At 64.9% G+C, this 40,809-nt stretch carries 48 protein-coding genes and 2 tRNA genes; 27 read left to right on the forward strand and 23 right to left on the reverse strand.

Annotation, left to right across the window (positions count from 1 at the left end; genetic code table 11):
• Window positions 1–87: 87 nt before the first annotated feature.
• Genes DYI42_RS12975 through DYI42_RS13020 form a run of 10 tightly spaced genes read left to right on the forward strand, consistent with a single transcriptional unit; the run spans window position 88 to window position 4,250 of the window.
• Window positions 88–411: a hypothetical protein gene (locus DYI42_RS12975; RefSeq protein ID WP_213546405.1), complete on the forward strand. Its 324-nt coding sequence runs from the start codon at window positions 88–90 to the stop codon at window positions 409–411.
• Window positions 408–605 carry a hypothetical protein gene (locus DYI42_RS12980; RefSeq protein ID WP_213546406.1) on the forward strand — a complete coding sequence of 66 codons (198 nt, stop codon included), beginning with the start codon at window positions 408–410 and terminating at the stop codon, window positions 603–605. Before DYI42_RS12975 ends, DYI42_RS12980 begins: the two co-directional genes overlap by 4 nt.
• Window positions 605–838 carry a hypothetical protein gene (locus DYI42_RS12985; RefSeq protein ID WP_213546408.1) on the forward strand — a complete coding sequence of 78 codons (234 nt, stop codon included), beginning with the start codon at window positions 605–607 and terminating at the stop codon, window positions 836–838. The genes DYI42_RS12980 and DYI42_RS12985 overlap by 1 nt, the downstream gene beginning before the upstream one ends.
• A complete protein-coding gene (locus tag DYI42_RS12990) occupies window positions 835–1,227 on the forward strand; it encodes a hypothetical protein (RefSeq protein WP_213546410.1) in 393 nt (130 codons plus the stop codon). The genes DYI42_RS12985 and DYI42_RS12990 overlap by 4 nt, the downstream gene beginning before the upstream one ends.
• Complete coding sequence (locus DYI42_RS12995) at window positions 1,227–1,979, forward strand: hypothetical protein (RefSeq protein WP_213546412.1); 753 nt, start codon at window positions 1,227–1,229, stop codon at window positions 1,977–1,979. Before DYI42_RS12990 ends, DYI42_RS12995 begins: the two co-directional genes overlap by 1 nt.
• The gene (locus tag DYI42_RS13000; RefSeq protein ID WP_213546413.1) at window positions 1,979–2,575 is read left to right on the forward strand and encodes a J domain-containing protein; all 597 of its coding nucleotides are present in this window, start codon (window positions 1,979–1,981) and stop codon (window positions 2,573–2,575) included. The genes DYI42_RS12995 and DYI42_RS13000 overlap by 1 nt, the downstream gene beginning before the upstream one ends.
• A gap of 22 nt (window positions 2,576–2,597) precedes the next feature.
• Window positions 2,598–3,665 (forward strand): hypothetical protein, encoded by a 1,068-nt coding sequence (locus DYI42_RS13005; protein ID WP_213546414.1) that lies wholly within the window; start codon window positions 2,598–2,600, stop codon window positions 3,663–3,665.
• The gene (locus tag DYI42_RS13010) at window positions 3,665–3,844 is read left to right on the forward strand and encodes a hypothetical protein (protein ID WP_213546415.1); all 180 of its coding nucleotides are present in this window, start codon (window positions 3,665–3,667) and stop codon (window positions 3,842–3,844) included. The genes DYI42_RS13005 and DYI42_RS13010 overlap by 1 nt, the downstream gene beginning before the upstream one ends.
• Entirely contained in the window at window positions 3,844–4,032 is a 189-nt protein-coding gene (locus tag DYI42_RS13015) for a hypothetical protein (protein ID WP_213546416.1), read from the forward strand. Before DYI42_RS13010 ends, DYI42_RS13015 begins: the two co-directional genes overlap by 1 nt.
• Complete coding sequence (locus tag DYI42_RS13020; RefSeq protein WP_213546417.1) at window positions 4,032–4,250, forward strand: hypothetical protein; 219 nt, start codon at window positions 4,032–4,034, stop codon at window positions 4,248–4,250. The genes DYI42_RS13015 and DYI42_RS13020 overlap by 1 nt, the downstream gene beginning before the upstream one ends.
• Before the next feature lie 68 nt (window positions 4,251–4,318).
• Here DYI42_RS13020 and DYI42_RS13025 read toward each other — a convergent pair whose 3' ends face one another.
• Window positions 4,319–4,753, reverse strand: coding sequence for a hypothetical protein (locus tag DYI42_RS13025; RefSeq protein ID WP_213546418.1), 435 nt, complete (start codon window positions 4,751–4,753; stop codon window positions 4,319–4,321).
• Between the two features lie 482 nt (window positions 4,754–5,235).
• Here DYI42_RS13025 and DYI42_RS13030 point away from each other — a divergent pair, with 482 nt between their 5' ends.
• Window positions 5,236–6,297: a tyrosine-type recombinase/integrase gene (locus DYI42_RS13030; protein WP_213546419.1), complete on the forward strand. Its 1,062-nt coding sequence runs from the start codon at window positions 5,236–5,238 to the stop codon at window positions 6,295–6,297.
• 8 nt (window positions 6,298–6,305) lie between these two features.
• On the opposite strand, the gene DYI42_RS13035 is transcribed toward DYI42_RS13030, so the two are convergent.
• Window positions 6,306–6,382, reverse strand: a tRNA-Arg gene (locus DYI42_RS13035).
• 102 nt (window positions 6,383–6,484) lie between these two features.
• On the opposite strand from DYI42_RS13035, the gene DYI42_RS13040 reads away from it, so the two are divergent.
• The 4 genes from DYI42_RS13040 to arsB are packed head-to-tail and all read left to right on the forward strand — an operon-like array spanning window position 6,485 to window position 10,582.
• On the forward strand, window positions 6,485–7,330 hold the full coding sequence (locus tag DYI42_RS13040) for an arsenate reductase/protein-tyrosine-phosphatase family protein (RefSeq protein WP_213546421.1): 846 nt from the start codon (window positions 6,485–6,487) through the stop codon (window positions 7,328–7,330).
• Window positions 7,327–8,325, forward strand: coding sequence for an ArsJ-associated glyceraldehyde-3-phosphate dehydrogenase (locus DYI42_RS13045; protein WP_213546423.1), 999 nt, complete (start codon window positions 7,327–7,329; stop codon window positions 8,323–8,325). Before DYI42_RS13040 ends, DYI42_RS13045 begins: the two co-directional genes overlap by 4 nt.
• A complete protein-coding gene (arsJ, locus tag DYI42_RS13050) occupies window positions 8,322–9,578 on the forward strand; it encodes an organoarsenical effux MFS transporter ArsJ (protein ID WP_213546424.1) in 1,257 nt (418 codons plus the stop codon). The genes DYI42_RS13045 and arsJ overlap by 4 nt, the downstream gene beginning before the upstream one ends.
• The gene (gene arsB / locus DYI42_RS13055) at window positions 9,575–10,582 is read left to right on the forward strand and encodes an ACR3 family arsenite efflux transporter (protein ID WP_213546425.1); all 1,008 of its coding nucleotides are present in this window, start codon (window positions 9,575–9,577) and stop codon (window positions 10,580–10,582) included. Before arsJ ends, arsB begins: the two co-directional genes overlap by 4 nt.
• Here the strand turns inward: arsB and DYI42_RS13060 are convergent.
• Both DYI42_RS13060 and DYI42_RS13065 read right to left on the reverse strand, forming a co-directional pair.
• Complete coding sequence (locus tag DYI42_RS13060) at window positions 10,579–10,890, reverse strand: ETC complex I subunit (protein ID WP_213546426.1); 312 nt, start codon at window positions 10,888–10,890, stop codon at window positions 10,579–10,581. The two genes, arsB and DYI42_RS13060, sit on opposite strands and share 4 nt — an antisense overlap.
• Window positions 10,891–10,979: 89 nt before the next feature.
• Window positions 10,980–11,357, reverse strand: a complete 378-nt coding sequence (locus DYI42_RS13065; protein WP_213546427.1) for a hypothetical protein — start codon at window positions 11,355–11,357, stop codon at window positions 10,980–10,982.
• Window positions 11,358–11,453: 96 nt separating this feature from the next.
• On the opposite strand from DYI42_RS13065, the gene uvrB reads away from it, so the two are divergent.
• The gene (gene uvrB / locus DYI42_RS13070) at window positions 11,454–13,664 is read left to right on the forward strand and encodes an excinuclease ABC subunit UvrB (protein WP_213546428.1); all 2,211 of its coding nucleotides are present in this window, start codon (window positions 11,454–11,456) and stop codon (window positions 13,662–13,664) included.
• Window positions 13,661–14,410, forward strand: coding sequence for a hypothetical protein (locus tag DYI42_RS13075; protein WP_213546429.1), 750 nt, complete (start codon window positions 13,661–13,663; stop codon window positions 14,408–14,410). Before uvrB ends, DYI42_RS13075 begins: the two co-directional genes overlap by 4 nt.
• A 9-nt stretch (window positions 14,411–14,419) precedes the next feature.
• On the opposite strand, the gene DYI42_RS13080 is transcribed toward DYI42_RS13075, so the two are convergent.
• The 4 genes from DYI42_RS13080 to DYI42_RS13095 form a co-directional block, all read right to left on the reverse strand.
• Window positions 14,420–14,734, reverse strand: coding sequence for a zf-TFIIB domain-containing protein (locus DYI42_RS13080; RefSeq protein WP_213546431.1), 315 nt, complete (start codon window positions 14,732–14,734; stop codon window positions 14,420–14,422).
• Between the two features lie 85 nt (window positions 14,735–14,819).
• Window positions 14,820–15,398, reverse strand: a complete 579-nt coding sequence (locus tag DYI42_RS13085; protein WP_213546433.1) for a rhodanese-like domain-containing protein — start codon at window positions 15,396–15,398, stop codon at window positions 14,820–14,822.
• Entirely contained in the window at window positions 15,398–15,715 is a 318-nt protein-coding gene (locus tag DYI42_RS13090; RefSeq protein ID WP_213546435.1) for an antibiotic biosynthesis monooxygenase family protein, read from the reverse strand. Before DYI42_RS13090 ends, DYI42_RS13085 begins: the two co-directional genes overlap by 1 nt.
• A 61-nt stretch (window positions 15,716–15,776) precedes the next feature.
• Entirely contained in the window at window positions 15,777–16,184 is a 408-nt protein-coding gene (locus tag DYI42_RS13095) for a universal stress protein (protein WP_213546437.1), read from the reverse strand.
• Window positions 16,185–16,260: 76 nt separating this feature from the next.
• Between DYI42_RS13095 and DYI42_RS13100 the strand changes: the two genes are divergently transcribed.
• Window positions 16,261–16,764, forward strand: a complete 504-nt coding sequence (locus tag DYI42_RS13100) for a HugZ family pyridoxamine 5'-phosphate oxidase (RefSeq protein WP_213546439.1) — start codon at window positions 16,261–16,263, stop codon at window positions 16,762–16,764.
• Window positions 16,765–16,788: 24 nt separating this feature from the next.
• Here DYI42_RS13100 and DYI42_RS13105 read toward each other — a convergent pair whose 3' ends face one another.
• The 3 genes from DYI42_RS13105 to DYI42_RS13115 form a co-directional block, all read right to left on the reverse strand.
• Complete coding sequence (locus DYI42_RS13105; protein WP_213546441.1) at window positions 16,789–19,080, reverse strand: glycosyl hydrolase family 28-related protein; 2,292 nt, start codon at window positions 19,078–19,080, stop codon at window positions 16,789–16,791.
• 181 nt (window positions 19,081–19,261) lie between these two features.
• Window positions 19,262–19,666 carry a DUF4864 domain-containing protein gene (locus DYI42_RS13110; RefSeq protein WP_213546443.1) on the reverse strand — a complete coding sequence of 135 codons (405 nt, stop codon included), beginning with the start codon at window positions 19,664–19,666 and terminating at the stop codon, window positions 19,262–19,264.
• A gap of 54 nt (window positions 19,667–19,720) precedes the next feature.
• Window positions 19,721–21,295 carry a lysine--tRNA ligase gene (locus tag DYI42_RS13115; RefSeq protein WP_213546445.1) on the reverse strand — a complete coding sequence of 525 codons (1,575 nt, stop codon included), beginning with the start codon at window positions 21,293–21,295 and terminating at the stop codon, window positions 19,721–19,723.
• 146 nt (window positions 21,296–21,441) lie between these two features.
• On the opposite strand from DYI42_RS13115, the gene DYI42_RS13120 reads away from it, so the two are divergent.
• On the forward strand, window positions 21,442–21,843 hold the full coding sequence (locus DYI42_RS13120; RefSeq protein WP_213546463.1) for a tellurite resistance TerB family protein: 402 nt from the start codon (window positions 21,442–21,444) through the stop codon (window positions 21,841–21,843).
• 55 nt (window positions 21,844–21,898) lie between these two features.
• Here DYI42_RS13120 and DYI42_RS13125 read toward each other — a convergent pair whose 3' ends face one another.
• From DYI42_RS13125 to DYI42_RS13135, 3 genes are all read right to left on the reverse strand, one after another.
• Window positions 21,899–23,185 carry a PAS domain-containing protein gene (locus tag DYI42_RS13125; RefSeq protein ID WP_213546446.1) on the reverse strand — a complete coding sequence of 429 codons (1,287 nt, stop codon included), beginning with the start codon at window positions 23,183–23,185 and terminating at the stop codon, window positions 21,899–21,901.
• A 91-nt stretch (window positions 23,186–23,276) separates the two neighbouring features.
• Window positions 23,277–24,776, reverse strand: coding sequence for a D-alanyl-D-alanine carboxypeptidase/D-alanyl-D-alanine endopeptidase (dacB, locus tag DYI42_RS13130; protein ID WP_213546447.1), 1,500 nt, complete (start codon window positions 24,774–24,776; stop codon window positions 23,277–23,279).
• 58 nt (window positions 24,777–24,834) lie between these two features.
• On the reverse strand, window positions 24,835–25,452 hold the full coding sequence (locus DYI42_RS13135) for a nicotinate-nucleotide adenylyltransferase (RefSeq protein WP_213546448.1): 618 nt from the start codon (window positions 25,450–25,452) through the stop codon (window positions 24,835–24,837).
• A 286-nt stretch (window positions 25,453–25,738) separates the two neighbouring features.
• On the opposite strand from DYI42_RS13135, the gene DYI42_RS24490 reads away from it, so the two are divergent.
• The 3 genes from DYI42_RS24490 to DYI42_RS13150 all read left to right on the forward strand — a co-directional run bounded on the left by DYI42_RS24490 (window position 25,739) and on the right by DYI42_RS13150 (window position 27,388).
• Complete coding sequence (locus DYI42_RS24490; RefSeq protein WP_274608816.1) at window positions 25,739–25,864, forward strand: hypothetical protein; 126 nt, start codon at window positions 25,739–25,741, stop codon at window positions 25,862–25,864.
• On the forward strand, window positions 25,861–26,460 hold the full coding sequence (locus tag DYI42_RS13145; protein ID WP_213546449.1) for a GNAT family N-acetyltransferase: 600 nt from the start codon (window positions 25,861–25,863) through the stop codon (window positions 26,458–26,460). The genes DYI42_RS24490 and DYI42_RS13145 overlap by 4 nt, the downstream gene beginning before the upstream one ends.
• Window positions 26,461–26,587: 127 nt before the next feature.
• Window positions 26,588–27,388 (forward strand): hypothetical protein, encoded by an 801-nt coding sequence (locus DYI42_RS13150; RefSeq protein ID WP_213546450.1) that lies wholly within the window; start codon window positions 26,588–26,590, stop codon window positions 27,386–27,388.
• A gap of 131 nt (window positions 27,389–27,519) precedes the next feature.
• On the opposite strand, the gene DYI42_RS13155 is transcribed toward DYI42_RS13150, so the two are convergent.
• A complete protein-coding gene (locus tag DYI42_RS13155) occupies window positions 27,520–27,714 on the reverse strand; it encodes a hypothetical protein (protein ID WP_213546451.1) in 195 nt (64 codons plus the stop codon).
• A gap of 346 nt (window positions 27,715–28,060) precedes the next feature.
• On the opposite strand from DYI42_RS13155, the gene ettA reads away from it, so the two are divergent.
• Both ettA and DYI42_RS13165 read left to right on the forward strand, forming a co-directional pair.
• A complete protein-coding gene (gene ettA, locus DYI42_RS13160; protein ID WP_213546452.1) occupies window positions 28,061–29,716 on the forward strand; it encodes an energy-dependent translational throttle protein EttA in 1,656 nt (551 codons plus the stop codon).
• 37 nt (window positions 29,717–29,753) lie between these two features.
• Complete coding sequence (locus DYI42_RS13165) at window positions 29,754–30,794, forward strand: sugar-transfer associated ATP-grasp domain-containing protein (RefSeq protein WP_213546453.1); 1,041 nt, start codon at window positions 29,754–29,756, stop codon at window positions 30,792–30,794.
• An 18-nt stretch (window positions 30,795–30,812) separates the two neighbouring features.
• Here the strand turns inward: DYI42_RS13165 and DYI42_RS13170 are convergent, their stop codons facing one another.
• A complete protein-coding gene (locus tag DYI42_RS13170) occupies window positions 30,813–31,376 on the reverse strand; it encodes an REP-associated tyrosine transposase (protein WP_213546454.1) in 564 nt (187 codons plus the stop codon).
• Window positions 31,377–31,579: 203 nt separating this feature from the next.
• On the opposite strand from DYI42_RS13170, the gene DYI42_RS13175 reads away from it, so the two are divergent.
• Both DYI42_RS13175 and DYI42_RS13180 read left to right on the forward strand, forming a co-directional pair.
• On the forward strand, window positions 31,580–31,786 hold the full coding sequence (locus tag DYI42_RS13175; RefSeq protein WP_213546455.1) for a cold-shock protein: 207 nt from the start codon (window positions 31,580–31,582) through the stop codon (window positions 31,784–31,786).
• Window positions 31,787–31,905: 119 nt separating this feature from the next.
• Window positions 31,906–32,361 (forward strand): hypothetical protein, encoded by a 456-nt coding sequence (locus tag DYI42_RS13180; protein ID WP_213546456.1) that lies wholly within the window; start codon window positions 31,906–31,908, stop codon window positions 32,359–32,361.
• Window positions 32,362–32,379: 18 nt separating this feature from the next.
• Here DYI42_RS13180 and DYI42_RS13185 read toward each other — a convergent pair whose 3' ends face one another.
• The 3 genes from DYI42_RS13185 to DYI42_RS13195 are packed head-to-tail and all read right to left on the reverse strand — an operon-like array spanning window position 32,380 to window position 35,070.
• Window positions 32,380–32,583 carry a dodecin family protein gene (locus DYI42_RS13185; protein ID WP_213546457.1) on the reverse strand — a complete coding sequence of 68 codons (204 nt, stop codon included), beginning with the start codon at window positions 32,581–32,583 and terminating at the stop codon, window positions 32,380–32,382.
• A 41-nt stretch (window positions 32,584–32,624) separates the two neighbouring features.
• Window positions 32,625–33,221 carry an SOS response-associated peptidase gene (locus tag DYI42_RS13190; protein ID WP_244867901.1) on the reverse strand — a complete coding sequence of 199 codons (597 nt, stop codon included), beginning with the start codon at window positions 33,219–33,221 and terminating at the stop codon, window positions 32,625–32,627.
• A gap of 19 nt (window positions 33,222–33,240) precedes the next feature.
• Window positions 33,241–35,070, reverse strand: a complete 1,830-nt coding sequence (locus tag DYI42_RS13195) for an ABC transporter ATP-binding protein (RefSeq protein WP_213546459.1) — start codon at window positions 35,068–35,070, stop codon at window positions 33,241–33,243.
• A 158-nt stretch (window positions 35,071–35,228) separates the two neighbouring features.
• On the opposite strand from DYI42_RS13195, the gene puuE reads away from it, so the two are divergent.
• Window positions 35,229–36,650, forward strand: coding sequence for an allantoinase PuuE (puuE, locus tag DYI42_RS13200; RefSeq protein ID WP_213546460.1), 1,422 nt, complete (start codon window positions 35,229–35,231; stop codon window positions 36,648–36,650).
• 92 nt (window positions 36,651–36,742) lie between these two features.
• On the opposite strand, the gene DYI42_RS13205 is transcribed toward puuE, so the two are convergent.
• The 4 genes from DYI42_RS13205 to gcvP all read right to left on the reverse strand — a co-directional run bounded on the left by DYI42_RS13205 (window position 36,743) and on the right by gcvP (window position 40,798).
• Window positions 36,743–37,000, reverse strand: coding sequence for a hypothetical protein (locus DYI42_RS13205; RefSeq protein ID WP_213546461.1), 258 nt, complete (start codon window positions 36,998–37,000; stop codon window positions 36,743–36,745).
• Window positions 37,001–37,125: 125 nt separating this feature from the next.
• Window positions 37,126–37,201 (reverse strand) — tRNA-Ala (locus tag DYI42_RS13210).
• Between the two features lie 35 nt (window positions 37,202–37,236).
• Complete coding sequence (locus tag DYI42_RS13215; RefSeq protein WP_213546462.1) at window positions 37,237–37,677, reverse strand: thioredoxin family protein; 441 nt, start codon at window positions 37,675–37,677, stop codon at window positions 37,237–37,239.
• Between the two features lie 286 nt (window positions 37,678–37,963).
• On the reverse strand, window positions 37,964–40,798 hold the full coding sequence (gcvP, locus tag DYI42_RS13220; RefSeq protein WP_213546464.1) for an aminomethyl-transferring glycine dehydrogenase: 2,835 nt from the start codon (window positions 40,796–40,798) through the stop codon (window positions 37,964–37,966).
• Window positions 40,799–40,809: the final 11 nt, after the last annotated feature.

A 40,809-nucleotide genomic window follows, 5' to 3' on the forward strand; every position in this document is an offset into this window, starting at 1 on the left:
ATCTCCTCACCGTGGTCGCGTGGTGCCCCGCCGCGCGCCCTTTTCCGCCCTGCGGGGCACCACGCGACCACGGTGAGGAGATTGCAAATGCACGCGCAGGCTTCTGAGATGGAACACTGGGGGCCGTGGATCGAGCATAGCGGCGGCGGCATACCCGTCCCGCTCGGCACCGTCATTCACCGGAAGTTCGACAGCCCCTTCGACATGATGAAGGGCGAGCGGGTTACCCCGGCGGACGAGCACATTGGGCCGGCGCAAGCGACAGAGGCTCTGAGCTGGAATGGCCGCGAAACCCTCTTTCTCGGCGGCCACGTTCCGCAGGTCATCCGCTACCGGGTGCGCCAGTTCTCTGCGATGATCGCGCTCAAAGCTATCTGCGAAAACCCTCAGCCAGTCGAGGTGTTCGCATGAGCCTGCCCCGCACAGACGCGACCTTCGCCTACATGCCCGATCCTCGGCTGGTCGAGGTCCGGCGGCTCCGCCGTCGCTTCATCCTCGCGCTGGCCATCGGCATCGCGATGGGCCTGCTGATCGGCACCCTGGTCACAAAGGCCATGGCGAACGCCGCCCACTACTCCGCCATCCACTCCTGCGGGGCATGCTGATGGCCAAGGTCAAGCTCACCGAGCTCCCGATCCACGTCTACACCTGCATGACGGACCCACAGCGGCCGCCCGTCGCCATGATCGGCAACCTGCACTTCGTATTCCGGGGCGAGACCCCGATGAAGGCTCGCAAGGCGGCTGACGATTGGCGGAAGGTCGAGGCCGCGAAGCTGGCTGGAAAGCGCTCCCGGATCGTGGCCGATGCGCTCGAAGCCGAGGGGGTGGAAGCATGATCCGCCAACCCTCCTCCCTCTCGCAGCTCTACGCCTGGCACCGCGCCGCGCTCGCAGGTGAGAACCCACCGCGCCACGACGGCCTGCCAGAGTGTGGCTGGTTCAAGCGCCGGCTCGTCAAGAACGGCCCTTGGGTGCCTGTCCGCATCTACATCGAGCGCGAGATTGATCCGGCGACGGGCGAACTCACCTGCGACGAGATCATGCGCATCGAGGTCGAGGGCCTCGATGGCGGGGATCCGGCCAACCACTGGACATACCTCACGCCCATCACCCGGCGCGAGTTCGATCACCTGGTCGATTACCGCCTCCGCGACAGCCGCATGCTCGACGCCCGCCAGCGGATCGACCTTTCCAACGCGCCCACCCCACCCCAAGGAGTTCTGTGATGCTCGACGCCAACGAAGCCGGGATTGGCCATAACAATCCCCCGCCCTACGATCCGGAAGCCCTCTCCGAGCACAAGAGCAAGGCCGACGAATTCCTGGCCGTCACCCAGCAATGGCTCGGCCTCGAGAAGATCGAGACCGAGGAGCATGCCGCACAGGTGACTGACCAGCTCGACGGCTTGCGCGGGCTCTACAAGAAGGTCGACGGGGCTCGGAAAGCGGCGAAGAAGCCGCACGATGACGCGGGCAAGGCGGTTCAAGCAGCCTATTCGCCGATCCTGACGAAGCTGCAGCGCGCGGCCGATGCGCTCAAGCCCAAGCTCGGCGCCTACGTTGAGGCGAAGGCGCGCCGTGAGGCCGAGGCGAAGCGGAAGGCCGAAGATGAAGCCCGGCGCGAGGCAGCGGCCGCCGAGAGGGCTCTGCGCGAGGCCGAGGCATCCGGCGACATCTCCGCCCAGGTCGAGGCCGAAGAGAAGGCGAAGGCGGCGGAAAAGGCTGCCAAGGAAGCGCAGAAGGCACCCGATACGCGGGTGCGCAGCGCCTCCGGCGCCGGGCGGACCATGTCGATGCGGACGGTGAAAGAAGTCGAGGTCGTGAACATCAACGTCCTCTTCCTCCACTACCGCGACCACCCTGAGGTCAAGGCATTGCTCCAACGTCTCGCCACCGCCGATGTGCGCGCCACGGGCTACGACCACGCCGCCGACCCGGTGCCCGGCATCACGGTCACCGAACGGAAGGTGATGGCGTGATGGAAGACGCCTACCCCCTTCAATGGCCCGCAGGCCGCAGCCGCACCCCCGCGTCACAGCGTGTCTGGGGGCCCTTCAAGGGCACGCCGGACGCGGTGCAGAAACACATGCGCGACGAGATTGCCCGGATGGGCGGGCGGCAGGTTGTCGTCTCCACCAACAAGCCGGTGCGCCGCGATGGCGGCGTCTATGCCAACGCCCGCGAGCCGGACGACCCTGGTGTCGCTGTCTACTTCGAACGGAACGGCGACAGGGTCTGCTTTGCCTGCGACCAATATGATCGGGTCTGGAAGAACATGCGGGCCATCGCCAAGACCATCGAGGCGATGCGCGGCATCGAGCGCTGGGGCTCCAAGGAAATGCTCGACCGGGCCTTCACCGGTTTTGCCGCCCTGCCTCCGCCAGACGCACACATTGAGATGCCCGGACCCCAGTCTTTGCCGAAGCCGTGGCACGAGGTTCTCGGGGTCTCACCCGCCGCGACATGGTCGGAGATACGCACGGCCTACCGCGAGGCAATTCGCGAGGCCGACGACGAAATGAAGCTGGCGCTGAACCTGGCCTACGAGCAGGCGAAGACGCCGCAATCCAAGTAACACCACACAAGGAAGCCCAACCATGAACCTCCCCGCCAAAGTCTCTGCCCCGTCCCTCCTGATGGACCCGACGTCGTTCGATCACATGCAACGCGTCGGCAAGATGCTGGCCCTCTCGCCGCTCTTCCCCGACCACCTGCGCAAGGGCTCTCAGGAGACCGCCATCGCCAACGGCGTTCTCATCATGAACATGGCCGCGCGGCTTAACGAAGACCCGCTGACAGTGGCCCAGAACATCTACTTCGTGTCCGGCAAACCCGGCTGGTCTGCCTCCTACATGATCGGCAAGGCCAACCAGCACGGTGTTTTCAAGAACCCGATCAGCTGGGAGGTCGAGGGCAAGGGTGGCGAGCTCTCGGTCACTGCCTTCGCCGAGCTGGCGGCCACGGGCAAGCGCGTCCAGGTCACCTGCGACATGGCCATGGCCAAGGCCGAGGGCTGGACGAAGAACAGCAAGTACCAGTCGATGCCGGAGCAGATGCTGCGCTACCGCTCGGCCACATTCCTCATCCGCCTCTACTGCCCGGAGGTCATGGTTGGCGTGCCCTCCCAGGTCGAGATCGAGCTCGGCATGAAGGACGTGACGCCCGACGACTACGCGGCCATGCACGCCCAGGACCGGAAGCCGGAAAGCCAGGCAGAGCCCGAGGATGCCGAGGTCGTGCCCGCGGACGAGGAAGAGCCCGAAGACGATGAAGGGCAGGCTGAGCTCGAAGCCCTCCGCGCCGACTTCGAGCGCCAGACCGGTGAGAAGCCGGACGGACGCTGGGGCACGGATCGCCTCAAGGAAGAGGTCGCGAAGGCTCAGGCGGCGAAAGCCGAGGACCCGACACCGGCAAAAGAAGAACCTGCCGAGGGGTTTGTGCCCAAGGCTGTGTCTGCGCCGTCTGGCGGGAACGCCCCCGACCCTGAGCAATTCCGCGGGCTCCTGAACATGATCAAGCGAGACCTCATGGACGCTGGTAGCGTCGCCGATGTCGTCGATCTCTACAGTGCCCAGCTGGATCAGATGAAGACGGTCGCGCCCGAGATGTTCGCCGAGCTCGAGGAAGAGTTCGAAGCCTACCGGGCGCAGGAGAGGGCGGACTGATGCGCTCCGACCTGATCGATCTCGAAGCCCGCCTCGTCCACCAGACGCCCGGAGCCTGGCTTCTCGACACGGGCGAAGCCGAGCCGACCTGGCTACCCAAGTCGGCATGCGAGTTCGACGAGGACACCGGCACGCTCACGCTTCGCCGGGGCCTCGCTGAAGAGAAAGGACTGGTTTGATGCACTTCACCGATCTGCAGAAGCATGAGGCGGCGAGGCGCGAGGCAGAGCTGCGGAGGCGCGTCTACCCTCGCTGGGTCGCTGATGGACGGATGACACAGGCCGAAGCGGACAGGCAGATCGCCGTCATGGAAGCAATCGCCGCAGACTACGCGCCGCCCGACCTCTTTGGCGCAGTGGCCGCCTGATGTTCGGGCTCGGCTTCATCATCGGCGGCCTGGCGGGCGCTGCGGGCATCATCGCTCTGGCGGTTCAGAAGGCGCGGAGCAAACCGCCCCAACCGCTGGCAGAAAGTAGCGCCGACAAGCTTCGGGTCGCGCGGCGCTATCTCGGCCAGATCGCCAACCGCGAGAGCATTAGGGAAGCGCGCAAGATCGCAAACAAGGCACTGAGGGTGACGGAATGAGCGACGTTGGCATAGTCCTGCTCACATCGAGCCTCGCACATCGAAGACGGGCGAGCAGCGTGTCACATCTATCGTCGTCCATCAGGCGTCCGGATGGGTCCGAGACGCTGCCGCAGGGCTTCGATGATGAATTCCTCGCGATCTTCAGAACGCCTGTCGATCTCCTCAAGGATCTCGTGTGGGATCGTGATCATAAGCGCTTCACCGTCACTTGGCGCCAGCACCGACAAGAAGGTGGAGATGGCACCTGCCTGCGGTTTCCTGCCGCTGTACCCGGGTACCGGAAGAACCTCGCCTGCCGAGGCGAGAGTATCGACCTTGTCCTGCAACTCAGCGGTAGCTCGGGTGAGCGCCGTCCTAAGAGAGCTGGCAACTCCGCGAACGTTGGCACAAGGCACCTCCACCACCCACTGACCATTCTCATCGGCTCCATGAATCACAGCGGGATAATGAGCTGCAGACACAATCTTGAATCCTTGGTAATGCGCGGTCTTCCTCAACATACTACTGCATACAACCTATGCACGACGACAGAACTATCCGTCGCTCAAGGGAAGTCGGCAAAAGTTCTCCGCCGCAATGCAGCGATTTCAAACCGCGCGGTCGCGCCCCCTGAGCATGAAGGAGCTTCCTGATGGCCGCCCCTGCCGGAGGTGTGAGCATGCCCGTCTTCCTCTCGCCCCGCTGCGAAGAGCTCAGCGCCCGCCCGCTCGCGTGCTTCTGCCGCCTGGGCGACCCCTGCCACGCCGATGTGCTCATCAGCATGGCCAATGCGAAACCCTACGGAGACCGTGATGGGAGCGCCCGTCTTCACCGAAGCCGAGCTTGAGCGCGCATGGCGGGTTGCCGAGCGCGTCGGCGCCATGGTGGAGGTATGCCCACGAAAGGGAACCATCCGGCTGCTTGCCAAGGGTGACACCGCCCCCGTAGCATCCCCCGAAAACGGAGAGGATGCATGGGACGCAAAGTTCGGGGGGGCATCCGATTGAAGCACCTGAACCCGTCAGGCTTCTTTCGGAGCGGGAACCAGCGCTTCTACTACCGCCCCAAGGGCCAGAAAGGCTTCGCCATGCCCGATCTGCCGCCGAACCATCCTGAGTTCCTGAGGGCATACATATCCGCCGCCGGGACTGAGCCAGTTGAGCGCCCGGTGACCGGCACCATCGGCGCCGGTATCGTAGCCTACCTCGCCAGCGACGAATACCTGGGGCTCGCCAGGGCCACCCGTGAGAACCGCCGCCGCATCGCGGACAAGCTGCGCCGGGAATATGGTTCGCTGCCCATCGCCGGTCTGCGGTCCCGGCACATCCGGCAGGATCTGGCGAAGCTGCCTCCGAACCCCGCAAACAACCGCCTGAAGGTCTGGCGCGCTGCCTGCCGCTTCTGGGTTGCAAAGGGGTTGATCGACGCGGACCCGGCCCGAGACGTTGCCTCAGTTCGCGCACCCCGAACAGGTGGGCACACGCCATGGACGCGGGATGACCTTGCCGCCTTTCGGGCGCACTGGCCCGTCGAGACGCCGCAGCGCATGGCCATGGAGCTGATCTATCGCACCTGCGCCGCCATAGGCGATGCTTGCGCGCTTGGGCCGGGCAACGTGAGTCGAGACGGGTGGCTGACTTATCGCCGGGCCAAAAGCCAGACGTTCGCCACCTGCCCGTTTCTCGTGCCAGGGCCGGATTGGTATGAGGGGGATGCGTGGCTGGCGGAGTGCATGAAGCACGCGCCGAATGCTTTGACCTACCTTGCCACGAAAGGTGGTCGCCCGCGCTCGCCCAAGGCAGCAACGCAGTGGTTCGCTCGTGCCTGCCGTGCGGCCGGGCTGGACGACGGAAAGACTGCCCACGGCCTGCGCAAGCTGCGGGCCGCGATGTTCCGCGAGAACGGCGCATCGAAGGATCAGCGCATGGCGATCCTTGGCCACGAAACCGAGGCTGAAGCAGACCACTACAGCAAGTCGGCGGATCATCGGAAGATCATAGCGGGAACGGAAAGTTCCAACCCGGTTCCAACTTCTCCGAAAGATCGCAGGAAATCAGTCACTTAGGAATAGGGTGGCGATCCCGCGAGGACTCGAACCCCGAACCTGCTGATTAGAAGTCAGCTGCTCTATCCAGTTGAGCTACGGGACCGCTGGAAGCGGGATAGCCCGGCGAAACGGGCCGGTCAACGCGGGGCGGGGTGTCATGAAAGTTTCACTTGGGGTTGCCTCTTATTTCGCATATTCATGAATTATGGAAAAAGAGATTCCCGACCGCCTCACGACCCTCGGCCACCCACAGCGGCTGGCGCTGTTCCGGCTGCTGATGCGCCGCTACCCAGACAGCCTGCCTGCCGGGGAGATCGGGCAGGCGCTGGGGCTGAAGGCCAGCACGCTCAGCGCCTATCTTTCGGCACTTCAGGGCGTGGACCTCATTACCCAGCGGCGGGCGGGCACATCGCTCCTCTATGCGATCAACATGGCGGGCGTGCGACAGACGTTCGAGTATCTGCTGCTCGACTGCTGCCGGGGCCGTCCCGACCTTTGCGCCACTTTCCCTGACCTGCTCACTGAAGGAGCCACGCCAATGGCTGACCGCAAGTACAACGTGCTGTTCATCTGCACCGGAAATTCCGCCCGCTCGATCTTTGCCGAAACGCTGCTGCGCGAGATGGGGGTGGATCGGTTCAACGTGTTTTCCGCCGGAACGCGCCCGCAGTCTGAGCTGAACCCCTTTGCGGTGCGGCTGCTGGAGGAGAAAGGGCATGACGTAACGTTGCTCAGGGCAAAAAACGTCAGCGAGTTCACCGGCCCCGACGCGCCGCCGCTCGACTTTGTCTTCACCGTCTGCAACCAGGCCGCCAACGAGGAGTGCCCGGCCTGGGAGGGGCAGCCGATTTCGGGCCACTGGGGCATGGAAGACCCGGTGAAGCGGGAGGGCACAGAGGCAGAGAAGGCGCTGGCTTTTCGGCAGGCCTACGGCGCGCTGAAGCACCGGATCACCGCCTTCACCGCCCTTCCGCTGGCCACGCTGGACCGGATCGCGCTGCAATCGGCTGTCGACGAAATTGGCCGCGAGAAAGAGGACCACGCCGGATGACCACCTATGCAGTAAACGGCCTTGGCCGGATCGGAAAGCTTGCCCTGAAGCCGCTGCTGGAGAAGGGCGCGAAGATTGCCTGGATCAACGACGCGGTGGGCGATGCGGCGATGCACGCGCATCTGCTGGAGTTCGACACGGTGCACGGGCGCTGGGGTGCGGAATTTGCGAGTGATGAGGAGAGCGTGACGATTGATGGCGTGCGGCTGCCGTTCATCGGCACACGCGACTTGGGCGAGTTGCCGCTTGAGGGCGTTGACGTGGTGATCGACTGCACCGGCGTGTTCAAGAGCGAGGCCAAGCTGGCACCCTACTTCGAGGCGGGCGTTAAGAAGGTGGTAGTGTCGGCCCCGGTGAAGGACGGGCCGACGGCGAATATCGTGATCGGGGTGAATGACGAGAGCTATGACCCGGCAACGCATTCCATCATCACCGCAGCCTCCTGCACCACCAACTGCCTCGCGCCGGTGGTGAAGGTGATTCACGAGGGGCTTGGCATCAGGCATGGTTCGATCACTACGATCCATGATGTGACCAACACGCAAACCATCGTGGACCGGCCCGCGAAAGACCTGCGCCGTGCGCGGTCGGCGCTGAACTCGCTCATCCCGACGACCACGGGCAGCGCCACTGCGATCACGCTGATCTACCCCGAGCTGAAGGGGCGGCTGAACGGCCATGCGGTGCGGGTGCCGCTGCTGAATGCTTCGTTGACCGACTGCGTGTTCGAGGTGGAGCGCGAGACCACGGCAGAGGAGGTGAACGAGATGTTCCGCGCGGCCTCGGAGGGGGAGTTGAAGGGCATTCTGGGCTATGAGACGCGCCCGCTGGTTTCGACAGATTACACCAATGACCAGAGGTCCAGCATCGTCGATGCGCCCTCGACCATGGTGGTGAACGGGACGCAGGTGAAGGTCTACGCGTGGTACGACAATGAGATGGGCTATGCGCACCGGTTGGTGGATGTGGCGATGATGGTGGGAGCCTCCTTGTGAGCAAGCCGGAGGGGCTTTCTGCCTATATCGCCGTCACGGCGGCCTACTGGGCTTTCATGCTGACGGATGGCGCGCTGCGGATGCTGGTGCTGCTGCACTTTCACACGCTGGGCTTTTCACCGGTGCAGTTGGCCTATCTCTTCGTGCTCTACGAGATCGCCGGGATGGTCACGAACCTTTCCGCCGGGTGGATCGCCGCGCGCTTCGGGCTGGTGAGCACGCTCTATGCGGGGCTCGGGCTTCAGGTGGTTGCGTTGCTGGCGCTGACGCTGCTCGACCCGGGCTGGGCGGTGGGGGCCTCGGTGGCCTTCGTGATGTGCGTGCAGGGCGCGAGCGGCGTGGCGAAGGACTTGGCGAAGATGTCGTCCAAGTCTGCGGCGAAGCTGCTGGCGCCGAGCGAAAAGGGCGGGCTCTTTCGCTGGGTGGCGGTGCTGACCGGGTCCAAGAACGCGGTGAAGGGGGTGGGCTTTCTGCTTGGGGCGGCGCTGCTGGCAGTGATCGGCTTTACCGGGGCGGTGCTGGCGATGGCGGTTGTGCTGGGGGCGATCCTGGCGGTGATCGTGGCGGTGATGCCGTCTGGCCTGCCCACGGGGCGCAAGGGGGCGAAGTTCTCGGAAGTGTTCTCGAAATCGGCCAACATCAACTGGCTTTCCGCCGCCCGCGTCTTCCTCTTCGGGGCGCGGGATGTGTGGTTCGTCGTCGGCATTCCCATCTACTTCTACGCGGTGCTTTCGGACGGGACCGAGGCGGGCAATCGCGCGGCCTTCTTCATGATCGGCACTTTCATGGCCGTCTGGGTGATCCTTTATGGCGCGGTGCAAGCGGCAGCGCCGAAGCTGCTGCGGGCTTCCGCGCGGGATGAGGCAGAGCTGGTGCGGGCGGCGCGGGGCTGGGCCGGGGCGCTGTGCCTCGTGCCTGCCGCGCTGACCGCCGCCGTGCTGGCCGCGCCCGGGCCGCAGCCGTGGCTGACGGGCACGCTGGTGGCCGGGCTGCTGGTGTTCGGCGCGCTCTTTGCCGTCAACTCCTCACTGCACAGCTACCTGATCCTCGCCTTCACCAAGTCGGAGCGAGTGACGATGGATGTTGGCTTTTATTACATGGCCAACGCGGGCGGGCGGCTCTTGGGCACGGTGCTCTCGGGGCTGACCTACCAGATCGGCGGGCTGGCGCTGGTACTCGGCACCGCTGCCGCGATGGTGGCACTGGCCGCCCTGCTCTCTGGCCGACTGGACGCGGAGGCGGTGGCGGCATGAGCGTTTTCGAGCGGTATCTGACCCTCTGGGTCGCGCTGGCCATGGCGGGCGGCATTGCGCTTGGCGCGGCCTTGCCGGGGCTGGTGGAACTCGTCGCGGCGGCGGAGGTGGCGCGGGTCAACCTCGTGGTGGCCGTGCTGATCTGGGCAATGGTCTACCCGATGATGGTGGGCGTAGACCCTGCGGCGTTGAAGACGGCGGTGAAGCAGCCCAAGGGGCTGGCGATCACCCTGGCGGTGAACTGGCTGATCAAGCCTTTCACCATGGCGCTGCTGGCGGTGCTGTTCTTCGACCATGTCTTTGCCCCGTGGATCGCGCCGGAGGATGCGGCGCAATACACAGCCGGGCTGATCCTGTTGGGGGCGGCGCCCTGCACGGCGATGGTGTTTGTCTGGTCCCAGCTCACCAAGGGCGACGAGAGCTACACGCTGTTGCAGGTGAGCGTGAACGACGTGGTGATGGTCTTTGCCTTCGCCCCCATCGTTGTCTTCCTGCTGGGCGTGACAGATATCGAGGTGCCGTGGGAAACCCTGCTGCTTTCGGTGGTGCTCTTCGTGCTGCTGCCGTTGGTCGCCGGGGTGCTCACGCGCAAACGACTGTCCACGCCCCAGCGGATCGAGGCGTTTCAGAACAGGGTGAAGCCGTGGTCGGTGATCGGGCTGATTGCGACGGTGGCGATCCTTTTCGCGCTTCAGGGCGGCACCATCCTCGCCCGCCCTGAGGTGATTGCGCTGATTGCGGTGCCGATCGTGCTGCAAAGCTACGGAATCTTCGCGCTGGCCTATGCCGCCGCTTTCGCCCTGAAGGTGCCGCACCGGGTGGCCGCGCCCTGCGCGCTGATCGGCACGTCGAACTTTTTCGAGCTGGCGGTGGCGGTGGCGATCTCGCTCTTCGGGCTCAACTCGGGCGCGGCACTGGCCACGGTTGTGGGCGTGCTGGTGGAGGTGCCGGTGATGCTTTCGCTGGTGGGCTTCGCCAACCGGACGCGAGAGCGCTTTTCTTAGTGCGACCAGGGCTCGCGGCGGGAGGTCGAGAAGTTTTCGCCGTAGCCGCCGGGGCGGATGTTGGGCTTGCGCTTGTGCGGCTCTGTCACCACGGCGTCGATGCCATGCTCCTTGGCATAGTCCAGCGCCTCTTCCTTGGTGGAAAACCGCAGCCGAACCTGCGCCTGCGTGTCGCCCGAGCCGGTCCAGCCCATGAGCGGATCAAGCTCGCGGCTCTCCGACGGGCCATAATCGAGCACCCAACCCTTAGTCTTGGCGGTGCCGGATTGCATGGCATTGCGGGCGGGCTGGTAGATGCGGGCGCGCATGGGGCAGGTCTCCTGTCTGATGCGGTTGATATATGTGGCAAAACGGGGGGTCGGCGCAAGGGCGATGCGTTGAAAATGCCCTGCCCCGCCTAGGCCCGGGCGAGCCGGCGCAGCGTGGCCCAGCCGAGCCCGGCCAGTGCCAGCTCTGTCACCACACCCAGGAATAGCCGTGGGCCTGCCGCCCCGCGCAGCACCTCCACCGCCCCGAGTGCCGCCATGGCCAGCATGATGCCGATCACGCAGAGCGGCAGCACCCGTTGCGCCGCCCGCCCCTGTGCACCGGCGGAGAGCGCGGCAAACCCCGCGACACCGAAGTAGATCACCCCGGCGCGGCGCGCCATCACTGTCGCCCCCGGCTCAGCTGGCAGGCCGAAGACCCAGAAGAAAAGGCCCGGTGTGACCAACAGGCACAGCCCCATTCCGGCAAAACAGGCCGAGATGAAGTGGGCGAAGGGGCGGTAGGGCATGGGGCCTCCTGACGGCTCCTGACAGTTCGTTGTCAGCATGGGGTCTTTACACCGGGCGGTGATGGCACAACTTAGACCTGATGAAGGAGCCTGCCCATGCCTTACGCCCATAACGACGGCTCGGAGAGCCATCCGCCGGTTTTGCACTCCCCTGCCCCTGACGTGAAGACGCGGGAGAAGCTGGAGGGGGGCAAGAAGCTGGTCATGCACACCGAGTTCTCGGCGGCGGGCGACCAGCCGACGGCGATTGCCGAGCTGTCGGAAGGCGTGAAGAACGGCGACCGCGATCAGGTGCTGCTGGGCGCCACCGGCACGGGCAAGACCTTCACCATGGCAAAGGTGATCGAGGAAACCCAGCGCCCGGCGATCATCCTCGCGCCGAACAAGACGCTGGCGGCCCAGCTCTATGGCGAGTTCAAGGGGTTCTTCCCCGACAACGCGGTGGAATACTTCGTTTCGTTCTACGACTACTACCAGCCCGAGGCCTATGTGCCGCGCTCGGACACCTATATCGAGAAGGAAAGCCAGATCAACGACCAGATCGACCGGATGCGCCACTCGGCCACCCGGGCGCTGCTGGAGCGCGATGACGTGATCATCGTCGCCTCCGTGTCTTGCATCTACGGCATCGGCTCGGTCGAAACCTACGGCGCGATGACGCAGGATCTGCATGTTGGCAACGACTACGACCAGCGCAAGGTGATCGCCGACCTGATCGCCCAGCAATACAAGCGCAACGATCAGGCCTTCCAGCGCGGCACCTTCCGGGTGCGCGGCGACGCGCTGGAGATCTGGCCGGCGCACCTTGAGGACCGCGCCTGGCGGCTGAGCTTTTTCGGGGAGGAGTTGGAGAGCCTGACCGAGTTCGACCCGCTGACCGGCGAGAAGGGCGGGACGATGGAGAAGGTGCGGATTTACGCCAACTCGCACTACGTGACGCCGAAGCCGACGATGCAGCAGGCGATTGTGAGCATCAAGAAGGAGCTGCGCCAGCGGCTCGACCAGCTAGTGGGCGAAGGCAAGCTGCTGGAAGCTCAGAGGCTGGAGCAGCGCACCAACTTCGACATCGAGATGCTGGAGGCCACCGGCGTCTGCAACGGGATCGAGAACTATTCGCGCTACCTGACGGGCCGCGCGCCGGGCGAGCCGCCCCCCACACTCTTCGAGTTCATCCCCGACCATGCCATCGTTTTCGCGGATGAAAGCCACGTGTCGGTGCCCCAGATAGGAGGCATGTACAAGGGCGACTACCGGCGCAAGTTCACGCTGGCCGAACATGGCTTCCGCCTGCCGAGCTGCATGGACAACCGCCCGCTCAAGTTCGAGGAATGGGACGCGATGCGGCCCCAGTCGGTGTTCGTTTCGGCCACGCCCGCCGCTTGGGAGCTGGAGCAATCGGGCGGGGTATTTGTGGAGCAGGTGATCCGGCCCACGGGGCTGCTGGACCCGGTGATCGAGATCCGGCCGGTGGATACGCAGGTGGATGACGTGATGGACGAGATCCGGCAGGTCTCGGCGCGCGGCTATCGGACGCTGGTGACGACGCTGACCAAACGGATGGCCGAAGACCTGACCGAGTATCTGCACGAGCAGGGCATCAAGGTGCGCTACATGCACTCGGACATCGACACGCTGGAGCGCATCGAGATCCTGCGCGATTTGCGGCTCGGGGCCTTCGACGTGCTGATCGGGATCAACCTGCTGCGCGAGGGGCTGGATATTCCGGAATGCGGGCTGGTGGCCATTCTGGATGCCGACAAGGAGGGCTTCCTGCGCTCGGAGACCTCGCTGATCCAGACGGTGGGCCGGGCCGCGCGGAACGCCGATGGCCGGGTCATCATGTATGCCGACCGTGTGACGGGTTCGATGGAGCGCGCGATGCGCGAGACCGACCGGCGGCGGGCCAAGCAGATGGCCTATAACGAGGAACACGGGATCACCCCGGAGACGGTGAAGAAGAACGTCGAGGACGTGCTGGCCGGGCTCTACAAGGGCGACGTGGACATGAACCGGGTGACGGCGAAGGTGGATTCGGTCGGGACCGGGGCGAACTTGCAAGCGCACCTCGACGGGCTGCGGGAGCAGATGCGCAAGGCGGCTGAGAACCTGGAGTTCGAGGAGGCCGCCCGACTGCGCGACGAGGTGAAACGGCTGGAGGCGGTGGATTTGGTCGTGTCGAACGACCCGCTGGCTCGACAGTCGGCGGTGGAGGCTGCGGTGGAGGCCGGGAAGAAGGCTTCCGGGCGGTCGACGGCCGGGCGGCCGGGGCAGCGTGGGGGGAATGTTAAGAGGCGGGGGAGGCAATGAGCGATCAAGGGAACCAAGATCAGATTTCTACCGAATCTGAAGTGAGGCCCGCTCCACCGAAAGTTTTTTGGGGCACATTGATGCGACGTGCAAACTTTGGCTTCTATGTCGAAGCAACGCGCAACCAATTCTTTATGAACGACGATTATCTCCAGAGGTTGTGCGACGTTCAATCGAACATGGAAAGAGTAATTGGAAGACTCATAGCGGGTCTATTTGCTTTCAGCATATTCTCTGTCGCAACAGTAGAAAGCTCACTAGCGGGCGCCGAATACCTAGGTTTCAAGATTTCTGAAGTGCCATACTTAACCGAATTGTGCACACTGGTCTTGGGCGTTCTTGCGACCCTTTACGTCATTATCTTTCTGGACATCATAGCGGTTCAGAAAATGCGTTACGATCTTTTCAGCACCACGGGCTCAGAACAGCCAAACATGAGAATGGTTCATATGAAAGGGTCGGGGGCGTGGCTGGACGCCCTAACGCACAAATCTGCAGGCTACTCAAGCGGATACGGACACGCCGTCATCCGCTTCTTCGCCGCGTGTTGGAGTGCTCTGATACCACTTACGATACTGGCAGTGGTTTTCTCTGCGCAAGTGTTCTGCATCAGCTCAACAATGGAAAATGAAACGAGTTCATTCCCCTTGGTGGTTTCAGGGCTTGGCCTCACCTTCTCTTTGGCTAGCGCGTTGTTGCTCATTGCGGTTGCGGTGATACCAATTCGTTTTTCATTGAAATCTTGACTTGGTTCACTAGAAATCAAAGATATCCCCCAGCATCGCGCCCACGCCCTTCTTCTTACGCTTCCCGCGATACCGGTCGTCGCCGCCCTTGCCATACCGCCGATAATCGTCGTCCTCGTCGTCATCGTCCCAGTCGCGGCTCCGCACGGCGCCCTGGTCGTAGCGGGCACCGCTATCGCCGCCGAGCGGTTGGCTTGCCCGTTCGATGATCTTGTCCAGTTCCCCACGGTCCAGCCAGATGCCGCGGCATTGGGGGCAGAAGTCGATTTCGATGCCGGTGCGGTCGGCCATGGAGAGGGGGATGTTGCAGTGGGGGCAGTTCATGGGCTGTCCTTTTTGCCTGTGGCTTTGGAGGACAGGTAGGGGCCGGGGCTGCGGGTTTTAAGAGGCTGCGGCAGAGCGCCCCGCCTTACGCGCCGGGCACCACCGTCAGCCCCAGCATCCGCCACATCTGCATCCCGCCGCGGTAGTAGTGGATCAGCTCCGCGGGGTAGCCGGCTTCGATCATTCGGCGCGCTGCCGTGGGGCTTTGGCCGCACCAGGGGCCGTTGCAGAACAGCGCGACGCGCGGGTGCTCGCCTTCGCAGATCCAGCCGTCGAAGTCTGGCTCGCAGCCGAGCGCGCCCAGCCGGTCGGCGGCCTCGGTGTAGGGCACGGAGACGGCGCCGGGGATGGTGCCGGCCTCGAACTCGGGGCGGATGCGCCCGTCGATCACCACGGCCTCCGGGTCTTGCAGAAACTCCATCAGCTCCAGCTCGCCGATTGGGGTGACGCCGGGGGCGGGCACCATGGGCTGGATGCAGAAGTTGGGGCACGGGCGCGCGATTTGTGCAAAGTCGCCCTCGATCACCGCCGCGTTGTCTTGCTCGCGGGCAATCTCGACCGGCCCGGAGGGGGTTTCTACGGTCACCGACATCACATCGGGCGTGATGCCGACCGGATCGGCCATGGCGGGGCTGGCCAGCAGCAGGAGTGCGAGCCAGCGCATCAGAACACCGCCGCCACGTCCATCATCACCGGCTCGAAGCTCTTGACCTCGGCGTGGATCGCGCGGTTGCGCTTGCGCATCTCCGGGGTGCGCAGCATGGCCTGAAAATCCTCGCGTTTCTCCCATTGGGAGTAATTGGCGATCCGCGTCTGCGCGTCATTCACATGGAGCGCGGCGGCGATGAAGCCGGGCTGTTTGGAGATCACCTCGGCATAGGCGGCTTTCAGCGCGTCGAGCACGTCTTCGCAGGTGCCCGGCGTGACCTCGAAGGTGGTCAGCACCGTCTGGCGGGTGGCGTCGGTGGTGATGGTTGGCATGGGGTCCTCCTCCCTGGCTGCCCTCAGCGTAGCGAAAGGGCGTGGCGGGACAAGCCCCGCCCTACCGGATCACGTGGACGCAGCATTTGGCGTGGCGCACCACACGGGCCGCCGTGGAGCCGAGGAAATAATCCTGAAGCCCGGGGCGGTGCGAGGCGATGACGATAAGATCGGCGCCCATGCTCTCGGCCTCCTCGAGGATGGTGCGACCGGAATGGCCGGTAACGACGCGGGGGGTGACGGTGGCGTGGGTGCCCAGCTTGGCGGTGAGCGCCTCTTCCACGCTTTTGCGCGCTTCGGTCATCAGCGCCTCGTCGACGTAGGTGGAGGCATAGTTCGGCACCTCCTCTACCACGTGGAGCGCGGTGATGGTGCCGCCGGGGGCCAGAAGCGCCTCGGCCAGTTCGAGTGCGGCGTTGCTGTCACGCGCCTCTTCGAAGGCGATGGGAACGAGGATGGTGGAATACATGCGGAAGCCCTCCTTAACTTTGCTGTCCGCCTCAGGATAATGTGCCGCGACAGACGCCGCCTTGACCTGAATCATCATGCCCGACACGGACCCGATACGCCCGACCGACGAAGACGCCCGCCGCCTTGCACGGGGCCTGCTGGACGACGCCCGCTTTGGCGCGCTGGGAGTGCTGGAGGGCGGGATGCCGATGGTGAGCCGGATCGCGGTGGGCATCGATGCAGGCGGCGGACCGGTGACGCTGGTATCATCGCTGTCGGCCCATACGAGCGCGTTGCGCGCGGAGCCGGCCTGTTCGCTGATGGTGGGCGAGCCGGGCCCGAAGGGAGACCCGCTGACCCACCCGCGCCTTTCGCTGCAGTGCCGCGCGCGCTTTGTGGCGCGGGAGAGCGAGGATCATGCGGCCCTGCGCGCGAGATGGCTGGAGAGTCATCCGAAGGCGAAGCTCTACATCGACTTCGGCGATTTCGGGTTTGTCGCGCTCGATGTGCAGGGGGCCTTCCTGAACGGCGGGTTCGGCAAGGCGTTCCGGCTCACGCCGCAGGATTTGGGGCTGAGCGCGCGGCTCCAAGGCGGGTAACGCGGAACCGCGCGCTGTGTCCGGTCAGTTGGGATTGTCGACCCGGCCGGTGATCTGCACGCGCCCGGTGCAGGCGCTTTCCCACTCCAGATCCACCTCCTGCTGACTCGCCCCACGCTCGACCCGGACGTAGGGCATCGACCACAATTTGCCGCCGCCGGACAGGTCGATAGAGTTTTCGGCGACCACGCTCTGAACGTTCCGCACCCGGCCCCCGAAGGGCATGTAATCACCAAAGTTCAGCGTCCAGGTCTTGGCGGCGGTGTTCTGGTCGAATTGCAGCAGCACCGGACTCACTGTCATCTGGTTCACCCCGTTGAAGGTGTTGGAATGGAACTGGATGTTGCGGAAGCGCCCGTAATCGAAGCCGGCGTAGCTTTCGTCCACCTGCTCCACCCGGTCGATGGAGCCGTTCACCGTTTTGAAGGTGTTGCCCGTCACCGTCAGACCGTGGATGAAATGGCCGGCCCCGAACGGCTTGATAACGATGAAGCTGAACCACGGCGCGGCGTTGGTGCAGAAGAAGATGTTGTTCTGCATCGTCAGCGCGCCGAAGGAGTAGCCCGAGTTGTAATCGGGCGTGGCGTCGTGCTCGTTGGTGTGCTCGATGAAGCTGTTGTCGACATAGTTCGAGTTGATCGTCGAGGACACGTTGACCGAGGTGAAGACGATCCCCGCCGAGCGCAGTCCCTGGTTGACGCTGTCGCCCTGAAACCAGTGGTTGCCTTGGATGATGTAGTTGGAGCCGCCGAGCACGAGGAAGTGCAGGAAGCGCACCGCGCGGCAGTCGCGGATCTTGGCATCGTTGGAGTTGATATTGGCGGCAATGGTCGTCCGATCCTGCACGTCGGAACTGCCTTCCTTGGAGAGAAACTGGCAGCGGTCGAGCTGCATGCCCTGGCAGGCGCCACCGATTGATGTGATGCCCCTGTCCTTAGGCGTGGTGATGAAGCAGTCGCGGATGTGGAAGTTGAGCCCGTCCTGCGGCAGCATGATGCCCGAGGCCTTGGACGAACACTGAAACTCGATGTCGGCGAAGACGAACTTGTCCATGTTCACCATGCCGGAGAAGTCGAGCATGTACTTGAAGCGGGTGAAGGTGAAGTTCTGGGTGCCTGCCGCGCCGTAGAGGGACTTCGAGAGTGTCACCGTCTGCGCGCCCACATTCTTGGACTTCACGTAAACCTCGCGGCCCACGCCTGCCCCGGTCACCAGGCTGCCGATCTCGATGTTGGCCACATTGGTGACGCCGGTGAGCCGCTTGCTGTCGGAGGTGGTGTAGGTGGCCTGCGAGGTGACGACGGTGTCATCCCAGGCTGTCGAGGACGAGGCTTGAAACTGGCCATTGCGGATGACCCGGCGGATCAGGAAGGCATCCTGGTTGTCGATGGCGGCGCGAATGTCGATCGGTTCGGTGAGGTCCACCTTGCGTCCGCCCATGTCGAGGCTGTCATGGTCGTTGAAGTTGAACAGCGACTGCACCGCCTTCTCGAAAGCCAGCCGCTCGTCGCCGAAGGCGTCGATATAGGTGGGCAGGTCGAAGTTCTTCTTCAGCGAGAGGCGCCGGTTGGCCGGCATCACCAGCGTCCCGACAAAGCGGACGGGGTTGTCCATGGTGACAGTGCTGCCGAGGTAATAGGTGCCCTCCGGCACCAGCACAGCGCGACCGTTGGCAGCATTGTCGGCGGCGTTGAAGGCGGCGGTGTCATCGGTCACGCCATCACCTGCCGCGCCAAAGTCGCGCACATCGACCCAATCCATCATGTCGCGCAGGAAGGCGGAGGTGATATCTTCCACCACCAGGTCGTCGATGCGAACCGTGCCGCCGTTGGGCCCGGTGAGATCGAGGCCGACATGGGCATAGAGCACATCGGTCGTCCAAGGCATGTGCACGCCGGTGCGGCTGGCGGTGCCGATGATGGCCGAAACCTCCACCACCTCGCCGTAGGAGCTGAGGTTGACGGTGGGGCCCGTTTCATCCAGCCCTGTCACGTGGTTGCTGCCCGCGCCACCGGCCCAGGCGGCGATGCGCACCGAGGGCAGGTTGCCCGCAACCGCCTTCACCCGCGCCGTTACCTTGAGGTAGCAGCCCGGCAGGATGGGCGTTTCGCCCATATAGCGGATCTTCTGAGTTCCGGTCGTCTTGTTCAGCTCAAGGCATCCGGCAAAATCGGCGTCGGACGGTACCAGTGCCGCGTTCGGATCGCCATCATAGGTGGCGCTGCCCGGCGTGCCATCGCCCTTGGACCACACGTCCAGCCCGCCCGATAATGGCGGCGGCATGAAGACGATTCCGTCGGTGATTGCCTTGTTCATCGCAAAACCCCTTTGTCTGCTCTGGACCGCTCATGGCAGGCGGCCACCACCCGGCACCCGCCGCGCGTGGCGAGGCAGGTCTCGATTGTCATTCGATATGCGGAATGGTCCGGCACGGTGCCGGTGCGCAGACGTGTTTACGGGGGAAGGTTAAAAGGTTGGTAACCTTGGCGCGCGCAGGTCAGGCCGAAACGTCGGGTGCGGGGATGAAGCTGACGCCATCAATCAGCCAACCGCCCGCGCCATCGGGGATCATCTCGTATTCCAGTGCGTGATAGCGCCCTTGGGCGTCGCGGATCGTCACCGTCTGGTAGATGCTTTCTCCCTCCGCGCGCTGGGTGCCGAAGGTCACCGCATCGGGGCGGTGCACCATGGGGTAGCCCCGCTTCACCATCGCGCCGAAGTTCTCGGGCGTGCCGAACATCCCCTGGATCATCGGGCTGGCGAAGGTAAAGGCGCGGGCAAAATCGTCGGCCTCGAGGGCCTCCAGCTGGCGACCGATCACGTCGGGAATTGCGCCCGCCTCCTGCGCCTGCGCTGCGGGCGCGGCGAGCAGAAGGGTGAGAACGATTGCCAGAACACGCATGAAGCTACCTCCCTTGACCTCAAGGAAGATAGCCCAGCGCAGGATTTCGGCAAATCAGACCAGCTCGCCCGCCAGCGCCTTGTCGATGAGCGCCACGGTTTCATCGACCCCGTAGAGCGCGATGAAGCCCCCAAAGCGCGGACCCTGATCGGCCCCCAGCAGCACCTGGTAGAGCGCCTTGAACCAATCGCGCATCGGATCAAACCGCTCGCGGCCCACCTCGTAGACGATACCTTGGAGACCCTCGGCATCCTGCCCGCCGTCCCATGCGGCGAGCTTGCCGCGCAGCGCCTCCAGCGCCTCGCGCTCGGGCTCGCTGGGCGCGCGGAACTGGCGGGTGGGGGCGACGAAATCTTCGAAATACTTCACAGCGAAACCGGCCGCCGCGTCGAGGTCGGGGTGGGTTTCGGGCTCGGCCCCGGGCGCATAGCGGCGGATGAAACCCCAAAGGGTTTCCTTGTCCTGCGCACCGGACACGGAGGCGAGGTTGAGCAGCATCGAGAAGGGCACCACCATGTTCGAAACAGGCGGCTTGCCCCCGTGGATGTGCCAGACCGGGTTGGCGAGTTGCGCCTTGGCGTCTTGCTCGGGGAAGGCGCGGAGCTGCTGGTGGTATTCGTCCACCATCTTGGGGATCACGTCCCAATGCAGGCGCTTGGCCGTCTTGGGCTTCTGATACATGAAGTAGCTGAGGCTCTCGGTCGCGGCATAGGTCAGCCACTCGTCGATGGAGATGCCGTTGCCGGACGACTTGGAGATCTTCTGGCCCTTGTCGTCGAGGAACAGCTCATAGGTGAAGTGCTCGGGCTTCTTGCCGCCGAGAATTTCACAGATCCGGTCGTAGATCGGGGTGTTGGTGGAGTGGTCCTTGCCATACATCTCGAAATCGACGTCCAGCGCGGCCCAGCGGGCGCCGAAATCGGGCTTCCACTGCAGCTTCACGTTGCCGCCCGTCACCGGCAGGGTCCACTCGCGGCCATCCTCATCGTCGAAGGTGATCGTGTGCTCCTTGGCGTCCACGTGCTTCATCGGGACGTAGAGCACCCGGCCGGTTTCGGGGTGGATCGGCAGGAAGATCGAATAGGTTTGCTGGCGCTCTTCACGGAGGCTCTTCAGCATGACCTTCATCACATCGTCATAGCGCTCAACGGCGCGCTTGAGCACATCGTCGAAGCGGCCCGAGGCGTAGAACTCGGTGGCGGAGATGAACTCGTAGTCGAAGCCGAAGGTATCGAGAAAGCGCCGGAGCATGGCGTTGTTGTGGTGGCCGAAGCTCTCGTGGGTTTCGAAGGGATCGAAGACGGAGGTCAGCGGGCGCTGCATGTCTTCGGCCATGCGCTCCTGGTTTGGGACGTTGCCGGGCACCTTGCGCATGCCGTCCATGTCATCCGAAAAGCAGATGAGCTTTGTCGGCATGTCGGAAATCACCTCGAAGGCGCGACGGATCATGGTGGTGCGCAGAACTTCGCCGAAGGTGCCGATGTGCGGCAGGCCGGAGGGGCCGTAGCCGGTTTCGAACAGCACGTAGCCCTTTTCCGGCGGCGACTTCTCGATGCGTTTGAGCACGGCCCGTGCCTCTTCGAAGGGCCAGGCTTTGCTTTCCATCGCGATTTGCCGCAGTTCGGACATCTGTTCGTGCTTTCCTTTCCGGGGGCACCCCATGCGCCGCCCGCCGGTGCTTGCTATTGCGGCACCGCGGCAAGGTCAATAAAACAGGCGCAATGCAACGCCCTTAAGCAACAATGAGGCCAGCCGTGAGTGAAGATACCTCCTCGATGACATCGCAGGACTGCCTCGTGGCGGTGATGATTGCGGTTTCGGCCTCAGACGAGGCAATCCGCACGACCGAGCTGCTCACCATCGAGCGCATCGTGAACCACCTGCCCGTTTTCGCCGATTACGACCTTGACCGGGTGCGCGGCGTTTCGGCCACGGTGTTCGACCTGTTCGAGAACGAGGACGGGCTGGATGCGCTCTTCGGGCTCATTCGTGAAGGACTGCCAGAGCGGCTCTACGAAACGGCCTATGCGCTTGCTTGCGACGTGGCTGCCTCGGACGGCAAGCTGCAGGAGGCCGAATTGGCCTTCCTTCAGGAGATGCGCTACGAGCTGAACATCGACAGGCTGCACGGTGCGGCCATAGAGCGCGGTGCGCGCGCCCGTCACCTCACCCTCTGAACTGCAGCAACCGCAAGTGCCATGCCCCCCCGCTCTCCCGGGTGGGGAAGCCAGTTCAGGCGGCGGCTGTCGGTGCGCCGGGGGGTAACTGCACGCCCGCCGTGCCGCCAATCTCCAGTGAGCGGGCCGCGGCGAGTACGGCGCTGGTAATCGAGCCGATCTTTTCGAGCCGGTCTTCCAGCTCGGTCTGAAACTTGTCGAGCCGGTCGATGATCGCCAGCAGGCTGTCGTTATGCTCGGGCAGGCGCGCGCTTTCGATCTTGCACATCATGCGTGTGGTGGAGAGACCGGCAATGAGGCGCTTCATGTCGTTCACGGCACGCCCGAAGGTCTCTGCCTCTCGTTCCACGGTGTGCAGGTAGTCATCGGATAGCTTGCGATAGATCTGCGCCACCTCGTGCAGCAGGGCCCGCTCCTTCTCGCGGTCCATCCCCGCCGACATCTCGCCAGCCTCGGAGCCAAACTGTATGCGCGCCTCTTCCATCACGCGTGCGGTGGCGCTGAGCATCCGGCTGCGGCTGACGGCGTTGCGCAGCACGGCAAAGGCGCTTTCCTCCCCGAGGATGAACTTCTGCACCCAGTCGGAAATCTCCTTGGACATGGAGCCGTAGTTTGAGGAAATCGCCGCAATCGGCCCGCCAGACGCCTCCAGGCGCGACGCAAGGATGCGCATGTTGTGCGGCACTGCCTCGATAGCATTGAAGGTTTCGCAGAGGGCGTTGGTGTGGGCAATTGCATCCCGCACCGCCTGCGCCACCTCGGAAAATCGCTGGCCACGAGCGTTTCGCTCGTGGCCCAGCTTGGTGTCGCGGGCAATCAGCTCGCGCGCCAGGCTGGAGGCCATGAAGTGCTCGTAATCGGTGTATCCGAATTCCTGAAGCCGCTTGACGATTGCATCGGCGCTCTCTGCCGGGCTAAGGCCTTCTTCCTGTTCGAGTTTCAAGACACGGGCATACTCGGATGCGCATGGCTCGAAGAGGTCACTCGACGGCTTGATCCTCACCGATATGTAGCCCCCGTTCGGCATCGGCGAAACGAGGGCATAGACCCAGTAGTATTGGCCATCGGCCGACCGGTTCTTGACGTAACCCGACGCCATGCGCTCGGCCTTAAGCCGTTCCCAGAATAGATGAAAAAAGCCCTTGGGCATGTCGGGGTGCCGGACAATCTTGTGCGGCGCGCCGATGAGCCTTTCCCACGGGTATCCCGACACGCGGCGGAACACCTCGTTGCCAGATTGGATCACCCCGCGATCGTCGGTGCGGGAAAAGAAGATCTCGTCAAACGCAAAGGGCACCTCGCCCGTGGGCGGGCGCAGCGCGTCTTTTTTCGGGTCAGACATCAACTCTCCACCGCTGGAATGGGGCCGCGGGTGCGCCCCGTTGGGCCAGCCTTACGCGAGGAGCGTTTTAGATTGATTAACGGTCTGCGGGTCAGCCCGAATAGAGGGTGCCCCAGCGCTCGATCAGCCGCAGTTGCAGGTTCTTGGCCCGCTTGTTCCATGCCCCCGCCCCTTCCGGGCGCTCGCGCTCTGCACGGCTCAGCCGGTTGCGGCGCGGCTCGTCGGCCATGAACATCGCGAAGGCGAGGTCGGTGCCGTCCGGCGCCTTCACGAAGCCCGCAAGCGCGGACACGAAGTTGAGCGTGCCGGTCTTGGCGACGATTTGCAGCGGGTGCCCCTCCAGCACGGTGCCCGCCTCATTGCGCATCGGGATCGGCTTTAGCAACCCTCGCAGGCCCAGGCGGGGTGCAAGGCCGGTGAGCGCGGCGACCATTTCACGGCAGGAGATTTCAGAGGCGTCGCCAAGGCCCGAGTGATCGACGAAGCGCGCCTTGTTGGTGCCCACGCGGGCCGCCAGCCAACGGCTCATGTCGCGGGCCGAATCCTTGAGGTTGCGCGGCGCGCGTCCGCCCCGGGCCGAGGCTGTCATGCCCACGGCTTCGGCGGTGATGTTCGTGGACCATTTGAGCATGTCGCGCGCCACAACCGACAGGGCGTCGGATTGAACCCGCGCCAGCACCTTGCCATCGGGCCGGCGCGACACGGCATCGCCGAGGTCGAGACGCACACCCTGGGCGGCGGCGAGCGACTGGAAGACCTCGCCTGCATAGGCGCCGGGGTTGCGCACCGGCAGCCAGCGCGAGCCGCCCTTGCCCAGCGCGCCGCTGGCCACTGTCCAGCGATCGACACCGCCACGGCTTTCGTAGGTGTAAACCGGCAGGCTGCGGTTGGCGACATCCATCCGGGCCATCCGCACGATGGGGCGATACCTGTCGGAGCGCGCATCCATCGCCACGGAATAGCCACTGCCCGCGCGCTTCCACTCGAAGTGGACCCGGTTGTAATTGAGGTTCAGCCCCGAAATGCCGGGAGAGTAGCCCACGTGCTCGGGCTGCTCGGGGTCGATGGTGCGCACGCTGGGCAGGGCGCCCTCGAACACGCGCAGCCTGCCGGTGGCGCCGCTCACGCCCGCCTGCCGCAACCCGGCGGCAAGGTCGGCCAGCCGGTTGGTATCGAGCGTCGGGTCACCACCACCTGCCAGCACGATATCGCCCTGCACCACCCCGCCCGAGACGGGGCCGGTGGCGATGATATCGGTGGAAAAGCGGAAGCCCGGGCCGAGCCGCTCCATCGCATAAAGCGCGGTGATCGCCTTGGCGGTTGAGGCGGGCGGCAGCGGCAGCAGCGGGTTGTGCGCCTCCAGCACCTGCCCGGTGCGCGCATCGGCCACCACATAGCCCACCTTGCCGCCCAGCCGCGCGGCCTCGATGAGCGCTTCGGCGGCGGTGGAATGGCGCGCCTGACCGGTGCTGAACGTGGGCTTGACGACAGGCCGCAAAGATCGCTCGGGCGCATCGGCCACGGAACAGGAAGCGGCGGAACTCAGAAGACCGGCCAGCACGAAGCGGCGAGAGAGGGTGGGGGCGCTCATAAAGGCGAAGTAAGCAAAACCCGGGCCGGGGCTCAAGCCTCTGTGCGTCTGCGCGCGATCACTTCTTTGCAGCAGCCTCACCCGCCGCGCGCGCGGCCCGGATCGCGGTGGAGGACTGATGGCTCATCGGGATGTTGATGAAGCACCACGCCGGCGGTGTCGTATGGGGCAAGAGAGGCGCGGCGGCAGCGGGCAGGCGGAAGCGGGCAAAGCGCTCTGCGGTTTTCGACATCCTTGCCGAAAGCCTCTGGCCGGGCCGGGCGATGACACCCACGGGCACCGAGCCCATGATATCCTGCCAACGATCCCAGAGGTGGAACTGGGCAAGGTTGTCGGCCCCCATGAGCCATGTGAAACGCACGCGCGGGTAGAGGCGTTGCAGCCCGGCAAGGGTTTCGGCGGTGTAGCGCGTGCCCAGCCGCGCCTCGATGCCGGTGACGGTGACGCGCGGGTGTTGCACCAGTGCGCGGGCCTCGGCGATACGGGTCTCCAGCGGCGCGGGACCGCGTGCCTTGAGGGGGTTGCCGGGGCTTACGAGCCACCACACGGCATCCAGCCCGAAGCGCTTGAGCGCCTCGCGGGTCACATGCACATGGCCCTCGTGCGCCGGATCAAAGCTGCCGCCCAGAAGGCCCACCGCCTGCCCCGGCGCCGCATATGGAATGTTCCACCTCATCAATGGCTTGTAGCGCGGTGCGGTGCCCCAAAGTCAATTGCTTTCGGCTTGACGGTGGAAATTGCCTGACTAAAGTCAGAAGTCATGCTGACAGACATCGCCCGCATTCGCCGCTTCAACCGCGCCGTCACAACCGAGACCGGCGCGCTCGATGACAGCTTTCTTGGCCGGGGGCGCCCGCTGGCGGTGAGTCGGGCGAGGCGCTTTCGTCCATCGTCAGGGTGCGGACCCACGGTCACCAGCCCTTCGCCCTCCAGCCCGCGCCCGCAGCCTTGGCATGGGCGTGTTGCGGCTCGACACAAACTCGGCCCTGCCCGAAGCGGTAGCGATGTATCGCAACGCAGGCTGGACCGAGATCGACCGGTTCAACGACGACCCTTACCCCGACCATTTCTTCGAGAAGGCGCTTTGAGCAGCCTTTCCATTCGGCCTGCGACGGCGGCAGATGCCGAAGCCATCGCCGCGCTGCACCGGGGCACCCATGCCGAACACGTGGCCATGATCGAGGGTTATGACGCCCGGCCCTGGGACGACGAGATCATCGCCCGCCTGATCGACCCCGGGGCCGAGGCCAGGCCCTTCACGGTGCTGGTGGCCGCCCTGGGCGGGCATTTCGCCGGGCACCTCGCACTCCACCCCATCAAGGCCCTCGTGGAGGGGCAAAGGCTGTTTCACATTTCGGATGTGTCGGTGCGCGCGGGCGATCGTGGCTATGGCGTGGGCCGGGCGCTTGTGAAGGCCGCCGAAGAGGAAGCAACCCGCGAGGGCGCCACCGCGATCATCGCCCAGATCTGGCCGGCCAATACCGCCTCGCAGCAGTTCTTTGCCGCCATGGGCTACAGCTCCAAACCGGATAGCAAGCGCGGCCTCGTCGTGGCCGGCAAGGCCCTCGGCGAGGCCCCTCCCCTCGCGCAGGCGCCAGCCAACCTCGACAGGTTCGCCCTGATCGGCGCCATGGGCCTTCTGGCCTTCATCGGCACCGCGATCCTGCTCGGCTTGCTGACCTGACCGCAATTCGCGGTCTTTGCGCTGCCTTTTCCCGCCCCTTTCACGCTCCTCTCACGGCAGAGCCACACCGACTCATGCTACCATCGCGTGCATTGACCCCTCGCCATTTCACACCGGGAGCCTTCCCATGAACCCGATTGATGCCTTCTCACAGACCCTCAAGATCAACCCCAATGCCGCCAAGCTCATCTCCGCCGGGCTGGGCGTTCTGGCCGCAGCGGCCATTCTCATCAGCTGGGGCAGCAACCTCGACGATCTGCGCCTTGGCGCGATCTATGTGCTGATCTTCGCCTCCATCGTCACACTGCTCGCCTTCATCGCCCGCAACAACCGAATGACCACGGTGCTCTCGTGGATTCTCGTCGCCGCCTTCGGAATGTTCGTTCTCGGGCTGGTCGGCTCGGTGTTCCGCGTCCCCCCGTCGCTGCCGCCAACGCCCTGCTACCTGCGCATCCTCTTCGAGCTGCCCGAAACCTGCGTGCAGAACCTGCGCAACACAGAGAACGACCTGCGCATCGGCAGCGCCGCGCCGGTTCTGGCGCCAAGCGGCGGGCCTGAGACTCTGTGGCGCGCGCAGAAGGGGGTGGTGCCGCAGCCCACCGCGCATGGCGGGGAGATCATCGTGCAATACACGCCCCACATCCCTCAGGTTGAGGCGGTGCGCCTCTCGGAGGCGCTGGCAGACCTGCGCTGGCAGGTGCAGAACCAGGCCACCGGCGGCGAACAGGTCAAGAGCGGCCCGGCCACCAACGAGGTGCGCTACTTCAAGGATGCCGACAGGCAGGCCGCTATCGACCTTGCCCAAACCATCCACGGGCTGCACCCCGACACGCCGATCTACGTGCGCGACTTCACCCGCCTCGGTGCTTTCTCCAAGGACGGGCGGCTGGAGCTGTGGCTGAGCCAGCCGCTCGGCCCCTCCGCCTAGGGTGAGGCCGGGCCCAGCCATTGTTCCGGTGCAGCTCATCGGCCCTTTCAGGCCCTCTTCGCAGCTGCGATGAGCGGCCGCATGCCCCGAAGGATAGCCCCACCCCGACAGTTGCGGGGCGGGGCCCTGCCTTACAGGAAGGTCACCTTCTCCGGTGCCAGAAACGGGGGCGCCTCGGGCGGCAGCCCCAGATCACGGCGCAGATAGGGGGGCACCTCCGCCCTGTCGGCCTCGGGCAGCGGCGGCGCGCTGCGCCAGAGGGTGAAGTTCAGCCGGCTCCAGGCCTGCATCGGCCCGGTGAAGAAGGTTGCAAAGCTGAGGGTCATTGTCGTGCTCTCCTTGGGTCAGGAAAGCCGCGCACCGAAACAGACAGATAACATGAACAGGAAGTGAGACATGAAAAAGGCCGCGCCGGAGTGCGGCCTTCGGGTCATGCGATGATGTGCAATCCGAGCCGCTACTGGGGGGACACCCCGGCGAAATAGGCGGTTCGGATGGTCATCATGGGTCGCTCCTGTTGTCCGAAATTGCTTCGGTGCGGGTTCTGTAGCGGCAAAGCCCCGTCGCGACAACCCGTCGCAGGCCCGGCTCCTGACAAAGTGCCCATTTCCGCCCGATTGCCCTTTTCCGCTGCCTCCCCTAGATGTGCCGCAAGCAGACCCGGAGGATCGCATGGCCAGCTATCAATACGTCTACCACATGGATGGTGTCTCCAAGACCTATCCGGGCGGCAAGAAATGCTTCGAGAACATCCGCCTGAGCTTCCTGCCGGGGGTGAAGATCGGCGTGGTGGGCGTGAACGGCGCGGGTAAGTCCACGCTGATGCGGATCATGGCCGGGATCGACAAGGATTTCACTGGCGAGGCCTGGGCCGCCGAGGGCGCCAAGGTGGGCTACCTGCCGCAGGAACCGCAGCTCGACGAGAGCAAGACCGTCCGCGAGAACGTGATGGAGGGCGTCGCCGCGAAGAAGGGCAAGCTGGACCGTTACAACGAGCTGGCGATGAACTACTCGGACGAGACCGCCGACGAGATGGCCGCCCTGCAAGACGAGATCGACGCGCAGAACCTCTGGGATCTCGACAGCCAGATCGACGTGGCGATGGAGGCCCTGCGCTGCCCGCCCGACGAGGCCATGCCAGAGAACCTTTCGGGCGGTGAACGCCGCCGGGTGGCGCTCTGCAAGCTGCTGCTCGAAGCGCCCGACATGCTGCTGCTCGACGAGCCGACCAACCATCTTGACGCGGAAACCATCGCCTGGCTGCAGCAGCACCTGATCGACTACAAGGGCACCATCCTGATCGTCACCCACGACCGCTACTTCCTGGATGACATCACCGGCTGGATCCTCGAGCTCGACCGGGGCCGGGGCATTCCTTACGAGGGCAACTACTCGGCCTGGCTGGAGCAGAAGGCCAAACGGCTGGAGCAGGAGGCCCGCGAGGACAAGTCGCGCCAGAAGACCCTCGAACGGGAACTGGAATGGATCCGCGCCGGCGCGAAGGCCCGGCAGGCCAAGCAGAAGGCCCGGATCAACGCCTACGAGGATCTCGCCGCGCAATCCGAGCGCGAGAAGATCAGCCGCGCGCAGATCGTCATTCCCAACGGCCCGCGCCTTGGCAGCAAGGTGATTGACGTGGACGGGCTGCAGAAGGCCTATGGCGACAAGCTGCTGATCGAAGGGCTGGAATTTGCCCTGCCGCCGGGCGGCATCGTCGGCGTGATCGGCCCCAACGGTGCCGGTAAGTCCACCCTGTTCCGGATGCTGACCGGGCAGGAACAGCCCGATGAAGGCAGCGTCGAGTACGGCGACACCGTGAAACTGAGCTATGTCGACCAGTCGCGTGATGCCCTCGATGCCAATGCCACCGTCTGGGAGGAAATCTCCGGCGGGGCCGAGGTGATCGAGCTGGGCGACGCCAGCATGAACTCCCGCGCCTACTGCTCGGCCTTCAACTTCAAGGGCGGCGACCAGCAGAAGAAGGTCGGCCTGCTCTCGGGCGGTGAGCGAAACCGGGTCCATATGGCAAAGCTGCTGAAAAGCGGCGGTAACGTGCTGCTGCTCGACGAGCCGACCAACGACCTCGACGTGGAAACCCTGCGGGCGCTGGAAGATGCGCTGGAAGACTTCGCGGGCTGCGCCGTGATCATCTCGCACGACCGCTTCTTCCTCGACCGCCTCTGCACCCACATCCTCGCTTTCGAAGGCGAGGCCCACGTGGAATGGTTCGAGGGCAACTTCGAAGCCTACGAGGAAGACAAGGCCCGCAGGCTGGGGCCGGATGCGCTCGAGCCGAAGCGGGTGAAGTACAAGAAGTTCGTGCGATAGGATGCCGAAGCCCCGGCGCAAACCCGGCCCGTACCGCGTGCTGGGCCGGGACATTTCGGCGATTGACCCGTCTCACAACAAGACGGCCCGCGCGGCCTATCAGGCAATCATAGGGGCCGATCCGTCCCGGGCGCTCGACGGGGCAACACGGCGCCGGATCGCGGAGTATGCCCGTGCAGAGCTGGGCCACATCGCCTATGCGCCCTGGCTCGAAACCTATGCGGCCCTGCGCGGCACCTTTGTTGAAGGGTGCCTGCCCGACAACTACGTGCTCCGCCACGTCGTGCCCTACAGCATGAGCACCTACGGGATCGTCACCGGCCCGACCCTTGCGCGCCGCATCTTGCCTGCCGCCCCCATTCCTGACCTCGCCTACCAGATCGCCGGGCAGTTCTACGGGCTCTCGATGGAGCGGATTAAGCCGGAGGATCTGGCCGACGTGATCTTCGCCGAGATCTCCGTGGTGTACGTCAAGCAGAAGGGCGGCCTGCAGGGGAAAGGCGTGCAGCGGCTGAAGCGCGACGACTTCAGCCTGGACAAGCTGCCCCACCGCGACTTCGTGATCCAGGGCGAGGTGCAACTCGACCCGGAGTTTGCCGCGCTGTCAGCGGGAGGCACCAGCACCCTGCGCATCACCACCGTTCATCCCGGAACGAGACCGGCCCAGGCGGTATCTGTTGGCATACGGCTGGGGCGCAGCGGAGATTCACACATCCGAACGGCCTCGGCCCTGAAGGTGATCCTCGACATCGAGGCGGAGGAACTTGCGCCGGTCGGGTGCATGCCGGACTGGAGCGCAACCACGCACCACCCCGACAGCGGGTTGCGCTTTGAAGGGCAGAAGGTGCCCGGCGTGCGCCGCGCTGCCGAAGAGATGGCCCGCCTGCATGACCAGCTGCCCCACATCCGCCTCATCGGCTGGGACGTTGGCATTGCGCCGGACGGGACGCCGTGGGTGTATGAAGTCAACATGGCCCATGTTGGGGTGACCTTCCCCGAAGCCTTTGTAGGACCGCTGTTCAAACAGTTCGGCTGGCACCGCCTGCACCTGATGGACGATGGCGAGGTGTTTCGCTGACGGTGTGCCCGAGGCTGCCTATGCGGCTTTTTCGCCTCGTCGCAACATCATGCCATCGCCCAGCCAACCAGCGCGCACCTTCCCCGCCCGGACTTCGCGGTGATAAGAACTTGCCGCCCAGTCTTCCGGGCGGGCAGCCAACCCGTGTCTGACAGGATCTGCCCAGCAGAAATGGATAAGGTGATCGACATCATCGTCGTCAGTGCAAACGTGCTGGCGCAGCCCCTTCTTCCAGATCCCCGCCCTGCCCTTCGGGAACAACCCGCGCTGCCCCTCAGCGTCGGCGGTTGGCCAAGGCGGCACAAGTCCCGCCCGGCGGGCATCGCGGGTGAAACGGGCTTTTATGTTGCCCCAGCGCTGGGCTGCGTTCGGATCATCCTCGGGGAAGCGCAGCACGGCGTGCAGGTGATCCGGCAGGACGACGAAGGCGAGGATGTCGAAGGGGCGGTAGCTTTTGACGTGGCGCACGGCGTCCCGCAGCACCGCGAGGCCGTCGATCAGCAGGCTGGAGCCGCGCTCGGCGAGGCGGACGGTGAAGAAGACGGGGGCCGTGGCGGGCAGGGGGCGGGTTTCACGTGGCATGACCCGAGACTGCCAAAGCGCGGTTAACTGCTGGTAAATACACACAACCCTTGCCCGAATCCGTGCAACCTGCGATACCAGCGACGCGACCGCTACCGCTATTCGATCCACTGTCTCCCTTCCAAAAGGCGTCACGACCGATCTGCTACCGACGCCAGGCCGCCGCACTTCCGCGGGCGGTAATACGACTAGGAGACACCGGAATGCCCAACGGCACCGTGAAATGGTTCAACCCCACCAAAGGCTTCGGCTTCATCGCGCCCGACGAGGGCGGCAAGGACGTGTTCGTGCACATCTCCGCCGTCGAGCGTGCTGGCCTCACCGGCCTGAAGGACGATCAGAAGATCTCCTTCGACCTCGAATCCGGCCGTGACGGCCGCCAGAGCGCGACCAACCTCGAACTGCTCTGAGCCACCGGCTTCATGACAAATCCGGAAGGGCGCCCCTCGGGGTGCCCTTTTTTCTTTGGCGACCCGGGCCCTGCTGCTAACTTGCGTGCATTCATTTTGAAAGCACAAGGAATTGCACCATGACCACCCAAGGAGGGTTTTCCATCGCAGTCTCCGGCGACGGCATCATGCTGGGGATGTTCATCACCGACGGGCTGCAACGCTGGGGCGAGGAGGTGACGATGTATGACCATACCGCCGCCGTGAAGGCGTTTCGCGAGGGCGAGGCGAAGCTGGGCGAGAGCGGCTATGGCGACAAGGGTTCGCAGGAGTTGGCCAAGAAGATTCGCGCGCATGATGCCAACCCGCCGAAGATCGACATCCAGGTAAAGTTCGCCAGCTTCGGCGAAACCGAGATCTGCATCGTTAGCGGCAACGGCAAGCAGCGGGTGGTGCGGCTCGACAAGTCCAAGCAGGATTGGCAGAAGCTGGAGCACGCGCTGGAAGAATGCTTCAAGGCGGTGGACGAGATCCGTGGCACCAAGCCGATGCGCCCGCGCTTCATCCAGCGCCCGAAGGCAGCGCCCGTGTCATAGCCTCCAGCGCCTTAGGGATCAGTCGTCGAGCACGAAGGTGACCATGAGACCGACGCGATATTCAGAGATCTTGCCGCCATCGACGGTCACCTTCATGTCCTTGACCCAAGCACCCTGAACGTTCTTTAGGGTCTCCGAGGCACGGGCAATGCCCTTCTCGGTGGCATCGTCAAAAGAGGTGGGCGACGAAGCGATAATTTCGGTGACGCGTGCAACAGACATGGCTCTCTCCCTTGTTTGCGATGGGACAGAGCTAGCCCGGTTCAGGCCCCGTTCCAGTCGACCCCTTCCGCGTGAGCGATCGAAAGCCGGCCATCCGGCCAGGGGTGGCAGAGGTTTGCGGCCTCCATCTCGTTGCCGAGGCACCATGCTGCCCACTCATGCGGCGCGAGGATCACGCCCATGCGGTGATGGATCTGGGCGACATCACCGTTGGGTTCGCAGGTGACCGTGGCGACCTGTGCCAGCTCTGCAGCGTTCGGGGCCTTCCAAGTGTCCCAGATCGCGGCGAATCCGAGCAGCCCGCCATCCTTGGGCGCGATCCGCCAGGGCTGCTTGCGGCGGGCCTTGCCTGTCCACTCATACCAACCGTCACAGGGCACCACGCCGCGCCGCACCCCCTCGAACGCCGACTTGGCGAAGACGGTTTCGGAGCGGGCATTCACGATGGTATCCATCACCGGGCGGCCCCGCGCGTTGACCCGGCCGACCGGAATCATCCCCCAGCGCATGAGCCGCAGCGCTGCGCCATCCCACACCACCATCTCTTGCCCCGGTGCGATGTTGGCCCTCGGCCCCTGCCCCTCCGGCATGGGTGCCCCGAAGGCTGCGGCCACCTCCTCCGCCGGGCGGGTCAGCAAGAGCCGCCCCGGCACCGGCCTAGTCCAGCGGTTTGAGCACGAAGTGGCCCGGTGCCACCTCGTCATAGACAGAGGGCGCGGGCTCGTGCCCCACGGGGAAGACCGGCGATGGGATCGGCTTGAAGTTCAGCTCCCGCTCGCTCTTGCGCTGGCGTGGGTCGGCCACCGGCACGGCCTTCATCAGGTCGCGGGTATAGGGGTGCTGCGGGTCTTCGAAGATGGCGGAGCGGGGGCCGATCTCGACGATGCGGCCCAGATACATCACCCCGACCTGATGGCTCACGCGCTCGACAACGGCCATGTCATGGCTAATGAAGAGAAGGCTGATCCCCAGCTCGGCCTGAAGCTCGATCAGCAGGTTCAGCACCTGCGCCTGAATGCTTACATCAAGTGCCGACACCGCCTCGTCGGCGATGATGAGCTTGGGGTTGAGCGCCAGCGCCCGGGCGATCGCCACCCGCTGGCGCTGGCCGCCCGACATCTCATGTGGAAAGCGGCGCAGGAAGCTGCGGGGCAGTTCCACCCTGTCGAAGAGTGCGGCGACGCGGTCCTGCACCTCAGAGCCCTTTGCCAGACCGTAGTTGTGGATCGGCTCGGCCACCTGATCCATGAGCCGCATCTGCGGGTTCAGCGAGGCGAAGGGATCCTGAAACACCATCTGCATGTCGGCCCGGGCCCGGCGCAGCTCACGCTGGTTCATCGCGATCACATCCTTGCCGCCAAGGCGCACCTCGCCTGACTGCGGCTCCACGAGCCGCAGGATCGAACGCCCGCAGGACGACTTGCCGCACCCGGATTCGCCCACCAGAGACAGGGTTTCGGAGGTTTTCAGGTCGAAAGACACATCCTCAACCGCGTGGACATAGGCCTGGGTGCGCCGCAGAAGCCCGCCCTTAACCGGGAAGCGCGTGGTCAGGTGCTTCACCTCAAGCAGCACCTTGCGCTCGGAGGCAGGCACAACCGGATGCGCCTCGATCTCGCGCCCGAGGATCTTCAGCGGCTCCGGCTCGGACTTGCCGCGCATCTCACCCAGCTTGGGCACAGCGGAGAGCAGCGCCTGCGTATAGGGATGCTGGGGGGCCTCGAAGATCTGTTCGACGGGCCCCTCCTCGACCTTGTTGCCCTTGAGCATGACAACCACGCGGTCGGCCACCTGGGCCACCACGGCCATATCATGGGTGATGAAGAGCACCGCTGCGCCTGTTTCGCGCTTCAGCCGGTCGATCAGGGCGAGGATCTCGGCCTGGATCGTCACGTCAAGCGCGGTGGTGGGCTCGTCAGCGATGAGCAGGCGCGGCTCGCAGGCCAGCGCCATGGCGATCACCACGCGCTGACGCATCCCGCCCGAGAGCTCGTGCGGATATTGCTTGAGCCGCCGCTCCGGCTCGGGGATGCGCACGCGCTTCAGAAGCTCCAGCGCATGCTCGGATGCGGCCTTGCGGCTCATGTTCTTGTGCACGCGCAGCCCCTCGGTGAGCTGGCGCTCGATTGTGAACACCGGGTTGAGCGCGCTCATCGGCTCTTGGAAGATCATCGCGATCTCGTTGCCGCGTATGTCGCGCATAAGGCTGTTCTCGGCTTCGGAAACGTCGAGCGCTTCGCCGGTTTCACGGCGGAACTTCAATTCACCGTTGGCGATCCGGCCGCCACCGAACTCCACCAGCCGCATCAGGCTGAGCGAGGAGATGGATTTGCCCGAGCCGCTTTCGCCCACAACGCAGAGGGTTTCGCCCGGGTCGATGTGGAACGAGACGTCCTCGACGCCCACCACCAGCCCGTCGTTGGTATCGAACTCCACGCGCAGGTGGCTGACATCCACCAGTGGCTGCTTTTCGGTTTCGTCGAGCATGATCTGTCCCCTGTTTGGGTCAACTCTATGCCATGGCGCGCAATTCTCAATGCCCCGCGCAGCCGCCGTGGCGGCAGGTGCTTGCCATTCCCCGGGCAGGGGTAAAAACTTGGGCGGAGAGGCCGCGCGATTGGGCCGGAAAAGGATTGGAGAGCCAGATGGACCGTTACGACCGCGACATGCGAGGCTATGGCCCCCGCCCGCCCAACGCAGCATGGCCGAACGGCGCCAAGGTCGCGGTGCAGTTCGTGCTGAACTACGAGGAAGGCGGCGAGAACAACATCCTGCATGGCGACGAGGCCTCGGAGGCCTTTCTGAGCGACGTGATCGGCGCGGTGCCTTGGCCGAACCAGCGGCACTGGAACATCGAATCGATGTATGAATACGGCGCCCGCGCGGGCTTCTGGCGGCTGCACCGGCTGTTCACGGCGATGAAGATTCCGCTGACCGTTTATGGCGTGGCCACGGCGCTGGCCCGCTCGCCCGATCAGGTGGCCGCCATGCGCGAGGCTCGGTGGGAGATTGCCAGCCACGGCTACAAGTGGATTGATTACAAGGACTTCTACGAAGCCGAGGAGAAGGAGCACCTCGAAAAGGCGATTGCCCTGCACCGCGAGGTGGTGGGCGCGAGGCCGCGCGGGCTCTATGTGGGGCGCTGCTCGGAAAACACCGTGCAGATCGCAACCGAACTGGGCGGTTTTGCATATTTGTCAGATAGTTACGCCGACGACCTGCCCTATTGGGTGCATATCTCCGGCAAGGACCAGCTGATCATCCCCTACACGCTTGAGGCCAATGATATGCGCTTCACCACCGCCTCGGGCTTTGGTGATGGAGAGCAGTTCGAGCGCTACCTGAAGGACACCTTCGATGTGCTCCATGCCGAGGGTGCGGCGGGGGCGCCGAAGATGATGAACATCGGCCTGCACTGCCGTCTCGCTGGCCGCCCCGGACGCCTGATGGCGCTGAAACGCTTTATCGACCACGCGATGGCAAAGGACGGCGTGTGGTTTGCACGCCGGATCGACATTGCCCGGCACTGGACGATGACCCACCCACCCAAGAAGATGTCGGCCCGCCCGAGCCAAATGGACCTGACCACCTTCACCAACCGCTTCGGTTCGATCTTCGAGCATTCTCAATGGGTTGCGGAACGTGCCCACAAGCTCGAACTCGGCCCGGCGCATGACACGCCGGAGGGTATTCACAACGCGATGGCGCGGGTCTTCCGTCGCGCCAGCGAGGATGAGCGGCTCGGCGTTCTGCGTGCGCACCCCGACCTCGGGGATGCGATCACCAAGGCCGACCGGCTGACCGAGCATTCCAACGCCGAACAGCAGGGCGCGGGCCTGACCGCGCTGACCGACGAAGAGCGCCGCGAATTGACGGACCTCAATGAGCGTTACGTGGCGAAGAACGGCTTCCCGTTCATCATCGCGGTGAAAGACCACGACAAGACGGGCATCATCCGCAAATTCCATGAACGAATGAATAACAGCAAGGGCGAGGAGATGGCCGAGGCCTGCTATCAGGTCGAGCGGATCGCCCTGCACCGGCTGTACGGGATGGATTGGACCTGAGCCCAACCCGCTGGCAAGGCGCGCAAAACAAGCGGCCGGGCAACGGTGCTGCCACACCGGCCCGGCCTCCCCTCGCACCTCTCGCGCACCGCTCAAAGACGGGTGGGACACCCTTTTTTGGCCCGGGGCTGGCCGATGTGATGGGGGTTGATGATGAGATACCAATGCACCGGCTCGCCGGGGGCCTGCGCCTTGGAATAGGAGCAGCCCGCGGGGGTGGTGTACCACTGGCCCTGATAGCCTGCCGGGGGGCGCGGGTTGGACTTGGCCTTGCCGAAGGCCGAGGCGCTGCCGGAGAAGGCGAGGGCGGCGGCAACGGCGAGGGCTGCGATCTTGGCGGGACTCTTCATGCAAGCGGCTCCGATGGCTGGTTCTGCGTTGCCACCGGGTATGGCCCGCAACCGCGATGAAGAGCGGGCGAGAATGCGGCATCAATGCGCCGCTGCGCTAAGGTTTAAAGGGAATCGGAGAGTTTTGGTGGAGCCGATCGGGATCGAACCGACGACCTCGTCATTGCGAACGACGCGCTCTCCCAACTGAGCTACGGCCCCACTGGCGCGGTATTTGGGATATGCCGCCCGGCGTGTCAAGCCGGGGCGTGCTGGCGGGCGAAGGCGGTGATGTCGGCGGCGGGGCGGGCACCGGCGAGACGGGCGACCTCGCGACCGCCGGAAAAGAGGATCAGCGCGGGTATGCCGCGGATGGCGTAGGCGCCCGAGGCCTCGGGAAAATCCTGCGTGTTCACCTTGGCCAGCCGGGCGCTGCCCGCAAGCGCCTGCGCGGCCTTCTCGAACTCCGGGGCCATCATCCGGCAGGGGCCACACCAGGGTGCCCAGAAATCGACCAGCAGCGGCAAAGTATCAGTTTTCACGGCCTTCTTCAGCCCTGCCGGGTCCAGTGCGAAGGGTTTTGCCGGGGCCAGCCGCGCGCCACAGGTTCCGCATTTGGGGCCTGCGCTGAGCTTGTCGGCGGGCAGGCGGTTTCCGGCGGCGCAGGACGGGCAGGTGAGGGTGTGGGGGCTGGGCATCTTGGGGCCTCGCTACATATTCGCTGGAGTGAATATATTACTGACAAAGGTCCGTTCAAGGGGGTGCGCACGGTGGTGCAAGACAGAGGCATTAACCCTGGCAAGCAGGGGGGCACAACCCGTGCACCTGCGATGCACATCCTATGCACATGTCATTCGACATAAGGGACATTAATCAATGGACCGTGCGCAGCACCTCTTCGGCCCTTCGGTCCTCATCGCAGCTGCGAGGAGAGGCCGAAGGGCCCGAGGAGCTGCCCGTTGCGCGGTGGGCGGAATGCTCCCCCTACTCGGCGGCTTCAGCGTAGCTCTCGACCGGCGGGCAGGTGCAGATGAGGTTGCGGTCGCCCGACACGTTGTCGACCCGGCCGATGGGCGGCCAGTACTTGTCGACCCGGAAGCTGCCCGGCGGGAAGCAGCCCTGCTCGCGGGGATAGGGCCGCTCCCACTCCGCCACGAGGTCGTTCACCGTGTGGGGCGCGTGCTTGAGCGGGTTATCATCGGCGGGCATGTCGCCCGCCTCGACCGCCGCGATTTCGTCACGGATGGCGAGCATCGCGGTGATGAAACGGTCGAGCTCGGCCTTGGTTTCGCTCTCGGTCGGCTCCACCATCAACGTGCCCGCGACCGGCCAGCTCATGGTGGGGGCGTGGAAGCCGCAATCCATCAGCCGCTTGGCGATGTCGTCGACGGTCACGCCCGCTTCGGCGAAGGGGCGGGTGTCGAGGATGCACTCGTGCGCCACTCGATTGTTGCGGCCCTTGAAGAGCACATCGTAGGCCCCGTTCAGGCGGGCGGCGATGTAGTTGGCCGAGAGGATGGCGACCTTGGTGGCCTGCGTGAGGCCTGCGCCGCCCATCAGCAGGCAGTAGGCGTAGCTGATCGGAAGGATCGAGGCGGAGCCGAAGGGCGCGGCGGAGACCGGGCCGGTGGTGCCGCCGGTTTCGGGGTGGCCGGGGAGGTAGGGCGCGAGGTGCGATTTGACGCCGATGGGCCCCATGCCAGGGCCGCCGCCGCCGTGGGGGATGCAGAAGGTCTTGTGCAGGTTCAGGTGCGAGACGTCGGAGCCGATCTCGCCGGGCTTCACCAGCCCGACCATGGCGTTGAGGTTCGCCCCGTCGAGATAGACCTGCCCGCCGTGCTTATGGGTGATCTCGCAGACCTCGCGCACGGTATCCTCGAAGACGCCGTGGGTGGAGGGATAGGTGATCATCACGGCCGCCAGCTTGTCGCCGGCCGCTTCGGCCTTGGCGGTGAAATCCTCAAGGTCGATGTCGCCGTTCTCTGCGGATTTGACGACCACCACCTTCATGCCCGCCATCTGGGCGGAGGCCGGGTTGGTGCCGTGGGCGGAAGTGGGGATGAGGCAGATGTCACGATCCTCGCCATTGGCCTCGTGGTAGGCGGCGATGGTCAGCAGGCCCGCGTATTCGCCCTGCGCGCCGGAGTTGGGCTGGAGCGACATGGCGTCATAGCCGGTGATCTTGCAGAGGCGCTCGGAGAGGCTTGAGAGCATTTCTGTGTAGCCTGCGGCCTGCTCCTTGGGCGCGAAGGGGTGCATGGCGGCGAAGGCGGGCCAGCTGATCGGGTCCATCTCCACCGCGGCGTTGAGCTTCATGGTGCAGGAGCCGAGCGGGATCATCGCACGGTCGAGCGCGAGGTCACGGTCGGCGAGGCGGCGCATGTAGCGCATCATCTCGGCCTCGGCCCGGTTCATCTGGAAGATCGGGTGGGTGAGGTAGTCTGACGTGCGCAGGAGGTCTTCGGGCAGCGCGGGGGTGCCGCCCTTGGCGGTTTCGCTGAGGCCGAAGGCGCGCCAGACGGCCTCGATTATGTCGGCGCGCACGGTTTCATCGGTTGAAATGCCGATGCGGCCCTCGGGCAGCTTGCGCAGGTTGATGCCCTCGGTCTCGGCGGCGCGCAGGATGGCGCCCTGCAATGGGCCCGCCTCGACCACAATGGTGTCGAAGGGGTTTTCGGGTGTCACTTTGAAGCCCGCGTCGCGCAGGCCGGACGCGATTTCGGCGCAGGAGAGGTGCACCCGCTCGGCGATGGCGCGCAGGCCCTTGGGGCCGTGGAACACCGCATAGAAGCTGGCCATGACGGCTAGCAGCGCCTGCGCGGTGCAGACGTTGGAGGTGGCCTTCTCGCGGCGGATGTGCTGCTCGCGGGTCTGGAGCGACAGGCGGTAGGCCTGATTGCCGCGTGCATCGACAGAGACGCCGACGATCCGCCCCGGCATCTGGCGTTTGAAGGCGTCGCGGCAGGACATGAAGGCGGCGTGGGGGCCGCCGTAGCCCAAGGGCACGCCGAAGCGCTGGGCAGAGCCGACGGCGATGTCGGCCCCCATCTCGCCGGGGGCTTTTAGCAGGGTCAGCGCCAGCAGGTCGGCGGCGATGACGGAGACGGCCTTGGCCTCGGCGAGCGCGGCGCATTCGGCAGAGAAGTCGCGCAAGCCGCCGGTGGTGCCGGGGTATTGGAACAGCGCACCGAAAACCTCTTCAGGCTTCAGATCATCGGGCGCGCCGACCACCACGTCGATATCGAGCGGTTTGGCGCGGGTTTGCACCACGGCGATGGTCTGGGGGTGGCAGTTTTCATCGACGAAGAAGGCGGTGGCCTTCGACTTCGCCACCCGCTGGGCCATCACCATGGCCTCCGCCGCCGCCGTGCCCTCATCGAGCAGGGAGGCGTTGGCGACTTCCAGCCCGGTGAGGTCGCTCACCATGGTCTGGAAGTTCAGCAGTGCCTCCAGCCGCCCTTGCGCGATTTCGGGCTGGTAGGGGGTGTAGGCGGTGTACCAGGCAGGGTTTTCAAGGATGTTCCGCTGGATCGCGGGGGGCGTGATGGTGCCGTAGTAGCCCTGCCCGATGAGGTTGGTCATCACCCGGTTCTTGCCCGCGATCTGGCGCATCTTCACCAGCAGGTCGCCTTCGGTCATCGGCTCCCAGGGCAGTGGCTCGGACTGGCGCAGGCGCTTGGGCACGGTCTGTTCGATCAGCTCGTCGAGGGTGGAGACCCCGAGCACCTCCAGCATCTCGGCCATTTCCTCGGGCGAGGGGCCGATGTGGCGGCGGTTGGCGAAGTCATAGGGATCGTAGGCGGTGGGGGTGAAGGGCATGGGGGCCTCTG

The organism is Vannielia litorea (assembly GCF_018424695.1).
In the GTDB taxonomy this organism is placed as follows: domain Bacteria; phylum Pseudomonadota; class Alphaproteobacteria; order Rhodobacterales; family Rhodobacteraceae; genus Vannielia; species Vannielia litorea_A.

Coding starts and splice junctions, on each gene's coding strand:
- DYI42_RS13040 (WP_213546421.1), top strand. CDS start 6,485: ATGGAAAAAGAGATTCCCGACCGCCTCACGACCCTCGGCCACCCACAG.
- gcvP (WP_213546464.1), bottom strand. CDS start 40,798: ATGCCCTTCACCCCCACCGCCTACGATCCCTATGACTTCGCCAACCGC.
- puuE (WP_213546460.1), top strand. CDS start 35,229: ATGGACCGTTACGACCGCGACATGCGAGGCTATGGCCCCCGCCCGCCC.
- DYI42_RS13125 (WP_213546446.1), bottom strand. CDS start 23,185: ATGTCTGACCCGAAAAAAGACGCGCTGCGCCCGCCCACGGGCGAGGTG.
- DYI42_RS13120 (WP_213546463.1), top strand. CDS start 21,442: ATGACATCGCAGGACTGCCTCGTGGCGGTGATGATTGCGGTTTCGGCC.
- DYI42_RS13185 (WP_213546457.1), bottom strand. CDS start 32,583: ATGTCTGTTGCACGCGTCACCGAAATTATCGCTTCGTCGCCCACCTCT.
- DYI42_RS13000 (WP_213546413.1), top strand. CDS start 1,979: ATGGAAGACGCCTACCCCCTTCAATGGCCCGCAGGCCGCAGCCGCACC.
- DYI42_RS13170 (WP_213546454.1), bottom strand. CDS start 31,376: ATGCCACGTGAAACCCGCCCCCTGCCCGCCACGGCCCCCGTCTTCTTC.
- DYI42_RS13215 (WP_213546462.1), bottom strand. CDS start 37,677: ATGCCCAGCCCCCACACCCTCACCTGCCCGTCCTGCGCCGCCGGAAAC.
- DYI42_RS13195 (WP_213546459.1), bottom strand. CDS start 35,070: ATGCTCGACGAAACCGAAAAGCAGCCACTGGTGGATGTCAGCCACCTG.
- DYI42_RS13005 (WP_213546414.1), top strand. CDS start 2,598: ATGAACCTCCCCGCCAAAGTCTCTGCCCCGTCCCTCCTGATGGACCCG.
- DYI42_RS13150 (WP_213546450.1), top strand. CDS start 26,588: ATGAACCCGATTGATGCCTTCTCACAGACCCTCAAGATCAACCCCAAT.
- DYI42_RS12980 (WP_213546406.1), top strand. CDS start 408: ATGAGCCTGCCCCGCACAGACGCGACCTTCGCCTACATGCCCGATCCT.
- DYI42_RS13100 (WP_213546439.1), top strand. CDS start 16,261: ATGCCCGACACGGACCCGATACGCCCGACCGACGAAGACGCCCGCCGC.
- DYI42_RS13155 (WP_213546451.1), bottom strand. CDS start 27,714: ATGACCCTCAGCTTTGCAACCTTCTTCACCGGGCCGATGCAGGCCTGG.
- DYI42_RS13180 (WP_213546456.1), top strand. CDS start 31,906: ATGACCACCCAAGGAGGGTTTTCCATCGCAGTCTCCGGCGACGGCATC.
- DYI42_RS13025 (WP_213546418.1), bottom strand. CDS start 4,753: ATGTTGAGGAAGACCGCGCATTACCAAGGATTCAAGATTGTGTCTGCA.
- DYI42_RS13085 (WP_213546433.1), bottom strand. CDS start 15,398: ATGCGCTGGCTCGCACTCCTGCTGCTGGCCAGCCCCGCCATGGCCGAT.
- DYI42_RS13205 (WP_213546461.1), bottom strand. CDS start 37,000: ATGAAGAGTCCCGCCAAGATCGCAGCCCTCGCCGTTGCCGCCGCCCTC.
- DYI42_RS13095 (WP_213546437.1), bottom strand. CDS start 16,184: ATGTATTCCACCATCCTCGTTCCCATCGCCTTCGAAGAGGCGCGTGAC.
- DYI42_RS12975 (WP_213546405.1), top strand. CDS start 88: ATGCACGCGCAGGCTTCTGAGATGGAACACTGGGGGCCGTGGATCGAG.
- DYI42_RS12995 (WP_213546412.1), top strand. CDS start 1,227: ATGCTCGACGCCAACGAAGCCGGGATTGGCCATAACAATCCCCCGCCC.
- DYI42_RS13175 (WP_213546455.1), top strand. CDS start 31,580: ATGCCCAACGGCACCGTGAAATGGTTCAACCCCACCAAAGGCTTCGGC.
- DYI42_RS13090 (WP_213546435.1), bottom strand. CDS start 15,715: ATGCCAACCATCACCACCGACGCCACCCGCCAGACGGTGCTGACCACC.
- DYI42_RS13110 (WP_213546443.1), bottom strand. CDS start 19,666: ATGCGTGTTCTGGCAATCGTTCTCACCCTTCTGCTCGCCGCGCCCGCA.
- DYI42_RS13015 (WP_213546416.1), top strand. CDS start 3,844: ATGCACTTCACCGATCTGCAGAAGCATGAGGCGGCGAGGCGCGAGGCA.
- ettA (WP_213546452.1), top strand. CDS start 28,061: ATGGCCAGCTATCAATACGTCTACCACATGGATGGTGTCTCCAAGACC.
- DYI42_RS13060 (WP_213546426.1), bottom strand. CDS start 10,890: ATGCGCGCCCGCATCTACCAGCCCGCCCGCAATGCCATGCAATCCGGC.
- DYI42_RS12985 (WP_213546408.1), top strand. CDS start 605: ATGGCCAAGGTCAAGCTCACCGAGCTCCCGATCCACGTCTACACCTGC.
- DYI42_RS13135 (WP_213546448.1), bottom strand. CDS start 25,452: ATGAGGTGGAACATTCCATATGCGGCGCCGGGGCAGGCGGTGGGCCTT.
- DYI42_RS13080 (WP_213546431.1), bottom strand. CDS start 14,734: ATGAACTGCCCCCACTGCAACATCCCCCTCTCCATGGCCGACCGCACC.
- DYI42_RS13020 (WP_213546417.1), top strand. CDS start 4,032: ATGTTCGGGCTCGGCTTCATCATCGGCGGCCTGGCGGGCGCTGCGGGC.
- dacB (WP_213546447.1), bottom strand. CDS start 24,776: ATGAGCGCCCCCACCCTCTCTCGCCGCTTCGTGCTGGCCGGTCTTCTG.
- DYI42_RS13045 (WP_213546423.1), top strand. CDS start 7,327: ATGACCACCTATGCAGTAAACGGCCTTGGCCGGATCGGAAAGCTTGCC.
- DYI42_RS13065 (WP_213546427.1), bottom strand. CDS start 11,357: ATGCCCTACCGCCCCTTCGCCCACTTCATCTCGGCCTGTTTTGCCGGA.
- uvrB (WP_213546428.1), top strand. CDS start 11,454: ATGCCTTACGCCCATAACGACGGCTCGGAGAGCCATCCGCCGGTTTTG.
- DYI42_RS12990 (WP_213546410.1), top strand. CDS start 835: ATGATCCGCCAACCCTCCTCCCTCTCGCAGCTCTACGCCTGGCACCGC.
- DYI42_RS13075 (WP_213546429.1), top strand. CDS start 13,661: ATGAGCGATCAAGGGAACCAAGATCAGATTTCTACCGAATCTGAAGTG.
- arsB (WP_213546425.1), top strand. CDS start 9,575: ATGAGCGTTTTCGAGCGGTATCTGACCCTCTGGGTCGCGCTGGCCATG.
- DYI42_RS13105 (WP_213546441.1), bottom strand. CDS start 19,080: ATGAACAAGGCAATCACCGACGGAATCGTCTTCATGCCGCCGCCATTA.
- DYI42_RS13115 (WP_213546445.1), bottom strand. CDS start 21,295: ATGTCCGAACTGCGGCAAATCGCGATGGAAAGCAAAGCCTGGCCCTTC.
- DYI42_RS13010 (WP_213546415.1), top strand. CDS start 3,665: ATGCGCTCCGACCTGATCGATCTCGAAGCCCGCCTCGTCCACCAGACG.